The sequence below is a fragment of the Pseudoflavonifractor sp. genome (genome assembly GCF_050943825.1).
Classification (GTDB): domain Bacteria; phylum Bacillota; class Clostridia; order Oscillospirales; family Oscillospiraceae; genus Pseudoflavonifractor.
The window spans coordinates 1-46,348 of sequence record NZ_JBMNPX010000022.1; the positions used below are offsets into that span (position 1 = coordinate 1).

40 protein-coding genes and 1 tRNA gene are annotated in these 46,348 nt (G+C 61.9%); 10 read left to right on the forward strand and 31 right to left on the reverse strand.

Annotated features, from left to right (window positions below; all coding sequences use genetic code 11):
* The 18 genes from gltA to ACOX7T_RS13320 form a co-directional block, all read right to left on the reverse strand.
* Positions 1-1,268, reverse strand: a 1,268-nt coding sequence (gene gltA / locus ACOX7T_RS13235; protein ID WP_433443561.1) for an NADPH-dependent glutamate synthase, incomplete at its 3' end; no start/stop codon positions are given.
* Positions 1,269-1,281: 13 nt separating this feature from the next.
* Entirely contained in the window at positions 1,282-2,139 is an 858-nt protein-coding gene (locus tag ACOX7T_RS13240; RefSeq protein ID WP_433443563.1) for a sulfide/dihydroorotate dehydrogenase-like FAD/NAD-binding protein, read from the reverse strand.
* A gap of 112 nt (positions 2,140-2,251) precedes the next feature.
* On the reverse strand, positions 2,252-3,661 hold the full coding sequence (locus ACOX7T_RS13245) for a serine dehydratase (RefSeq protein ID WP_433443566.1): 1,410 nt from the start codon (positions 3,659-3,661) through the stop codon (positions 2,252-2,254).
* A gap of 149 nt (positions 3,662-3,810) precedes the next feature.
* The gene (locus ACOX7T_RS13250) at positions 3,811-4,689 is read right to left on the reverse strand and encodes an isocitrate lyase/PEP mutase family protein (RefSeq protein ID WP_433443569.1); all 879 of its coding nucleotides are present in this window, start codon (positions 4,687-4,689) and stop codon (positions 3,811-3,813) included.
* A 33-nt stretch (positions 4,690-4,722) separates the two neighbouring features.
* Positions 4,723-6,150, reverse strand: a complete 1,428-nt coding sequence (locus ACOX7T_RS13255; RefSeq protein ID WP_433443572.1) for a glutamate mutase L — start codon at positions 6,148-6,150, stop codon at positions 4,723-4,725.
* A gap of 60 nt (positions 6,151-6,210) precedes the next feature.
* A complete protein-coding gene (locus ACOX7T_RS13260; protein ID WP_433443575.1) occupies positions 6,211-7,356 on the reverse strand; it encodes a 2-methylaconitate cis-trans isomerase PrpF family protein in 1,146 nt (381 codons plus the stop codon).
* Positions 7,357-7,437: 81 nt separating this feature from the next.
* Complete coding sequence (locus tag ACOX7T_RS13265; RefSeq protein ID WP_433443577.1) at positions 7,438-9,297, reverse strand: cobalamin-dependent protein; 1,860 nt, start codon at positions 9,295-9,297, stop codon at positions 7,438-7,440.
* 91 nt (positions 9,298-9,388) lie between these two features.
* Positions 9,389-9,883 carry a 3-isopropylmalate dehydratase gene (locus tag ACOX7T_RS13270; protein ID WP_006572819.1) on the reverse strand — a complete coding sequence of 165 codons (495 nt, stop codon included), beginning with the start codon at positions 9,881-9,883 and terminating at the stop codon, positions 9,389-9,391.
* 1 nt (position 9,884) lies between these two features.
* Positions 9,885-11,075: a 3-isopropylmalate dehydratase large subunit gene (locus ACOX7T_RS13275; protein WP_006572818.1), complete on the reverse strand. Its 1,191-nt coding sequence runs from the start codon at positions 11,073-11,075 to the stop codon at positions 9,885-9,887.
* Between the two features lie 16 nt (positions 11,076-11,091).
* Positions 11,092-13,407: a xanthine dehydrogenase family protein molybdopterin-binding subunit gene (locus ACOX7T_RS13280; RefSeq protein WP_433443580.1), complete on the reverse strand. Its 2,316-nt coding sequence runs from the start codon at positions 13,405-13,407 to the stop codon at positions 11,092-11,094.
* On the reverse strand, positions 13,404-13,889 hold the full coding sequence (locus ACOX7T_RS13285) for a (2Fe-2S)-binding protein (RefSeq protein WP_433443641.1): 486 nt from the start codon (positions 13,887-13,889) through the stop codon (positions 13,404-13,406). The genes ACOX7T_RS13280 and ACOX7T_RS13285 overlap by 4 nt, the downstream gene beginning before the upstream one ends.
* 18 nt (positions 13,890-13,907) lie before the next feature.
* Positions 13,908-14,777, reverse strand: coding sequence for an FAD binding domain-containing protein (locus tag ACOX7T_RS13290; protein WP_433443582.1), 870 nt, complete (start codon positions 14,775-14,777; stop codon positions 13,908-13,910).
* A gap of 4 nt (positions 14,778-14,781) precedes the next feature.
* A complete protein-coding gene (locus tag ACOX7T_RS13295) occupies positions 14,782-15,702 on the reverse strand; it encodes an NAD(P)-dependent oxidoreductase (protein WP_433443584.1) in 921 nt (306 codons plus the stop codon).
* A gap of 257 nt (positions 15,703-15,959) precedes the next feature.
* Positions 15,960-16,577 (reverse strand): amino acid synthesis family protein, encoded by a 618-nt coding sequence (locus tag ACOX7T_RS13300; RefSeq protein WP_148316534.1) that lies wholly within the window; start codon positions 16,575-16,577, stop codon positions 15,960-15,962.
* Positions 16,578-16,601: 24 nt separating this feature from the next.
* On the reverse strand, positions 16,602-17,459 hold the full coding sequence (locus tag ACOX7T_RS13305) for a hypothetical protein (protein ID WP_433443587.1): 858 nt from the start codon (positions 17,457-17,459) through the stop codon (positions 16,602-16,604).
* Positions 17,460-17,482: 23 nt separating this feature from the next.
* Positions 17,483-18,994 carry a DUF362 domain-containing protein gene (locus tag ACOX7T_RS13310; protein ID WP_433443589.1) on the reverse strand — a complete coding sequence of 504 codons (1,512 nt, stop codon included), beginning with the start codon at positions 18,992-18,994 and terminating at the stop codon, positions 17,483-17,485.
* A gap of 83 nt (positions 18,995-19,077) precedes the next feature.
* Complete coding sequence (locus tag ACOX7T_RS13315) at positions 19,078-20,265, reverse strand: amidohydrolase family protein (protein ID WP_433443591.1); 1,188 nt, start codon at positions 20,263-20,265, stop codon at positions 19,078-19,080.
* Positions 20,266-20,495: 230 nt separating this feature from the next.
* Positions 20,496-21,605: a PTS transporter subunit IIC gene (locus ACOX7T_RS13320; protein ID WP_433443593.1), complete on the reverse strand. Its 1,110-nt coding sequence runs from the start codon at positions 21,603-21,605 to the stop codon at positions 20,496-20,498.
* Positions 21,606-22,067: 462 nt separating this feature from the next.
* Here ACOX7T_RS13320 and ACOX7T_RS13325 point away from each other — a divergent pair, with 462 nt between their 5' ends.
* On the forward strand, positions 22,068-22,952 hold the full coding sequence (locus tag ACOX7T_RS13325) for a LysR family transcriptional regulator (protein WP_433443595.1): 885 nt from the start codon (positions 22,068-22,070) through the stop codon (positions 22,950-22,952).
* Positions 22,953-23,237: 285 nt separating this feature from the next.
* Positions 23,238-24,575, forward strand: coding sequence for an NADP-specific glutamate dehydrogenase (gene gdhA, locus ACOX7T_RS13330; protein WP_433443597.1), 1,338 nt, complete (start codon positions 23,238-23,240; stop codon positions 24,573-24,575).
* Between the two features lie 133 nt (positions 24,576-24,708).
* Here the strand turns inward: gdhA and ACOX7T_RS13335 are convergent, their stop codons facing one another.
* The 3 genes from ACOX7T_RS13335 to ACOX7T_RS13345 form a co-directional block, all read right to left on the reverse strand.
* Positions 24,709-26,727, reverse strand: coding sequence for an Ig-like domain-containing protein (locus tag ACOX7T_RS13335; protein WP_433443600.1), 2,019 nt, complete (start codon positions 26,725-26,727; stop codon positions 24,709-24,711).
* An 80-nt stretch (positions 26,728-26,807) separates the two neighbouring features.
* The gene (locus ACOX7T_RS13340) at positions 26,808-28,097 is read right to left on the reverse strand and encodes an S-layer homology domain-containing protein (RefSeq protein WP_433443602.1); all 1,290 of its coding nucleotides are present in this window, start codon (positions 28,095-28,097) and stop codon (positions 26,808-26,810) included.
* 29 nt (positions 28,098-28,126) lie between these two features.
* Entirely contained in the window at positions 28,127-28,552 is a 426-nt protein-coding gene (locus ACOX7T_RS13345; protein WP_433443604.1) for a helix-turn-helix domain-containing protein, read from the reverse strand.
* Between the two features lie 106 nt (positions 28,553-28,658).
* Between ACOX7T_RS13345 and ACOX7T_RS13350 the strand changes: the two genes are divergently transcribed.
* Genes ACOX7T_RS13350 through ACOX7T_RS13370 form a run of 5 tightly spaced genes read left to right on the forward strand, consistent with a single transcriptional unit; the run spans position 28,659 to position 34,130 of the window.
* Positions 28,659-29,366, forward strand: coding sequence for a serine/threonine protein kinase (locus ACOX7T_RS13350; protein WP_294553448.1), 708 nt, complete (start codon positions 28,659-28,661; stop codon positions 29,364-29,366).
* A 1-nt stretch (position 29,367) separates the two neighbouring features.
* The gene (locus tag ACOX7T_RS13355) at positions 29,368-30,645 is read left to right on the forward strand and encodes a zinc-ribbon domain-containing protein (protein WP_433443606.1); all 1,278 of its coding nucleotides are present in this window, start codon (positions 29,368-29,370) and stop codon (positions 30,643-30,645) included.
* 33 nt (positions 30,646-30,678) lie between these two features.
* Complete coding sequence (locus ACOX7T_RS13360; protein WP_433443609.1) at positions 30,679-31,605, forward strand: zinc ribbon domain-containing protein; 927 nt, start codon at positions 30,679-30,681, stop codon at positions 31,603-31,605.
* Between the two features lie 3 nt (positions 31,606-31,608).
* Positions 31,609-32,868, forward strand: a complete 1,260-nt coding sequence (locus ACOX7T_RS13365) for a zinc-ribbon domain-containing protein (protein ID WP_433443612.1) — start codon at positions 31,609-31,611, stop codon at positions 32,866-32,868.
* A gap of 5 nt (positions 32,869-32,873) precedes the next feature.
* Positions 32,874-34,130, forward strand: coding sequence for a zinc-ribbon domain-containing protein (locus tag ACOX7T_RS13370; RefSeq protein ID WP_433443614.1), 1,257 nt, complete (start codon positions 32,874-32,876; stop codon positions 34,128-34,130).
* Positions 34,131-34,207: 77 nt separating this feature from the next.
* Here ACOX7T_RS13370 and ACOX7T_RS13375 read toward each other — a convergent pair whose 3' ends face one another.
* The 6 genes from ACOX7T_RS13375 to ACOX7T_RS13400 all read right to left on the reverse strand — a co-directional run bounded on the left by ACOX7T_RS13375 (position 34,208) and on the right by ACOX7T_RS13400 (position 38,091).
* Positions 34,208-34,642 (reverse strand): MarR family winged helix-turn-helix transcriptional regulator, encoded by a 435-nt coding sequence (locus ACOX7T_RS13375; RefSeq protein ID WP_433443616.1) that lies wholly within the window; start codon positions 34,640-34,642, stop codon positions 34,208-34,210.
* Between the two features lie 20 nt (positions 34,643-34,662).
* Entirely contained in the window at positions 34,663-36,117 is a 1,455-nt protein-coding gene (locus ACOX7T_RS13380) for a sodium:solute symporter family protein (RefSeq protein ID WP_433443618.1), read from the reverse strand.
* 119 nt (positions 36,118-36,236) lie between these two features.
* A tRNA-Thr gene (locus ACOX7T_RS13385) sits at positions 36,237-36,312 on the reverse strand.
* Positions 36,313-36,369: 57 nt separating this feature from the next.
* Positions 36,370-36,507: a hypothetical protein gene (locus ACOX7T_RS13390; RefSeq protein ID WP_433443621.1), complete on the reverse strand. Its 138-nt coding sequence runs from the start codon at positions 36,505-36,507 to the stop codon at positions 36,370-36,372.
* 311 nt (positions 36,508-36,818) lie between these two features.
* Positions 36,819-37,829, reverse strand: a complete 1,011-nt coding sequence (gene tsaD / locus ACOX7T_RS13395) for a tRNA (adenosine(37)-N6)-threonylcarbamoyltransferase complex transferase subunit TsaD (protein ID WP_433443623.1) — start codon at positions 37,827-37,829, stop codon at positions 36,819-36,821.
* A gap of 22 nt (positions 37,830-37,851) precedes the next feature.
* Positions 37,852-38,091 carry a helix-turn-helix domain-containing protein gene (locus ACOX7T_RS13400; protein ID WP_433443625.1) on the reverse strand — a complete coding sequence of 80 codons (240 nt, stop codon included), beginning with the start codon at positions 38,089-38,091 and terminating at the stop codon, positions 37,852-37,854.
* Positions 38,092-38,160: 69 nt separating this feature from the next.
* On the opposite strand from ACOX7T_RS13400, the gene ACOX7T_RS13405 reads away from it, so the two are divergent.
* On the forward strand, positions 38,161-38,463 hold the full coding sequence (locus ACOX7T_RS13405) for a hypothetical protein (RefSeq protein ID WP_433443627.1): 303 nt from the start codon (positions 38,161-38,163) through the stop codon (positions 38,461-38,463).
* Here the strand turns inward: ACOX7T_RS13405 and ACOX7T_RS13410 are convergent.
* From ACOX7T_RS13410 to ACOX7T_RS13425, 4 genes are all read right to left on the reverse strand, one after another.
* A complete protein-coding gene (locus tag ACOX7T_RS13410; RefSeq protein ID WP_433443629.1) occupies positions 38,376-38,975 on the reverse strand; it encodes a GNAT family N-acetyltransferase in 600 nt (199 codons plus the stop codon). The genes ACOX7T_RS13405 and ACOX7T_RS13410 overlap by 88 nt on opposite strands.
* Positions 38,972-39,427 (reverse strand): ribosomal protein S18-alanine N-acetyltransferase, encoded by a 456-nt coding sequence (gene rimI, locus ACOX7T_RS13415; protein WP_433443631.1) that lies wholly within the window; start codon positions 39,425-39,427, stop codon positions 38,972-38,974. The genes ACOX7T_RS13410 and rimI overlap by 4 nt, the downstream gene beginning before the upstream one ends.
* A 26-nt stretch (positions 39,428-39,453) precedes the next feature.
* The gene (polA, locus tag ACOX7T_RS13420) at positions 39,454-42,123 is read right to left on the reverse strand and encodes a DNA polymerase I (RefSeq protein WP_433443633.1); all 2,670 of its coding nucleotides are present in this window, start codon (positions 42,121-42,123) and stop codon (positions 39,454-39,456) included.
* A gap of 96 nt (positions 42,124-42,219) precedes the next feature.
* Positions 42,220-43,554 carry an MATE family efflux transporter gene (locus ACOX7T_RS13425; protein WP_433443644.1) on the reverse strand — a complete coding sequence of 445 codons (1,335 nt, stop codon included), beginning with the start codon at positions 43,552-43,554 and terminating at the stop codon, positions 42,220-42,222.
* A gap of 160 nt (positions 43,555-43,714) precedes the next feature.
* On the opposite strand from ACOX7T_RS13425, the gene ACOX7T_RS13430 reads away from it, so the two are divergent.
* Together ACOX7T_RS13430 and ACOX7T_RS13435 are read left to right on the forward strand one after the other, a co-directional pair.
* Positions 43,715-44,905: a M20 family metallopeptidase gene (locus tag ACOX7T_RS13430; protein ID WP_433443635.1), complete on the forward strand. Its 1,191-nt coding sequence runs from the start codon at positions 43,715-43,717 to the stop codon at positions 44,903-44,905.
* 185 nt (positions 44,906-45,090) lie between these two features.
* A complete protein-coding gene (locus tag ACOX7T_RS13435; protein WP_433443638.1) occupies positions 45,091-46,272 on the forward strand; it encodes an iron-containing alcohol dehydrogenase in 1,182 nt (393 codons plus the stop codon).
* Positions 46,273-46,348 lie beyond the last annotated feature (76 nt).

The window sequence follows — 46,348 nt, forward strand, 5'->3', positions numbered from 1 at the left end:
CGGGTGGTGGTCACGCCGTCGTCGGCCACGATGAGGCAGCCCTTCTTGTTGGTGTCCAGGCCGGGGGTAGTGGAACGGATGAGGGGGTTGGGGCTGGTGCCCAGGCTCATGATGACAGCGTCCACGTCCAGCACGAACTCGCTGCCCTCCACGGGCACGGGACGGCGGCGGCCGCTGGCGTCGGGCTCGCCCAGCTCCATCCGGATGCACTTCATGCCCACAACCTTGCCGCCCTCGCCCAGAATCTCCACAGGGTTGGTCAGCAGGTCGAACTGGATGCCCTCCTCCTTGGCGTGGTGGACCTCCTCCAGTCGGGCGGGCATCTCCGCCTCGCTCCGGCGGTACACCACGTGGACCTCGGCGCCCAGACGGCGGGCGCACCGGGCCGCGTCCATGGCCACGTTGCCGCCGCCCACAACAGCCACGCTCTTGCAGTGCTTGATGGGGGTGTCGTGGCCGCTCTCGTAGGCCTTCATCAGGTTGATGCGGGTCAGGTACTCGTTGGCGGAGTATACGCCCACCAGGCTCTCGCCGGGGATGCCCATGAACATGGGCAGGCCCGCGCCGGAGCCCACGAACACGGCCTCGTAGCCCTCCTCGAACAGCTCGTCGATGGAGGTGGTCTTGCCCACAACCGTGTTGGTCTCCACGTCCACGCCCAGGGCCTTCAGCTTCTCCACCTCATTGGCCACGATGGCCTTGGGCAGACGGAACTCGGGGATGCCGTACACCAGCACGCCGCCGGCCACGTGGAAGGCCTCGAACAGGCTCACCTCGTAGCCCATCTTGGCCAGGTCGCTGGCGCAGGTCAGGCCGGCAGGGCCGGAACCCACGACCGCCACCTTGTGGCCGTTGGTCTCGGGCTTCTTGGGCATGGCGTTGACGTGCTCACGGTACCAGTCGGCCACGAACCGCTCCAGACGGCCAATGGCCACAGGCTCGCCCTTGATGCCCCGGACGCACAGCGCCTCGCACTGGGTCTCCTGGGGGCACACACGTCCGGACACGGCGGGCAGGGCGTTGGTATCGGAGATAATCTCATAGGCGGCGGCGAAGTCGCCCTCAGCCACCTTGGCGATGAACTCGGGAATGTGGATGTTCACCGGGCAGCCGGACACGCACTTGGGGTTCTTGCACTGCAGGCAGCGGCCAGCTTCCTCAATGGCCATCTCGGCGGTGTAGCCCACGGCCACTTCCTTAAAGTTGCGGCTGCGCTCCACCGGGTCCTGCTCCGGCATGGGCAGCTTCTTCAGACTCATATTTGCCATTGTACTCTCCCCCTCACTGAATCAGCTGCCGGCCCAGACGCTCCATCCGGCACTCGTGCTGCTCCTTGGCCGCGGCCTCCTGCTCACGGTAGATGGTGTTCCGGTTCATCAGCTCGTCAAAGTCCACCTGATGGCCGTCAAAGTCAGGGCCGTCCACGCAGGCGAACTTCACCTTGCCGCCCACCGTCACACGGCAGCCGCCGCACATGCCGGTGCCGTCCACCATGATGGGGTTCAGGCTCACCAGGGTCTTCAGGCCGTAGGGCTCGGTGGTCTTGCACACAAACTTCATCATGGGAACGGGGCCGATGGCGATGACCAGGTCATACTTGTTGCCCGCCTCGATGAGGCTCTTCAGCTTGTCGGTGACAAAGCCCTTCTCGCCGTAGGTGCCGTCGTCGGTGGTCAGGTAGAAGTTGGTGCAGGCAGCCTTGAACTCCTCCTCCAGGATGACAATGTCCTTGGAGCGGAAGCCGGCGATGACGTCCACCTCATAGCCTGCCAGGTGGAGATACTTGGCCTGGGGATAGGCGATGGCGCAGCCCACGCCGCCGCCTACCACGCACACACGCTTGACGCCCTCGTCAATGTGGGTGGGCACGCCCAGAGGACCAACAAAGTCCTTGATGTCGTCGCCCACGTTCAGGTCGCCCAGCAGCATGGTGGTCAGACCCACCTTCTGGAAGATGATGGTGATGGTCCCCTTCTCACGGTCATAGTCCCCGATGGTCAGAGGGATCCGCTCGCCGTCGTCGTCGATCCGCAGAATGATGAACTGCCCCGGCAGGGCCTTGCGGGCAATCTTGGGCGCTTCCACTTCCAGCAGCGTGACGCTGGAGTTGAGAACTTCCTTGCGTACAATCTTTGCCAAAATAGTTCCCTCATTTCACTTTCTCAGATGATTGGCCGCGCACCGGGCGCGGGTATGGATAGCCCGTGAGAGAGGGCTTTCCGCCCTCTCTCACAGGGATAACCGCCTTATCTCAGGGCTGAACCAGCACGATGCCCAGCCGCTTGGCAGCCGCCTCGGCCTCGGCCAGGGAGGGGCTGGCGTCCCGCAGAACCAGACGTCCGCCGCCGCGGTTCAGGGTGTCCACCATGCAGGTCATCTCGTCGGTGGTGATGGTGATGCGCTGGATGGAGTGCTCGGTGCCCTCCACGATCTCCACCTCCACGCCGTCGTCCTTGGTCATCTGGACGGACTTGTTGTACATCTGGTAGTCGGCGGTGGAGGCGCCGTACACAGCGCCCATCAGCACGCCGGGGATGTTGATGGAACGGCGGGCGAACAGCTCGGGATAGAGCTCCACCCGGACCTTCTTGATCTTGCCCTTGGCCAGCTCGTGGCAGATGCGGGCGGCGTTGGTGGGGCTGCCCACGGCCTGGCTGCTGCCGCCGACCACGGCGTCGCCCAGGGTGTGGAGGATGTCGGCAGCGCCGGTGGCCAGGGCCTTGGCCTTCTTGGCGGCCTTGTCCATGGTCTCGGCCATCTTCTTGGCCTCGGCGTCCTTGACCTCCTGGCGGACCAGAGCCTCAACGGCGGGCTTGCGCTTGAAGAAGGGCTCCATGTACTCCACCACGGTGGGCACGATGTGGTGGCCGGACTCCACGTGGACCTCGGCGGCCATGGCCAGCATGACGTCGAAGGGCACGTTGACGGTCATATCCACCTTCATGCACAGCTTGCCGGCGTACATACCCATCAGGATGGCGCCGCCCACGTGGGTGGTGCACAGGGCGGGCACCAGCACGCGGGGGGTGCAGGGCACGGCGATGGTGGGAGACAGGGCCAGGACCATGGCCTTCTCCATCTGCTCGGGGGTACCGCCGCCCAGGGAGACGGTGGCGGCGGCGATGCAGGCGGAGCCGGCGCCGTAGCCCTCCATGTTGCAGCCGGTGGTGACCTTGCCCACACGGAAGAGGCTGCCGATCTTCAGAATGAGGGCGGCAGTCTCGGCGATGGTCTTCTCATCATAGCCGTGGACCATCATGGCCTTGATGAAGCCGGAGTAGGGGCAGGAATCGCCGGTGCCGGCGCAGGGACGCAGGCCGATGCAGTGGTTGCCCACCTGGGCGCCCAGGGTGTAGAGCAGGGCGTCGTCCAGGAAGGCGTCCTCAAAGCACTTGGGGCCGGGCTGGGCGGCCAGCTGAGAGGCCACGGTGCCCAGCAGGATGCTCTCGCCGTCCTTCACGCCGATCTCCACGGCCTTCAGATTGTGGGCGTACTCGTTCATGATCCCGGTGAGGATCTCCTCCCGGCTCAGGCCGGTGCGCAGCTCGGTCTCCAGCAGAACCACGTCCACCACGCGGGTGTCGTATTCCTTGGCGACGGCAATCATCTCGCTGACGGTCAGGGGCATTTTTTCCTGAATGGCAGCTCTAATATCAGACATAGGCGTAATTCTCCTTTTATCTCCCCGCAGGGCCGTTGCTGTTTGAATGAAAAAGATGCGGCGGCCCGGCGCGCCGGGCTGGGAAAACGATCCGCCGGGCGCACCGGAACCGCCGCATTCAGGGGGACTGCTTTGGGTTGCCGGTTAGATTATTTCACAACGCGGCCGGTGGCGTAGTTGGCCTCGATGGCGCGGATCTCGGGCAGGCCCACGATCTCGTTGAACTGAGCGAAGGGGATCATGGTGTCCATGAGCTTCTCGGTGGTGTCATCGCGGCGCATGCCCTCCCACAGGTCCACCATGGCCTTGGTGGTGACATAGACGGAAGCGGTGGGATAGATGATCAGGTTGTAGCCGAACTCGGACAGCTTGGCGTTGGTGAACATGGGAGTACGGCCGCCCTCCACCATGTTGGCCAGGGTGAGCACGCCGGGCAGGTCGGTGTTGATGCGGCGCATCTCCTCCTCGGACTCGGGGGACTCCACGAACAGGATGTCGGCGCCGGCCTCCTTGTAGGCGTGAGCGCGCTCCAGGGCCTCCTCGATGCCGAAGACGGTGCGGGCGTCGGTACGGGCCATGATCATCATGTCACCCTGACGGGCGTCCACAGCGGCCTTGATCTTGCCCACCATCTCGTCCTTGGAGATGACCTCACGGCCCACCATGTGGCCGCACTTCTTGGGCATAACCTGGTCCTCCAGCTGGATGACGGCCACGCCGGCCTTCTCGTACTCGCGGACGGTGCGCATCACGTTGACGGCGTTGCCGAAACCGGTGTCGGCGTCGGCGATGACGGGCACACCGGCGGCCTCCACCATGTTGCCGGCGCGCATGACCATCTCGCTCATGGTCATCAGGCCCACGTCGGGCTTACCCAGGTGGCTGGCGGACTGGCCGTAGCCGGTCATGTACACGGCGTCAAAGCCCAGCTTGCCGATGATCTTACCGGTCAGCATGTCGTGGGCGCCGGGGGCGACGATGGTCTTCTTGGTGGCAAACAGCTCGCGGATTTTAGTGGCTCCGTTCATGTTAATTCACTCCAAATTATAAGATTGGCTCATTCAAGCCTGATTGACATATTCCTTGAGGAAGTTCAGGGCGGCGTCAGGATAGTGCTTACCCAGCACGCCCATGGCATAGAGCAGGTAGCTTCGGTCCAGAATCACCTTGGGGGGATTGATGGGCAGCAGGGAGATGCCCGGCTCTTCGAAGCAGCGCTCCACCATGCCCAGGGCCTTCTCCTTGTCCGAGTGGACGAAGATGCCGCCCACGCAGAGCACCTTCTCCACGTTGCGCAGGTCGCGGCCCATGGCGGCGCCCGCCATAATGCCCATCACCGGGTCGGCGACCTCGGCGTAGTGGCCGGCGTGCCGCCGCAGGGCGGTGGAGATGGCGCAGGTGGCCATAGCGCGCTCCATGGACTGCTCCTTCTCACCCTGGGGGATGTACTCGGGGTGGGCCTCCAGCTTGGCGGCAAAGGCGGTCACCTCGTCGGGGGTGACGTCGCAGTCCAGGTCCATGGCCCGGATGATGGCTTTTGGGCCCACCGCCTCGGGGATGCCCGTGGCGCTGACACGCAGGCCCAGGTTGCCCTCCACGGTGCGGTAGGAGAACTGCTTCTCGTTGTTGATGACCAGACCCCGCTCCTCGATGGCCAGCTTCTCCAGCTCGGGGAGAGCGGAGTGGATGTCGGTGGTGGCGCCGCCCAGATCGATGAGGATCAGGGAGCCCACGCCGTCCTGGTCGTAGGTGCCCCGGGCCAGCAGCTCGCTGGCCAGCAGCACCGCGCCCGGGGTGGGTACCACGGTGGCGTCGGCCAGGCTGTCCCGGAACTCCAGCAGGCCCTTGGCACGGGTGATCTGCTTGATGAACTCCTCGTGAATGGCCTCACGGGCCGGCTTCACGTTGAGGTCGTGGATGGTGGGCATGATGTTGGGCACACGGACGTACCGGATTCCGTTCCGGTCGAACAGTTCCGCCACGGGCATCTGGGCGTACTTGTTGCACGCCACAATGACGGTTGCCTTGCTGTGGAGGGAGCAGATCATCTCCGCATTCTCCATGGCGCAGGTCTCGTCGCCGCCGTCGGTACCGCCGGAGAGAAGGATGATGTCCGGGTTGATCTCCATGAGGACTTCCTTCCGGTAGTCCAGAGGCTCCTCGGAGGAGACAACCTGCATCACACGGGCGCCGGCGGTCATGGCCACCTCCTTGGCGGCCTTGGCGGTGACACGGGGCATATAGCCCAAGGCTACCATCCGCAGTCCGCCGGCGGCGGAGCAGGAGCTGTACCGCTTGCACAGCTCGTCAAACTCCACGCCCTGGGCCCTGATGGCCTCCTGTGCCTTGCCCGCGCCCTCCATGATGTCGTGGAGGGTGGTGGGAGACTGCCCCCGGCCCAGGAAGGTGAACTTTCCGTGATCCAGCCGGAAGGCAGCCGCCTTGGTGTAGGTGCTGCCTACATCAAATACGATAATATTTGCAAGCATATTCTGGCATCCTTTTCACTCCCCGCCCGGCACCGGCGGCACCGGGCGGGAGCGGGAGAATCAGTCCTGATACTTGGCCTTTTCCAGCAGCGCGTAGCCCTCCATCAGGCGGCGGGCGGTGCGGACGATGGCGGCCTTCTTGACGTTGTTGTTCTCATCCACCTCGGAGTAGCAGGGGATCATACCGGCGGGGTGGCCGATACGCACCAGCTCGGGGGGATTGTCGTTGTGCAGGACCTGGTTGACCAGGGTGCCCTTGATCTTGGCGGCCACGCCGGTGCAGACGGTAGCGGTGCCGGCATAGGTCTTGTGCAGCACCTGCATGAACATCAGGCGGGAGACCAGATCCACGTCTTCCTTCTTGATGGTCCTGTTCTCGGGGGGATAGTAGTAATCCTGAGCCTCGGTGATGAAGGCGACCATGGGGAAGGCGGGGGAATTCTTGGTGGCGTCCTCCAGGTCCTTGGCCATGCCGCACTTGACGCAGGCGATGCCGCGGATCTCCTCCAGGTACTTCAGTAGCTCGGGGTTGCCGTCGATCTCCTGCTGATCCTCGGTGCCCTTCATGCCGACGCTCTCAGCGCGGACGAAGATCACGGGGTTGGCGCAGTCGACGATGGAGGCCTCGATGGGGCCGCGGCTGGTCCCGATGACGTCCACGGGGTTGCCGGTGGGCAGCAGCTTGCCGGTGGCGGCGCCGGCAGTGCCGGACATATCCATCTGAATGGGGGCGGCGGTGCCGGGCACGCCGGCAATCTCGGCGTCGCCGGTGACCTTGGCCTTGCCGTTCTCCACCATGACGTAGGACTTCATCAGCTTCTGGGTGTTGGTCTGCCAGATGGTGACCTCGTTGAGGCCCTCATGGCAGCGGACGATGGACTCGTCGATGGCGAAGGGAGCGACACCGGAGGAGATGTTGCCGCAGTTGCCGTTCCAGTCCACCTTGGCGTCGGTGATGGACACCTGGGCAAAGGTGTAGTCCACGTCGGCGCCGGGCACGGAGCCGGGGCCGATGACAGCCAGCTTGCTGGTCAGGGGATCGGCGCCGGCCAGGCCGTCGATCTGACGCTTGTCGGGAGAACCGAAGATGCCCAGGATGACCTTGTCACGCTCGGGACCGGGCGCGGGCAGATCGTTCTCCTTCAGGAAAATGCCCTTGCTGGTTCCGGCGCGCATGATGACGCAAGGGATTCTGAACTGATCCATGATGATTACCTCCTACATACGGCTTGTTCGCTGTACTGCCGCTCCCCCGGCGGGAACGCCCCGCCGGGGAGAACGGAAAATTTACTTATGCTTCTCCTCGATGAGCTTGGTGATGGTCTCCAGGCACTGCTCGGGAGTGGAGTCGGGGCCGAAGAAGGCGTCCACGCCCATGAAGCCCACGCCCTCCTTGGCGATCTTGTCCTCGTAGTACTTGTGCTCCTCTTCCTTCTCGGCGATACGGCCACCGGCCCAGACCACCATCTTGTCCCGGATGCCCAGCTCCTTCAGACGGGCCTCCACACGGGGGAACAGGGTGACGCCCAGACCCAGCAGGTTGCTCACGCCCACGGCGTCGGCGTTGGCCTCGGCGGCGACCTCGGCCACGGTCTCGGGCAGGTTCATGCCGCGCAGGTAGATGACCTCAAAGCCGGCGTCCTGGAAGGTCTCGCGGATGGTGTTGATGCCGTTGACGTGGGCGTCGGCGCCCACGGTAGCCAGCACGATCTTCTCCTTCCGCGTGGGGGGCTTCTCAATATGGACGGTGACATGCTCCTTGGTGATGGGGCAGCGGGTGGGATCCACGCCCAGGGGAGTGTAGCCCTCAACATAGCGGGTGATGCCGTCGGGGTCGCGGTTTGTCTTGACGAACCGCTTCAGGTCCCAGCCGCCGGCACGGGGGGTATCCATCATGCCGCTCTTGCCGCCCTCGACGATGAGGTCGATGAGCTGCTCGTCGGTCCACTGACGCCAGAAGTCCTCGGTCAGGCAGCCGGGCTTCAGGCTGCGGGAGGGCAGGTGGAGCACGGCCTCCAGCACAGCGAAGGCCTCGTCCATCATCATGGCCTCGTACTCGTCAATCTTGGGGGACTCAATGCCGGGGTTGTAGGTGCGGCGGAACACGTCCTCGCTGGCCCAGACAGCCTGGCCCATGGAGTCGCCGGTGGGGATGCCCACGCTCTCGGCGGCCTTGGGACGGTAGAAGTTGGCGCCGCCCAGCTTGGCGGAGATGGCCATACGGGCGAAGTGAGCCTGCTCGGCCACCAGGTTGCCCGGAGGGCTCTGGAAGGTCTCGGGCACCACGATCAGGCTCTTGGAGAGCATGTTGTGGCGGAAAGCACGCATGATGGCCAGGTCGCGGTACAGGTTGTTGCCGCCCACGTTCATCTGGATGCCGCTCAGCTCCCAGGGCAGGCCGCCGTGGACCGCCAGGCCCTCGCTCAGAAGGCACATGGCGATGGCCATACCGTCGGTGCCGCCAATGTTGTTGATGTGCTTGTGGGTGTCCAGCTGGGCGAAGATCTTGTTCTCGCCGCAGATCTGAATGGCCTTGTAGCCGTTGACCACCTTGGTGCGGAAGTCGTGGATGCCGCGGCCGCCGAAGTGGACGTGGATGACGGGGCCGATATCGGTGCCGTCAAAGCCGGCGATGAGGGCATTCAGGATGTTGATGTGAGCGGTATCGCCGGTGGCGTTGATACGCACGGGGTGCTTGGCGCCGCCGCCCATCTGGATGAACTCACGCTCACCCTTGGGGGTGATGCCGCCCTTGCCGCGGGACTGCTCGATGAGCTCGCGGCCCTTCAGGGGGTCGATGTGACGGGTGGCCTCGGAGTGGACGAACTGGAAGATGGTGTCGTTGTACATGTCGGCATACTTATAGATGTCGCAGGATTCCTTCCAGGTCTCCTCGGCGGTGTTGCGGCCCAGGATGGGGTTCAGGCAGGGCACGCCGGTCTCCAGGGCCTTCTGGCCCAGCTCATAGATACGGTAGCCGCTGCGGACAACGCCGGCCACCTCGCGGGGATAGGGGCCAGGCAGGCCCACGACCTCGCCGTTCTCGTCCAGGTCGGGCATCTCCACGCCGAAGCAGTCAGCATAGGCACGGATAGTCTCGATGTCTTCCTTAATGATCTTTTTTGTTCTCTCCTGCGGGTCTTTCATTATATCACCTTGTTTCCCGATTTTAACTTCTCTGTCAGTCCAACAGCACCGGCCCTGCCCCACCTGTGGGCAGGGCCGGTCGGGTATTTGATTAGCCCTCGATGCCCAGCTCGGCCCGGACACGGGGGATCAGGCCGCCGTACTCCAGGGTCTTGCGCACGTTCTCGGACAGGGGGTTAAACTGCTTGACCTCACCGTTGACGGTGACGGTGCCCTTCTCCAGGTCGGCCTCGATGACGTCGCCGGTCTTCAGCTCGTCGGCCACATCGGCCACCCACACGGGCATGCCGATGTTGATGGAGTTGCGGCGGAAGATGCGGGCGAAGCCCTTGGCGATGACCAGAGCCACACCCACCTGCTTGAGGGCGATGGGGGCCTGCTCACGGGAGGAGCCGCAGCCAAAGTTGCGTCCGGCCACGATAATGTCCCCAGGCTGGAACACGGACTTGAAGTCCAGGCCGGCCAGACCGGCCATAGCGAAGTTGCCCAGCTGATCCATGGGCTCGGCCATGGCGTATCCGGGGAGAATCTGATCGGTGTCCACATCGTCGCCCAGGACGATGACTCTGCCCTTAATGGTATTCATGTCAGTCCTCCACCTCCGGAACGGTGATTTTGCCCGCCAGGGCAGTGGCCGCGGCGGTGGCGGGAGAGGCCAGGTAGATGTTGGCCTTCATGCTGCCCATACGGCCGGGGAAGTTGCGGTTGGTGGTGGAGACCACCACGTCCCGCTCGCTGGTCAGGCCCTCATGGGCGCCGAAGCAGGGGCCGCAGCCGGGATTGAGCACGGTAGCGCCGGCGTCCCGGATGATCTTGCACCAGCCGCGCTTCTCCATCTCGTCCAACACGTCGCGGGAGGCGGGGACGATGAGGGTGTTCACGTCGGGGTGGACCTTCTTGCCCTTAAAGGCCTTGGCCACCTGCTCCATATCGTTGATGCGGCCGTTGGTGCAGGAGCCCACCACCACCTGGGTGACGGGAGTGCCGGCCACCTCGCGGACGGGGACCACGTTGGCGGGAGAGAAGGGCCGGGCGATCTGGGGCTCCAGCTCGCTCAGGTTCACCTCGCGCACCTCGGCGGTGTCCGGCTCCAGGGCGGTGGTGCCGAAGATGGTGATCATGCTGCCGATCTCAATGCCCATGTTGCACACGGTCATGCGCTCGGCAACGGAGAAGTCCTCGATGCCCTCGCCGGTGAAGAGGAGGGCCTTGTCCACCAGGTAGTCGGTGCCGAAGACGCTGCCCAGGTACAGGATCAGGTCCTTACCGAACACGTTGGCGGGCTTCTTGCCGGTCAGGTGGATCTGAACCACCTGGGGGACCTCCAGGTCCAGCTTGCCGGTGGCCATGGCGGCGGCCAGCTCGGTGGAGCCCACGCCCACGCCCATGACGCCGTAGCCGCCGCAGGTGCCGGTGTGGGAGTCAGCGATGGCGATGAGGTCGCCGGGGTTGGCCCGGTGCTTCTCGTACATCAGCTGGTGGATAACGCCCTCTCCCCGGTGATAGAGGTGGACGCCGAACTCCTTGGCGAAGTCGTCCATGGCCCACACGCTGTTGCGGGCCTTCTCGGTGGCGGCGGGGTAGATGTGGTCCACAATCAGGACCACCCGGTCGGGGTCAAAAACCTTTTTGACCCCGATTTCCCGGAACATCTTGATGGCGATGGGGGCGGTCACGTCGTGGGCCGCCACGTAGCTCACACGGCAGGACAGGTCGTCGCCCGCATGAGCCTCCTCCACCCCGGCAGCTCTGGCAAGGTATTTTTCAATGCAGTTCATGGAAAAACCTCCGTGCTTATTTCTTATAGAGCTCCCGCATGATGTCCAGGTGCTGGATGGGCAGCTTGCCGAAGCGGATATTCAGCGCGTTCTCCACGGCGTCCGCGGTGGCGGGGATGGTGGGGATCAGAGCGGGCTCGCCCACGCCCTTGGCGCCGAAGGGGCCGGTCTCGCCGGTGCCGCTCTCCACCACGATGGGGTAGATCTCGGGCACGTCCATGGCGGTGGCCAGCAGGTACTTGGAGAACACGGGGTTGGTGATCTTGCCGTTCTTGGTCTCGATCTTCTCCAGCAGGGCGAAGCCGATACCCATGGCCACGCCGCCCTCAATCTGGCCCTCAACGGCCTGCTTGTTGACGGCGGTACCCACGTCGTGAGCGGAGATGACGTTGAGCACGTCCACCAAGCCGGTCTCCACGTCCACCTCCAGGTCCACGATGGTGGCGGCGTAGGAGTAGACCTCGAAGGGGATACCGAACATGTTGTCGGGGTTCAGGCCGGTGGTTCTGGGGTTGTAAGCGCCGCAGCCCAGAGCCAGCTTGCCCAGGCGCTTCATCTCGTTCATCAGCTCGATGTAGGTCATCTTCACGCTGGCATCGTCAGCGGAGTAAACCTCACGATGCTTGAAGATGAGCTTCTCCTCGGGCACGTTGAGGAACTTGGAGGCAACCTCGGCCAGGGTCTTCTTAGCCATCCGGGCAGCCAGCATGGTGGCGGAGCCGGAGATGAAGGTCTGACGGCTGGCGGAGGTGGCGCCGCCCTCGGGGGTGACCTGGGTGTTGGCGGGCGTGACGCGGACGTCCTCGTACTCCAGGCCCAGCTCCTCGGCGGCAATCTGAGCCATGGCGGAGGTGGAGCCCTGGCCGATATCGGCGCAGCCCACCATCAGGTTGACGCTGGCGTCAGGCAGCACCTCGATGAAGGCGCCGGCGGGGTTGGGCAGGCCGGTGTTGCCGATGCCGTAGTACATGCAGCCGTAGCCGCGGCCACGGCGCTTGTTGGGCGCGGAGGGCTCGCAGGGAGGCAGGACCTCCTTGGCCTTGGCCTTGGCGGCCTCCAGGCACTGGATGAAGCCTACGTCCTCGCCCAGCACCTGGCCGGTGGGGGTGACGCTGCCGGGCCGGTGGGCGTTGAGGATACGGATGTCGATGGGGTCCATGTTCAGGGCCTTGGCCAGAGCGTTCATCTGACCCTCGTGGGCGGTGGCTACCTGGGGCACACCGAATCCGCGGAAGGCGCCGGCCATGGGATTATTGGTGTAGTAGAAGGTGGCGTCAATGCGCACGTTGGGCACCTCGTAGGGGCCGGCAGCGTGCACCACGGCGCGGGTGATAACAGCGGGGCCGTAGGAGGCGTAGGCGCCGGTGTCGCCCAGCAGGGTGGCCTCAACGGCCAGGATCTTACCGTCCTTGGTAGCGCCGGTCTTGTAGTGCATCTTCATGGGGTGGCGCTTGGAGGAGACCATGGTGGACTCCAGACGGGAGCGGACGATCTTCACGGGGCGGCCAGTGTAGTAGGACAGCAGAGCCGCATGGCACTGGACGGAGATGTCCAGCTTGCCGCCGAAGCCGCCGCCGGTGGTGACCTGAATGGTGGACACCCGGTTCTGGGGGAAGCCCAGCATGCCGGCGATCTCGCCGCGGTCATAGTGGGGGTTCTGGGTGGAGCAGTAAACGGTCATGATGCCGTTCTCATAAGTAGCGATACCCGCGTCAGGCTCAATGAACATGTGGGAGAGCATGGGGGTCTCGTAGTCGTTCTCGATGATGATGTCGCACTGCTTGAAGGCCTCGTCCACGTTGCCGTGCTCCAGGTGCTTCTTCTGGTGGACATTGGTGGTGCCGTGGACAATGGGGGCGTCAGCCTCGGCGGCCCGCTCCATGCTCAGCACCGGCTCATACTCCTCGTACTCCACCTTGATGGCGTCCAGAGCCTCCTGAACCAGCTCAGGGGTCTCGGCGGCCACCACGGCGATGGCATCGCCGTAGCGGCGGATCTTGTCATCCACCAGGATGGGCTCATCCTTGATGATGATGCCGATGCGGTTCTTGCCGGGGATGTCCTTGGAGGTGCGGACGGTCACAACACCGGGGATGGCCAGGGCGGCGGAAGCGTCGAAGCTCTTGATGACACCATGGCAGATGGTGCTGCGGAACACGCCGCCGTAGAGCATGTTGGGCATTTCCATGTCGGCAGCGAACTTGGCGGTACCGGTGATCTTCTCCATGGTATCCTTTTTGATCACGCTCTTGCCCAGGACGGAGTACTCGTTCTTGTTGGCGGTGGAGACGATCAGATTGCTCTTCTCCTTCACAGCGGTCTCAGGTTTCATGCCTCAGTGCCTCCCTTCGCGTCGCGGGCCATCTCCACGGCCTTCACAATCTTGGTGTAGCCAGTGCAGCGGCAGAGGTTGCCGGACATGGCGCGCTGAATCTCAGCCTTGGTGGCATGGGGGTTCTTGTCCAGCAGGGCCTTGGCGGACAGGACCATGCCGGGGGTGCAGTAGCCGCACTGGACAGCGCCGGCGTCCACGAAAGCCTGCTGGATCACGTCCAGGCTGCCGTCCTCCTTGGTCACGCCCTCCAGGGTGATGACGCTGCCGCCGTCCACCTGGCCGGCCAGCATCAGGCAAGAGGTGACGGCATTGCCGTTGTAGATGACGGTGCAGGCACCGCACTCGCCCTCGCCGCAGCCTTCCTTCACGCTGGTCAGGCCCATGTCCTCCCGCAGGAAGTCCACCAGGCGCTTATTGGGGTCAGCCATGACGGAGACGTCGTGGCCGTTCAGGTTAAAATTAATACGAATCTGTTCCATCATTCGGATACCTCCTGCTCAGGCCAGGCCCAGCTGGCTGAGAATCTGGTCATAGCACCGGCGGGCCGCGCCGCGGACGCCCTCACGCTTGTAGACAACGGAGGGACGGGTGGGAATGGCGGCCTGGACGGCATCGGTAAAGGCGGGCAGGGTATCATACAGCACGCCGGCCTCCAGAGACTTACCCTTGAGGAGCGCCTCCAGCTCGGGGGAGCGCATGGGGTGCTTGCTCACGGCGCCCAGGACCACGCGGCAGTCCTCCACCTTGTTGTCGGCGGTGCGCTTGACGTAGATGCTGACAGCCAGCACCACGATAGCCAGGGACTTACGCTTGCCGATCTTGAAGTAGCCAACGGCCTCATCGGGGCCGATGACGGGGAAACGGGCCTCGACCATCAGCTCGTCGGGCCGGATGGCGCAGTTGCCGGGGCCCTTGTTGAAGTCCTCGATGGTCATGATGCGCTCGCCCTTGGCGCTGCGCAGCACCACAGAGGCACCCAGGGTCACCAGGGTCGTGGGGGAGTCGCCGGCCACGGAGGCGTTGACCACGTTGCCGCCGATGGTGCCCAGATTCCGGATCTGGGGAGAACCCACGTGGATAGCGGTCTCGTACAGAGCGGGCAGCTTCTCCTTCACATAGGGGTTGTTCTCCAGGTCGGTGAAGGTGGTGAGGGCGCCGATCTTCACCATGCCGTCCTCTTCCTTCACATAGCGCAGCTCGTCCAGCTTGCTGATGCTGATGACGTGCTCGGGGGTCTTGTGGCGCTCGTTGAGCTCGATGACAACGTCAGTACCGCCGGCGACCACAGCGCAGCTGCTCTGGTACTTGTCCAGCATTTCCACAGCTTCAGCCACTGTGGTGGGGGCGTGATAAGTAAAGGGCTTCATCAGTTCAGGCTCCTTTCTCGGCCTCGCCGTGGATCTTTGCACCGGTCATATCTTCCCAGACCTTGACCACGGAGGACATATCCTCGCGGCCCTGGCCCTTGGCGCGGGCCATCTCATACACCTGGACGGCAGCGGCGGTCATGGGCAGGGGCACCTTCTCGTCGCGGGAGGCCTCCAGAGCCAGGCCCAGGTCCTTGTACTGCAGGTCAACCGCGAAGCCGCCGTTGAACTGGCCGGCCATGATGAACTTCTCCAGCTTGGCGTCCAGGGCGTAGCTGCGGCCGGAGGACACGGAGATGACCTCCTTCATGGTCTCCACGGACAGGCCGCACTTCACGCCCAGGGTCAGGGCCTCAGCCAGGGCAGCCATGTTGCAGCCCAGCAGCAGGTTGTTGACCATCTTGATGGCGTCGCCGCCGCCGACCTCGCCGACGTGGTAGATATTCTTGCCCAGCACGTCGAAGACGGGCTTGACCTTGTTGAAGGTCTCGTCGTCAGCGCCCACCATGATGGTCAGGGTGCCGGCAGCAGCGCCGGACACGCCGCCGCTGACGGGAGCGTCGATGTAATGCACGCCCTTGGCCTCAGCCTTCTTGGCCATGGCCCGGGTGCTGTTGGGAGCGACAGAGCTCATATCGATGATAACGGCGCCTTCCTTGCACTTATCCAGCACGCCGTTCTCGCCGCACATAACGCCTTCCACGATCTTGGCATTGGGCAGGGAGCAGATGATCACATCCACATGGCCGGCCATCTCACTGGCGGAGGAATGGCCGATGGCACCCTTGCCCTCCATCTCCTTCACGGCGGCTTCCACCACGTCAAAGGCGTGGACCTCATAGCCGGCGCTCAGCAGATTGCTGGCCATGGGCTTACCCATTGCGCCAAGACCGATGAAACCAATCTTCATTTTCATGCACTCCATTCTGTCTCGATTTATTGTTTCCTTTTCAGGTCAGCTGTTTTTAAGCTGTGTTCAGACCGTTGGGAACGATGGTTCCCCAGTTTGAAACCGGATTCTGCCGGGGGGACCGGCATTCTCAACGGTCTGAACGGATTTCTTCTCTCATGTTCAATATCGCCATTCCGTTTTGAATTTCGTCTTGGAAAAGGCCCCCGACCAGCGCCATTGGGTCGGTCGGGGGCCTTTTTTCAAGTCTCTGTCAGATTCGCTGCAGCAGCTTAGTGCATGCCGTCCTCGCACTTGGCCTCGGACTTCTGCAGGCCGCCGATACGGCCGACGCCGTTCACAGTGGCGTGGGGACGGCCACCGTCGGCCAGGACAACGGCCATGACGATCTCGTCAGCCTTGGGGGCATCGGGCACACGGACCTCGAAGGAGCCGTAGTGGGTACGCACGAAGGCGGCATCCTTGAAGTGCAGGGAGATGTCCAGGGAAGCGCCGACGCCGCCGACCTTCTCGTTGGAGGGGATGATGGACTTGCCGCCGCCGATGGCCGCACGGATGGGCTTGCCGGCCTTGGGGTGCAGCATAGCGGAGGAATGCTCCAGCTCGCCGTCGGTGCCCACGATGCAGCCCTTGCCGTAGGTCTCAACGTTCTCAGCGCCCAGCAGCTCGGCACCCTTGCGGGCCAGCAGGTCGCCCAGGTACTCGCCGTACTCGGTCAGCTCGCTCAGGTCCTCCTGCCACTTGCCGGCATAGGGGTTCTTGATAACGGCAGCCACGGAGACGGTCTTGATGGACTTCTTCTCGCCGTTCTCGACGGGCATATCAGCGCCGCCCTCATAGAAGACCTCTTCCAGGTTGGTTACGATCTTGCGGATTTTGGGCTCTTTCATGACAATACACTCCTTATATATTGGTTATTGAGGATTTTTCATGATATTCGGCCCCTTCAGGATACCTTTGGGGTCAAACAGGGTGGTCATGCCCTGCACAGTAGCCACGCAGGCCAGCAGGCCGCCCTTTTCGTATTGTTTTCTGGCTTCGGCCACCACCTGTCTCAGCGCCGTGAGCTTCTCCTCCTCGCTCAGAGGTCCCACACCGGTCACGACCCGCAGGTCTGCGATGTCGCTGTCCGGGTCCAGCTCACCTGCCAGGCAGGTATGGACGGCGGGCGAGTCGATATAGGAGCGGTCGGCCAGCAGGGTTGCCAGGGCATCAGCCATGGCGCAGCGGCTGGAAAAGACCGTGACGCCGCTGGCGATGCCGGTGGTCAGGCTGCGGCCGCCCAGGCCGCTGGTAGCAACACCGCCCACCCCGTGCTCGGGCTTGAGACGGAACACCTGGTCCACACCGCCCGGCTTGGACATGTCAAACAGCACGCCCAGCCCCAGTTTTTCTCCCGGAGCCAGCCGGATGGCCACGTCGCCGCCGTTGTTGGCTGCCACCTTGGTGGCGCCCTGCTCCCAGAGATAGTCGGCCACGGTGTCGGCCACAGTGCCGGCCACAGCCGCCATGGGGGTGAGCCAGGGATCGCCGGTGGCCAGCACCGCCTGAGCCATGGTCCGTCCCGCGCCCGACAGCGCCGCCAGCTCCACCTGGGGCGGGTAGCGCCGGAGCATCTCCAGGGACGGCCTGAGGTCCTTCAGGCAGTTGTCAATCACGGGGAAGGCGGAGCGGCACAGCTCCGTGTCCCCCTCCCCGCTCCGCTCGGCGGTGACCACCATGGACACGGGACCGTAGTCAAAGAAGACCCGGCCCGGTGCCAGCTCTCTCATCTGCTCGTCATCCATGGCTTAATTTACTCGCCGATCTCCTTGCGGAGCTCGTCAATGGGCTTGACGCAGTTCATATGACCGCCGATGGCGTCATAGTCGGCCTTGGTCATGGTGTACTCCACGGGAGCCACGGTGGCGGGGGTGGGAACCCAGGTCACGCCGTGGTTGACCATCTTGCCGGCGTCCACGATGAAGTCGATGCCGCCGCCGGGCAGGATGTAAGCGGGAGCGCCGCCGATGGTGAGGACAGCCTTGCCCTCATGGACGGCCTTGGTGATGGCCAGAGGCTTGGAGCAGACGCCGCCCCGGGCGCTGCCGCCGGTGCCGCCGGTGTACATGACGCTGGTCAGGGACTGCTCGCAGTTGTTCATGATATCGTCCGCCAGGGCGGTAGCCTTGTCGGTCATGGGGATTTCCTTCACGTCGCCGTCGGCCTGGACCTCAAAGAGGGCGCGGATCTCACCGGTGGTGTTGAGCACCAGGATCTGCATGCCGGCGTGGGCGCGGGTCATATCCACGCTCTTGATGGCGTCGCGGGGAGTCTCGATGGTGGTACCGCCGATGCCGGTGCCGTGCTCGCCGAAGTAACGGCCGCGGGAGGACTTGCGGGCGTTGGGGATCACGCCGGACCACTCCATGCCCACGTCGGCGCCGGCCAGGTGCTCGGTGAACAGGCCCACCACGTGGTGGTCGATGACGATGCACTCGTCAACGGCTTCCTTCATCTTCTTGGCAAACAGGCCCACGGTAGCGCTGCCGCAGCCGATGCGCATCTTGGACTCCTGCACGCCGTTGATGATGGGGGGCTTGCCCTGCTGCACGACAACCTTGATCTTCTTGTTGACAGACAGCTCCACCTGCTCGCCGTTGGCCAGCTCGGTGATGGTGCGGGCCACGATGAAGCCGTCGGGGCCGGTCAGCTTGTTGGCGCCGCCCACAGCGATCATCTTGGAGCCGTACTCCTCGGTGTTGACCATGCCCACCAGCTTGCCGTCACGGTAGACGGGGTCGCCTTCCTCGCCGATGTAGGTGTTGGTGTCCAGCTTGACCACAACGGCGGAGTAGCTCAGGGGAGCCTCAGTGACTACGGTCACCACTTCCACGCCGTCCCGGACCTCGGAGACGATGTGGGGCGCGGGACGGATGCAGGGATAGTTGGTTCCGGCGCCCACGGCGGTGGTGATGGGGCCTTCCAGGCGCTTGTCGGGATAGACCACATCGCTGCTGGGGGTGATCTCCAGCTTGCGGTTGCGCACCAGCTCACCGTTGACATTGGTGTAGCGCTTGCAGGCGCCGGTGTGGCCCAGAGGCACACGGCACTGCACAGAGCAGTGGGAGCAGATGGCGCAGTTCTCGCTCATCGCAGCGGGCTTGGAGATGGCGCCGAACTTACACACGCGGGTGCACACGCCGCACTCGCAGCACTTCTCGGCATCCACAACCGCCTTGCGCTCCACAACGTGGACAGCGTCCAGGGGGCAGTTTTTCTCGCAGATCATGCAGCCCTTACAGGCTTCCAGGTTCACAATGACCATGAATTGTTGAGCCTCCTCTGTATCATAGGCCTGCCGCCCGTATACCCTCTGCCGGGCGGCAGGCTTGTGTCAATTCGGTTCGATTACAGGACCTTGGCAGCGCGCTTGCAGGGAGGCGTGTTGCGGCTCTTGGCAGCCTTAACGACGCCGTCCACCATGATGATGCTCAGGCCGGGGATATCGCCGCACTCGAAAGCCTCGACGGCGGTGTTGGCCACGGAGCCCATGGGGGCGTCCAGGAAGATGAGGTCGGCCTCGCGGCCCACTTCGATCATACCGGTGTTCAGCTTGTCATACACACGGGCAGCGTTACCGGTGGCCATGCAGACAGCGATCTCGCCGGGGATGCCGGACACGGAAGCCACCTGGCAGATGTTGCGCAGGATGCCCAGGGGGATGATGCCGGTGCCGGAGGGGGCGTCGTTACCGAAGATGATGCGGCCCAGCTGGCCCTTCTCCTGGGCGCGGCGGGCGACGTAGTCAGTGACCTTGGGGTTGCCGCACTGGACGATCTCCATGGCGAAGTCGGTCTCGTCCATCAGCTTGTCCACCTCGTGCAGGGGGATGGCGGTGGGGCCGCCGTTGATGTGGGAGATGACGTCGGGCTTGGTGGCCATGACCTGCTCGGCGGTGACGGTGGAGGAGCCGGGGATGGAGGTGCCGCCGGTGTGCATCTGGACCTTCATGCCGTACTTGTGAGCCCACTCGACCATGGGAGCGGCATCCTCGGGCTGCTTCACGCTGCCCAGGCCGATCTCACCGACGGTCCAGACGCCTTCCTTGGCCATCTCGGCGAAGTCGGCCTCAACCAGGCCCTTCTCCAGGATGACGCTGCCGCCGTGGACCTTCACGCCGCCGGGCTTGAGGGCCGCGAAGGACTTGTGAGCCAGGATGGCCAGAGCCTTGGTGCCGGCGGGATCCTTGGGACGGCCGGGGGTGTGGCACTCGCCGGCGGAGATGATGGTGGTCACGCCGCCGTGGAGCTCGCCCTCGATGAAGTTGCTGGCAAACTGGCGGTGAGCATAATCGCCCAGGCTGGTATGGACGTGAGTGTCGAACAGGCCGGGGGCGACAGTGGCGCCGGCGGCGTCGATGACAGTGCCCTGCTCCACCTCGGCAGCGATCTCAGCAGTGGAGATAGCAGCCAGGGCGTCGCCGCCGATGGCCTTAATCTTGCCGTCAGCGATCAGGATGGTGTCACCCTCAAGAACAGGCTTGTTGATGTCACCGCTGAGAATGGTGCCGATGTTCTTAATGACTGTCATGCTCATTGTGAAAAACTCCTTTCATCTTTTAGCCGGTGCTAAATCGGCGTTTTACCTTTTTCATGACATGCGGGGTTTGTATTGCTCTACCGCTCCGGTCATCGGCTATGGCCTCCGCCAGGAGCGTGTATCGCCTAAAGAGCAGGGCATTGGCCCTGATATATCAGCCGGGGCGCCCGTTTTGCTGGGCGCCCCGGCTGCGGTTAGAATATGTAGCCGTCCGGGACACCCCTGAATCAGGCCAGCTTATAGTCGCCTTCCTTGATCCAGCCCTGCTTGCGCATAATCTCGGAGAAGAGCAGCGCCAGCGCGGCAGGAAGCACGAAGCAGATCAGAACCAGGCCAATCCAGTCCATCGCGCCAGGGGCAATGGCGGAAGCGCCGGCGTTCAGGGCCGCCTCAGAGGGAGTGAACCAGCCGGTAACAACGCCGATGGGACCCACCAGACCGCTGGTGCCCATACCAGAGGAGATGGGCGAGCCGTTCATCTGCAGGTTGAAGATGCAGGTGGCGATAGGACCGGTCACAGCGGCGGCCAGCGTGGGCGGCAGCCACAGGATTGGCTTGCTCATCAGGTTGGGAACCAGCAGCATGGAGGTGCCCAGGCCGATGGAGACCAGGCCGTTCATCTTGTTCTCACGATAAGTACACACGGCAAAGCCCACCATCTGAGCGCAGCAGCCAGCCACAGCGGCGCCGCCGGCCAGACCGGTCAGGCTCAGCGCCGCGCAGACAGCAGCGGAGCTGATGGGGAGAGTCAGGACGATACCAACAATCACAGACACCAGAATGCCCATGAAGAAGGGCTGCTGCTCGGTGGCCCACATGATGATGGTGCCCAGCCAGGAGGCGAACGCACCAATCGACGGGGCCAGGAACTGTGCTACCAGGACGCCGACAATGATGGTGACAGCCGGGGTAACAATCAGGTCGACAGGAGTACGCTTGGAGACCAGCTTGCCGAAGAAGATGGCAATCAGGGTGACGAAGTACACGGCCAGAGGACCGCCGGCGCCGCCCAGGGTGTTGGTGGCGTAGCCGACTGTGGCCAGGGAATAGAGGACGTAGGGATCGCACTTGACGGCATAGCCGATGGCCAGAGCCATGGCCGCACCTTGTACGGCGGAGGTCTGCCCGGAGATGCTCATCAGGAACTCGCCGACTACACCCGGGATAAAGGTACCAACGGTGTTGATGATGGTGCCGATGAGGAGCGAGGCAAACAAGCCGTGAGCCATGCCGCCCAGGGCCTGGATGCCAATCCGGTTCCAGGAGATTTCGATGTTCTGTTCCTTGAAGTACTTCCTAATGCCAGTCAGTTCTTGCGTATTTTTCTGCTCGGTCATACTTTTCCTCCCTCTCATATCATGTTCGGTAGGTGGGGATTTCTGAGAGTGGGGCGGCACGGTGCGCACCGTATCCGCCCCTGTCGCCGGCTGTTATTGAAAAACGTATCTGGGGAATACGTTTCGCAACCAAAAAGGGCGTCGCTTCATTGCCAGTACAAAATTTTCAACTTTTTTGCTTGAACGTCTTGCTTTTTACATTTTATATATTTATAATATAATATAATTTGACAAAATTCCTTTTTTCCGTTCTATATCTTTCATATTTCTTATCTGAAAAAAGAGGGCAGCAGAGACAGCAGGGCATTTTCAATGAAAACTCCGTCCCCCTCATTGCCTATATTATAACATTCTTCCTATGACATGACAAATACTTTTATACTTCTAAAACATTGATATTATATATTTTTTATATATGACTTTTGTTCGGTTAGGCTGATTATCAGGGAGCTGATTTGTGCAATGACGCTAAAACAATTGGAATATTTCCTGGAAATCGCCAAGATGGGCAGCGTAACCCGGGCTGCCCAAAGTTTAAATGTATCACAGCCGCCTGTCAGCCTTCAGCTCAAGCTGTTGGAGGATGAACTTGGCTCCCCCCTTTTCATCCGTGACAAGCGTCATCTGGAGATTACGCCGGCCGGAATTCTCCTGCGTGAGCGTGCCCAGGCTATCCTCGCCCTGCTGGAGGAGACTTCCAGGGATATTCAGCTTATTTCCCAGGAAAAACACATGCTTATCCGCATCGCCACCATCGGTTCCATTAACAGCCAGATTCTCCCGGAGAAGATTGCCCACTTCTGCAGCGACTATCCCTATGTGAACTTTCAGGTTGTGGAGGGCCCCACCGAGTCCGTGCTGGCCGCCCTGCGGGAAAATGAGGCGGACATCGGTTTTGTGCGTGAACCTTTTAATGTAACGTCCTTCCACGTGGTGCCAATCCGCAACACCGTGCTCCCTCCGGGAGAGGCCGACCACTTTGTCGCTCTGGCCAAGCCCTATTTCTTTGAGGGGAACACCGGAAATGCCATTCCGCTGGAGGAGCTGCAGGGCAAGCCGCTGGTCACGCACCGGCGTTATCGCGAGATGCTGGTCACCGCCTGCCGGAAGCACGGCTTCACTCCCCACATCATATGTGAAAACGACGGGATTCAGTCCTCCCTGAGCTGGACCCAGGCAGGCATCGGTATCGCCATCGCGCCATATACATCTGCCGTCATCAATACCGATTCGTCACTGGTCATCCGCCACCTGGAGGATCTGAATTTCAGCCCCCGCGTCTGTCTTATCTGGAACCAGAGCAAGAAGCTGTTTTCCGAGATCACCGCATTCATTAATTTATTCTGATTAGTGCAGTCCTGAAAGACAAATCTTGCCCCTTTTCTCTCTCACGGGCGGATTCTTACGGACGGAACGGTTTTTTTACGCAAGTTTTTTGAAAAATCCTGCAAAAAACTATTGACAGATACCGGGGGTAAGACAGTATACTTATGCCAATGTAGTGCGCAGGGCCGTGCCCTCCAGTCCCGTCCGGCGGAGGGTGTCCCCCCGAGCAACCGCAGATATATCTCATAGATGTGGCTTATATATATATTTAAGGAAGCCGCTCTACCAGATCAGGAGGTAAACATCATGGATTATGTGAATCAGGTACTGGCTGACGTCAAGGCGAAGAATCCCCACGAGCCGGAGTTCCTGCAGACCGCCACTGAGGTGCTCAACTCCCTGCGCCCCATCGTGGAGCGCCGCCCCGAGTATCAGAAGGCCAAGATCCTGGAGCGGATGGTCGAGCCCGAGCGGATCATCACCTTCCGTGTGCCCTGGATTGATGACAAGGGCGAGTATCAGGTCAACCGCGGCTTCCGCGTCCAGTTCAACAGCGCCATCGGCCCCTACAAGGGCGGCCTGCGCTTCCACCCCACTGTCAACCAGAGCGTCATGAAGTTCCTGGGCTTCGAGCAGATCTTCAAGAACTCCCTCACCGGCCTGCCCATCGGCGGCGGCAAGGGCGGCAGCGACTTCGACCCCAAGGGCAAGAGCGACGACGAGGTCATGCGCTTCTGCCAGAGCTTCATGACTGAGCTCTACCGCCACATCGGCCCCGACTGCGACGTGCCCGCCGGCGACATCGGCGTGGGCGGCCGCGAGATCGGCTACCTGTACGGCCAGTACAAGCGCCTCACCGGCCAGTACTGCGGCGTGCTCACCGGCAAGGGTCTGAGCTACGGCGGCTCCCTGGCCCGCACCCAGGCCACTGGCTACGGCGTGGTGTACCTGGCCAACGAGGTCCTGACCCACAAGGGCAAGAGCTTCCAGGGCCAGAAGGTCATCGTGTCCGGTTCCGGCAACGTGGCCATCTACGCCGCTGAGAAGGCCACCGAGCTGGGCGCCGTGGTTATCGCCATGTGCGACTCCAACGGCTACATCGTGGACAAGAACGGTGTGGACGTGGCCACCATCAAGGAGATCAAGGAGGTCCGCCGCGGCCGTATCCGCGAGTACGTGGAGGCCCATCCCCAGGCCGAGTACCACGAGGGCTGGCAGGGCATCTGGACCGTTCCCTGCGACATCGCCCTGCCCTGCGCCACCCAGAACGAGATCGACCTGGAGGCTGCCAAGAGCCTGCTGAAGAATGGCTGCTGGATGGTCACCGAGGGCTCCAACATGCCTTCCACCCTGGAGGCCATGGATGCCTTCGCCGAGGCCGGCATCCTGTTCGTGCCCAGCAAGGCCGCCAACGCCGGCGGCGTGGCCGTCTCCGCCCTGGAGATGAGCCAGAACAGCCTGCGTCTGTCCTGGACCTTCGAGGAGGTGGACAGCCGCCTGAAGGATATCATGTCCAACATCTACAAGAACATGTCCGCCGCCGCCGAGGAGTACGGCAAGACCCCCGAGGACTATGTCCTGGGCGCCAACGTGGCCGCCTTCATCAAGGTCGCCGACGCCATGATGGCTCAGGGTTGGGTGTAATTTTCTCCCCAATTAAAACCGGCAGTATAAGCGCCGCCTGTCCCCCTGCGGGACGGGCGGCGCTTTTTGCATATAAAAGGAACGGGCCCCTGCCTTTTGGTAGGGGCCCGCTGTTGCCTGACGTACGTTAATATTAGTAATAGTTGGTGGGCTGGACCATGGAGAAGGAGATCATTACCACCTTGCCGCCGCCCATGGTCGGGATATTGTCCATGTAGCTGAACCGGATCTCCCGGTAATCACTCTGGCCCTGGGTGCCCCGCGTGTAAATCCTCGAAACCAGCGTGGAGCCGCCGGTAGGAATCTGGGAACCCTCGGTATAGCCGCATTCATTTACCAGCGCGGTGAGGTAGGCATTTATCTCGGACTCCTGCACTCCGTAGTAGCTGAAACCGCCTATCTTGCCGGTGACATATTTCTCCTCATGGCGGGTCGAGCTGGGGCTGAAGCTGTCAAAGGACGGGATACCGTCAAAGCCGTAGTAATCGGCGTAGCTGTAGCTGGGCTGCTCAGTGGTAGAACCTCCCTGGTTTCCGCTGCTGGTGGAACCGCCCTCATTGCCGCCGGTGGAGCCGCCCTGGTTGCCGCCGGAGCTGGAGCCGCCGGAGTTGGCGGGATCGCCGTCATGAGAATAGAACTCCATCCGGGCCGCATTGTCCAGAAGGTCGCACTCAATATACGTGTCTACAATAATATTGAAATCCCGGTTGGCGCTCACACTCTCAATGATGGTCTTTTCACCGAGCAGGCGGCCGCTGGCATCATAGAAGTAGAGGTCAAACCAGCAGCTGTCGTAGGTGCTCCGGCCCTGGATGTTGATAGACAGCTCATAGTTATCGCTGCCCCGGCGAGCCTCAATACTGTTGACAACAAAGGATGTAATGTTCCAGGTATCGTTCACTCTGCCGTCTCTGTAATAGGTAGTCAAGTTGAAGGGGCCGTACTCCCGGCCCACCACGGGCACTTTGACATCCACCTTTCTGGTCACATATACCCAGCAGTAATCGTCCTGGCCGTTGGGCGCCGTGGCGGTGATAATGGCGCTGCCCTCGCCCACGGCGGTGACGGTGCCATCCTCAGAGACGGTGGCTACGCTGGGGGTGTCGGAGGTCCAGTCAAGGGAGAGGGGGCTGGCGTTAGAGGGGGTGAGGGATACGTTCAGCTTCCTGCTCTCGCCCTCGGTCATCTCCACTCTGGAATCGCTGAAGCGGACCCGGGTGATCTCCACCTCGGTGACCGTCACGGAGCACTGGGCTTTGACGCTGCCCGCCGTAGCGGTTACCAGGCAGGCGCCGCCCCGATTGGCCGTGATCTTACCGTCGTCTGTGACGGACACCACATTGTTGCTGACACTCCACTCCACCTTGGTGCTGGCGTTGACAGGCGTCAGGGTAGCGGTAAGCTGGTAGGTCTCACCGGCCTTCAGGGTCAGAGTGTTGCGGTTGAGGGTAATGCCGGTGGCGGCCACGTCCGACTTCTTCAGGGTGATGGACTGGCGCTGGTCGGGCATGGCCATGCGGGAGAGGATGGCGGACACAGAGGCCCGGTCGATGGTGGTCTCAGGCAGGAAGGTGCCCACCTTGTCGCTGCCGGTGAGGATGCCCGCCCGGTAGAGGGTGTAGATGTCGTTATAGTTGGCACTGCCGGAGGCCACGTCGGGGATGCCGCCGTCCTCCACGGTGTTGATTGCCTTCAGGGCGCTCGCGGGCAGGGACTTGGCCATGATGGCGGCAAACTGCCGGCGGGTGGCGTTGGCGTTGTAGTCGCTGTACTGGCCGGAGGTAATGATGCCCTTGTCAATGGCATAGTCCACATAGGGCTGATACCAGGGGCTGCCGCCGGTGAAGTCGGCGTTGTCGCCGTAATAGGTGCTGTACAGGCGGCAGGCCAGGGTCAGAGTGGAGCTGATGGTGATGGGGTCGTTGGGAGAGAAGGTGGTCTTGCTGGTGCCCTCCACCAGGCCCAGCTTATAGGCGTTCTCCACGCTTCCGGCGTACCAGCTGTTGGCCTGCACGTCGGTAAACTGGCCTACCGGATACTCCCGCTCGGCCTTGAAATTGTCCATACTCTCAGCAGCCAGCGCCGCACCGGGCAGCAGCGAGACGCAGAGCGCACCCGCCGCTATCCACGATAAAATCCGTTTCTTTCTCATGCTACCTACTCCTTTTCTGCGTTTATTGTTTCCTTCTATTTGCAAAAGCTGACGCTTTGGCAAAAGGCTTTCACAGTCCATCACGCCGGCACGATGGCGATCATGATGCCCGGAATTCCGCTTGCAATCACCACGCCGAACATGACACTGTATACTCCGTTGTCAAATATCAGTGTGGTTCCGCCGTCGCTGTTCTCAAAATCACCCAGCATATAGAAGCCGCTGCTCACCAGTGCCTGCACATAGAGGTCGGCAAAGTCATTCATGTGGCCCGCCTGATCGAGCGCAGTGCTGGAATAGAAATAGCTTCCGCTGCCTTCCGTGGGGTCGGTAACGTCAACCAGCGCATCAATGCCCATCAGCGCACCGAAATCCGGCACACCGGGGAATGCGGCGTAGCTGCCCGTCGTGGGCTGGGGCTCAGGCTGGACAGGCTTTGTCACCGTTACCGTGCACTGGGCGGACACACCGTTGGCCGTCTGGGCGGTAATCACCGTGCTGCCCGCTGCCACAGCGGTAACTGTGCCGCCGCTCACCGTTGCAACCCCGGTGTTGGAGGAGCTCCAGGTGAGCGCACTGTTAGTTGCGTCGGCAGGGGTCACAGACGCGGTGAGCGCTGCGCTCCCGCCAACCTCCAGGCTCAGGGAACTCTTGCTCAGCGTCACAGCCGTCACCGGGTTTTCCTTGACCGGCGGAGTCAGCGTAATGCTCTGGCGCTGTCCGGGCAGAGCCATGCGGGACACGATGGTAGCCACCGAAGCCCGGTCAATGGTAGTCTCAGGCAGGAAGCTGCCCTGCTTGTCACTGCCGGTAAGTACGCCTGCCCGGTAGAGGGTATAGACCTCCTCATAGTCCGAGCTGCCAGTGGCCACATCAGGGATGGCGCCGTAATCAATCTCGTTGATGGCGGTCAGCGCGCTCTCAGGCAGGGCCTGGGCGAGAATGGCCGCAAACTGCCGGCGGGTGGCGGCAGCGTTGTAATCGCTGTACCTTCCCTCGGCAATGATGCCGTTTTCCACCGCATAATCCACGTAGACCTGATACCAGGGGCTGCCCTGGACAAAATCTGCCGTGCCGGTGTGGTAAATGCTGTGGAGCCGGCAGGACAGTGCCAGCGCCGAGCCGATGGTGATGCTCCCGTTGGGATCAAAGGTGGTCTCGCTGGTGCCCGAAACCAGCCCCAGCTCATAGGCGGACTCCACGCTTCCGGCATACCAGCTGCTCGGCGACACGTCAGTGAACTGTCCGTCAGCATAGGTTCGTCCAGCCTTGAAGTTATCCATACTCTCAGCGGCGAGCGCTGCTGACGGCAGCAGTGACAGGCAGAGCACGCCTGCTGTCAGCACGGAAAGAAGCCGTTTACTTCTCATTTCAACCTTCCTCCTGCCATTTCAGTGATTTAAAACAAGGTCTTCTCATTTTCAAGGAAGAGCTTGTCGTTGATTTCGCTCAGCTCCATCTGGTGGGTGATGCCGAACCCGATGATAGCGTCCCGCTTGTTCTTGGGGTAGATCTCTGCCAGCGCGGCCTGCCGGAGCAGACGCTGCGTCTCACCCAATGTGGCGCCAAGTCCCACACACAGACAGAGCAGCTTGTCACGGGAGGGCTTCCGCCGCCCGGAGAACACCTGGTGCAGATATACCTCACTCATCCCCGCCTTGCGGGCCAGTGCCGCCTTGGAGATGTCTTTCTTGTCATAGAGTGCATTAAGCAGCTCAGAAATGCTCCGATCCGAAAAATAGAAGCGATTTTCCTTAATATAGGAGTCAATATCGTCCTTGCTCATGAGCTCCTGATTCAGATCGTCCGTGCTCTTCTCTTCCACACTTTTCACTCCTCTTTGACTTCTGTTTGGAAATCGTATATACTAAATCTACAACATTTGGTATGAGGATACAATATGCCCACTGCATAGTGTTTCAGATTTTGGGGTGATTTCCATTTATACTTGGCTGTCTGATAGGCTGCGGGAGGAGTACCAGCTGGTCCGGATTCTGAAGGAGAGCCCCCGGGGCAGTGTACACCTAATCCGTCACAAAACCACCGCTCAAAAGTTTATTCTGCGGCATTTTTACGGCAATTCCGAGGTATACCGCGCCCTGCTGGACTATACCTGCCCCAACCTCCCCACCGTCTATGAGGTGGCGGAACGGGATGGGGAAAACCTGGTGTTAGAGGAATTTATTGAGGGCGACACCCTGGGTTTTCTCCTCAAGGGCGCCCTCTTCTCTCCGGAGGAGACCAAAAAAATCGTCAGTCAGGTGTGCCGGGCCCTGTGGGTGCTCCACTCCATCGGCGCCGTCCACCGGGACGTAAAGCCGGAGAACATCATTCTCCGTGGCTCGGAGGCCCTGCTCATCGACTTCGACGCCGCCCGTTTACATAAGCCGGAGCACGACAACGACACCCAGATCCTGGGCACCACCGGCTACGCCGCCCCGGAGCAGTACGGTCTGTCCCAGTCGGACATCCGCACCGATATCTACTCCCTGGGCATCCTCATCAACGTGATGCTCACCGGCGAGCACCCCTCCAAGCATCTGGCCAGCGGCAAAATGGGCCGTATCGTGGACCGCTGCACCCACGTCAACCCCCAGCGGCGGTACAAGAACGTGCTGCGGCTGATGGAGGCCCTGTAACATGAGCGGCAGGACCAGGCCGTGCCCCCACTGCGGCACGGCGCTGCCCGAGGACGCCTCCTTCTGTCCCCACTGCGCCCAGCCTGTCCGTCCCCGGAGGGAAGTTGTGGTGCCGGTCCGCATGTGGTGGAAGAAGGTCCGGCTGGCCCTCCAGCTGTCAGGACTGGTGCTGCTGGCGGCAGGCGGGCTTCTGCTGGGAACGGCGCTGTACCAGGCCGTCACCCCCGACGTCTACGACGCCTACGGCGAGGTGGTCTATTCCACCGGCAGCAATTCCTACCATCTCTACCTTACCTTCCAGGACAACGCCTCCGGTCCCCAGCCGGAATACACAGTACAGGCAGAGAAGTATGTGGCCTATGATCGGGCCTCCAACCTGTTCATCACCCACGTGGAGAGCGGACACAACGCCAGCCCCATGTTCCTCCAACTGGTGGACACCTTCTATGCCCAGCTCATCCAGCCGGAGGACAGCCCCTCCCCCATGACCTGCTCCCAGCCCATGTACCAGTCCTACGACGACGACGTGGCCCTGGTGACTATCGTGAATCTCTCCGGCCAGAGCAGTCCGGCGGAGCTGGTTTGGACCTTCAACATGAAAAACGGGGACACCATCCGCCTGCGGCAGAAGCTCTATCTGGAGCAGGTGGAGACCCTGGACTACTACCCGGAGGACTACCCCATGGACACCATTGAGGAGCTTCAGGCCCTGGTGGACCAAATTGCCGAAGAGGCCTCCCCGTCCGCCATGGTGTACGTCCACCTGCCCCCGGTCCACTACCAGGGCGGCCTTACCATTCGCCGCCGGGGCGTCAGCCTTTACGGCAGCGTGGATGAGAAAAACATGCGCACCTCCTTTACCGGACCGGTGGTGATCGCCCCGGAGAAAAAGCCGGTATCCTTTATCCAGAATATCGACTTCCGGGGGAGCGGCTCCGGCGTGGGGCTCACCCTCTCCGCCGAGAGCCGGGTAGAGAATTGTTTCTTCTCCGGCTGGGACACCGGCCTGCTGGTCACCGGCGATGACTGGTGCGACCCGGTGGGCTGCTGGTTTGAGGACAACAGCACAGGCTTCTGCTTTGACAGTGCTGGAGACTATGCCAATTATACCCGTTTTGAATGCAACACCTTCCGCAGCAATGGCACCGCCGTTCTGCTCCAGCAGGTGCCCACCAACAGGACCATCGATTTCATCGGCTCCCGCTTCACCGGCAACAACGTGAACATCGACAACCCCTGCGGCCAGCCGGTGGACATCTCCTACGCCATCTTTGAATAACTCACCGAACCACGGAACAGAGCGGGATTTATCATGGAACACCTTTGCCCACACTGCGGCGCCCCCCTGCCGGAGGACGCCTCCTTCTGCCCCCACTGCGCCCAGAGCATCCGGACCCGGAAGCCGGCCCAGGTTCCCGCCCATCTGTGGCGGAAGGGGCTGAAAATCGCGGCCCTTGTGATTGTGCTTCTGGCAGCCGCCGCCGGGCTGCTGGCCCTTTTCATCCACAACAACGCTCCCTCCGGCATGCCCGAGGGGGAGGTCCATCAGGTGGTGCTCACCGAGGATGAGGAGGGCATGGTCAAGGTCACAGCCGATCTGATGCGGGAGTACTTCCCCAGGGTGACCTATATCAACTTCGGCACCACCTCCCTGACCAGCGACAACATCGACGACTACCTGATCAACTCTTTCCAGATGGCCGCGCTGGTGTCCTCCCAGGGCACCAGCGGATCCGACGGGGAGTGGGGCCAGTTCAACGCCCGCAAAGCGGGGGGTGACAGCCTGTATCTGCTGCTCTTTGACACCAACACCCACCTGATGGGCTACTCCATCGGACCGGCCACCAACCTGGGAGATGGCCAGTGGCAGCTGGACGTGACGCTGTGCGACTACGACTTTACCGACCTCTACCTGGAGCAGAGCGCCGCCTTTGACGACCAGTGGCAGGACCTCTTCTCCACCTGCATCCCCCCGGAGGAGCTGGAGTCCTCAGGTGTGGTGTGGTTCCTGAAGGGCTACAACACAGGGCGGGGCCCGGTACTGCGGAAGGATGACTCCCAGATTTTCCGTCTGTGGCTCCAGTACCACGATCCGGATATGGAGCGGCAGTGCCGTGAGATTGAGCGGCTGGAGGAATTCCTGCCCGACGAGGGCCGCTGGATGTGCTACCTGCTGCTGGACGCGGACTACAACCTGCTGGGCTACACCATGCTGGACTATCAGGGAAACGGAGGATAAGCCATGGAACACAAATGTCCCCACTGCGGTGCGGACCTGCCGGAGGAGGCCTCTTTCTGTCCCCATTGCGCCAGGACTGTATCCCCCCGCAAGACAGCCAAGGTGCCGGTGCCCATGCTGAAGCGGGTGCTGCTGGGCCTGCTGGTACTGGTCATCGTCTCCGCCGTAGCCGTGGGGCTGTGGCTGAACTTGAAACCCAGCACCTACGACGAGTACGGCCAGGTGACCTACACCGCCGAGGACGGCACCGTCTATCAGGTGCTGCTGGCCTCCGGCGCCGACCGCTTCACCCCTCAGCCCGAGCTGACCATCCCCTGCGAGGCGGACGGCCAGTACCGGATGCCCTCCCGGCTGTATATCCACAACAGCGGCTCCGGCGAGGACGCCAACCAGGCCTTTCTGGAGCTGGTGGAGTCGGCCTCCGCTGAATTTATTGGTCAGGAGGACAGCCCCTCCCCCATGGTCTGCTCCCAGCCCGCCTACAACGAGGCCCTTCCAGACGCCGCCCTCATCTCCCTGCTGGACTTCACCGGAGAGAGCACCCCGGCGGAGCTGGTGTGGACCCTTCACATGAAGAACGGGGACACCATCCGCCTGCGGCAGACCTATGAGCCGGAGCTCATTGAGACCCTGGACTACTATCCGGAGGACTACCCCATGGACACCATTGAGGACCTCCAGGCCCTGGTGGACCAGATTGAGCAGGATGTCCCCCTGCCCACCGTGGTGAACCTCCACCTGCCCGCCGTGACCTATGTGGGAGAGCTCACCATCCAGGACCGCCCCTTCAACGTGTACGGCTCCACGGACGCCGACGGCAACCGCACCACCTTCACCAGCACCGTCTTTATCACCTCTCCCAACAGTGATATCATGTATTTTCAGGACCTGGACTTTGCTGGCAGCGGAACGGGCCCCGGCGTGTCCGTCTCAGCCTTCTTCCGGGCCACCAACTGCTCCTTTACCAACTGGGAGACCGGCGTGCTGGCCTACGGCACCTGCTGGGTCAATGTCATCGGCTGCCGCTTTGACGGCAACCAGGTGGGCTTTGACTTCAACAGCACCGGGGAGTATGTCAACCACTCCATGTTCAACGACAACTACTTTTCCAACAACGGCACCGCCGTGCTGCTGGAGGCCGTGCCCACCGACGTGACCATGAACTTCCAGGGCTCGGTATTCTCCAACAACCAGACCGACATTGACAACCGCTGCGACCAGCCCCTGGACCTGTCCCAGGTCACCTTTGATACCAAGGAGTGAACACCATGGAACGCAAATGCCCCCACTGCGGAGCGGATCTGCCTGAGAACGCAGCCTTTTGCCCCCACTGTGCCCGGGATGTCCACTCCCGGAAGAAGGCCGGAAAACCAATGCCCCTTCGGAAAGCGCTGATTGTGGGTCTGGCGGTGCTGATTGTCATTGCGGCCGCCGCCTGGGCGCTGTGGAACCGCTTCGGCGCCCATACCCCCCAGGAGTACGACGGCGTGGGTGAGGTGTACTACACCACCGGCGACAAGACCTATCAGCTCCTGGTGGCCTGGCCCAACGACCGCTGCCAGAGTGCCCCCGACATCTATCAGCAGGGCGGACCGGATGACGAATACCGCTGGCCCTCCCGCTGGTACGTCAACGATGCCGCCACCGGCGCGGACGCCTGGACGGAGTTCGAGCCTCTGGTGGAGCAGGTCACCGTGGAGGTGGTGCCGGACGAGAATGCCTCCTCCCCCCTCACGGCCACGGCTCCCAGCCACGACGACTACTCCCCCGACGCCGCTATGGTGTCCTACCTGGACTTTACCGGCAGCTCCGGTGAGCCCCAGGTGGTGTGGACCGCCCAGATGAAGAACGGCGACGTGATCCGGGTGCGGCAGAATATCCACATCACCGCCATCATCACCCATGTGTACAACTGGCACGACTATCCTATGGGCACCATCGAGGAGCTCCAGCCCCTGCTGGACCAGATCGCCAGCGAGACCGCTGCCAACGACCAGGTGGAGGTCTACCTGCCCGCCGTGACCTATGAGGGCGATCTGGAGCTGCCCGGCCGCTCCATTGACTTCTACGGCTCCACCGACAGCGCGGCGCGCACCGTCCTACACGGCAGCGTCACCCTCAGGAGCGGGAGCTATTACTGGATCAACTACTTCTACGACATGGACTTTGTGGGGGATTGCACGGACATCGGCATCTCCGCCCCCGCCAAGTGCTGGCCTGTAGACTGCTCCTTCACCGGCTATAAGACCGCCGTGCTGGCCTACGGCGAGGCCTGGGTCAACGTGACCGGGTGCACCTTCATCGACAACCAGGTGGGCTTCCACTTCAACTCCACCGGACAGTCCGCCTCCCACGACCTGTACGAGGACAACAGGTTCCTGGATAACGGCACCGCCGTGCTGCTGGAGAACGTGCCCACCGAGATGACCATCTACTTTGACGGCTCGGTATTCTCCGGCAACGGCACCGACATCGACAACCGCTGCAATCACTCAGTGGACACCTCGGGCGCCCTGTTCGAGTAATGCTTCGACTGAAAAAACACCCTCAGACATGCGCAGTTGGCGCATGTCTGAGGGTGTTTTGTAATATTTTAATCTAATTATACGTTTTGTATGTCTTCTTCTCTGCTGTATGCGGAAAAATTCTCCGCCACAACAGCCAGCATCCTGCGCAGCTGCACAATCTCTTCCTGGCTCAGTCCCCTGTATTGGGTCTCCTGCAGCTGCCTGCACACCGACTGGAACACCGGCTTGAGCCGCTCTCCCTGCTCCGTCAGAGACACCACGCTGCTCCGCCTGTCGGCAGGAACCCGCTCACTCTTCAGATAGCCCATCTCCGCCAGCTTCTTCACCAGCACGGTCACGGTCTGGGGCGTCTTGCCGATCTGCTCTGCCAGCTCGTTCATGGGCAGGCGCTGTCCGTCAAACAGGGCAAGCAGAATCTGCCCGTGGGAGGGCGCAATCCCCGAAACTCCCGCCTGCTTCAGGGCCTCCAGCAGCATGACCTCCATTCCCCGCCGAATCTTTGAGATCACAGCAAACGAATCGTCATCCCTCACGTTTCTGTCCCTCCCCGTTTTCCAAACAGATTGGCCGCGGCGATAAACCGGTCGGCCTTGTCGTACTCAGGTTCGGTACACAGGCTGACACCCACATAGACCGCCAGCGAGAGCGCCACACCCAGAATCACCTGGGGTGCGGACTGGGGCGCCCAGAAGGCAGGCAGCGGCAGGCCGAAGCCAATGAGCAGGTTGTACACACAGTAGACCAGTCCCGTCACCATGGCGGCCATGGCACCCTTGGAATTGCCCCGGCGCCAGAGGAAGCCCGCCACCAGCGGCACAAACACACCGGTGGTGATCACATCGGAGGCCATCCAGGAGATCTCCAGAATGGAGCGAATACCAAGCGAAATAACGAGGGCAACGGCGGTGACCAGCAGGGTGGCCGTACGGGAGAATTTCAACTTCTCCTCCTCGCTCTTCTCCCCGCTTCTCAGATCAATGGCCAGTGTCATGGCGCCCGTATTGATGAGGGAGTCCATGGTGGACATGATGGCCGCCGCAATTCCCACAAAGACCAGCGCGCCCAGTGCCGGCGGCATATACTCCACCACCACCGCCGTTACCACACCGCCCTCGGGCATCTGCTCAAAGAGCACCAGGCCGGCCATGCCGGTCAAAACCACAATCAGGTACAGCGGAATGTAGGCAAAAAAGCTCATCACCGTCATTTTTCTGGCGTCTCTGTCGGTCTTTGCGGCGGATATCCGCTGCCAGACATTGGCCTGAATCATCCAGGCGCAGCCGAAGGTAATCACATAGGTCATATACTTGGAGGCCCCTGCGGTAACGCTCATATACTCCGTCTTTCCCGCTGCCTCCGCCGCGGCCTGGATGGCGCCCAGGCCGCCCGAGGTGTGCATTGCCACGACAAACACCGCCACCGCCGAAATCAGCAGCAGCACAAATTGGATGATATCGGTCAGCACCACCCCGCGGAAGCCGCCGAACATGGAGTAGATCAGCACAATTCCCGTCCCCACCACCACGGCAAGCTCATAGTTAAGCCCCAGGTAGGTGCCAAAGAATGTGCCGATACCCACCATCTGGGAGGCGGCCGTAAGGGTCATGAAAATCAGTATCATGACCGAGAGTATCTTGGAAACCGTTTTGGAATAGCGGGCCTCCATCATCTTACCCTGGGTCAGATAGCCCACCCGACGGATTCCCTTTGCACCCAGAATCATCAGCAGCGTGGAGATCAGCACCGGGACGCCGTAATACCAGAAGGCTCCAAGGCCGTCCGTGTAGGCCAGATCTGCTGTGGATATAGCGGAGCCTGCCCCCCACCATGAGGCAATGAAGGTGATGGACAGAGCCCAGAAGGGCAGCGTCCGCCCGGCGAAAAAGTAATCCAGTACGCTGTGATTTTTCTTTTCCCGGGTCACCGCCACCAGCAGCACCGCAAAGTAGACAAGCAGACCAACCAGTGAGATGATCCGCAGCATACAGATCCCCCCTTATACTTCGATATAGAATTATATTACAGCGATATCGAAGTAATGTCAATCATCTTCGATATGTCGTAAGTACAAAAAAAGAGACACGATTTCCATCGTGCCTCTCTTGGAGCTGGTAATGTGACTCGAACACACGACCTGCTGATTACGAATCAGCTGCTCTACCGACTGAGCTATACCAGCATATTCACTTTTCAATCCGCTGACGACAAGTAATCATACCATATTTTTGTGTCCCCGTCAATCTCCGGTTTTCTTTTCTGCCGCTAATATACTAACGGTATATTTTACTTTCATTCTGCCAGTCAGGCTGCATTTTTTCATCCTGTAATTCTTCTCTTTTCCAGCTATTCCGCTAACACTCCCCTCCACCTCCATTTTTCCGCACACTCATCTCGCCTTTTTGACCGCTTCCCTCCCATTTTTCTCACAGCGTTTTGTCGATTCTGTGCTCTTCTTCTGTTAACGTAATATCGTTCAATAACGTCATTTACTAGATGTTATCCACATTTTCCACATGGTTTTCCACACAGTCTTTTCCTCTATTTTTCACTCTTTTTCCACTTCTCCACTCAGTTTTGCACATCAGTTTTCCACCACTCCGGCCCTTTATTAGTTTACATAATTTAATTATTTTGGATTTCTGCATGCCTTACAGCCGTCTAATGCAAAAAGAAAGGGCTGATTCCTCAGCCCTTTCCAATATCCCGGGTGGCGCAGGCATTCAGGTCCATGCCCGCCCGTTTCCCGGCACAGTATTCATAATATCCCTGGCAGCCAATCATGGCGCCGTTGTCTCCGCACAGGCTCAGCTGAGGCAGGTAGAGCTTGTCGCCGCTCTCCCGGCAGGAGCGCTCCAAGTCGGCCCGGATGCGGCTGTTGGCCGCCACGCCGCCCGCCACGGCCACCTTGCCGTAGCCCTTCATCCGTGCGGCCTCCATGACCCTGGGCACCAGCATATGGCTCACCGCAGCGCCGAAGGAGGCGGCCAGAGCGGGTAAGTCCAGCTTCTCGCCCTTCTGCTGTGCGTTGTGGATCAGGTTGATGGCAGCGGTCTTGAGCCCTGAGAAGGACATGTCCAGGGGCGCGCCATCCACATGGACGGAGGGGAAGGGGTATTTGCTGTCGTCTCCGCCCTGGGAGAGCCGGTCCATGGGAGCGCCGCCGGGGTAGCCGATGCCCAGCACTCGGGCCACCTTGTCAAAGCACTCCCCTGCCGCGTCGTCCCGGGTGGAGCCCATGACCTCCATGTCGGTGTAGCTGCGCACGTCCACAATGGCGGTGGTGCCGCCAGAGACGCACAGACACACAAAAGGGGGCTCCAGGTCGGGGTGGGTGATGTAGTTGGCGGCGATGTGGCCACGGACGTGGTGGACAGGCACCAGGGGCACATCCAGGGCAAAGGCCACGGACTTGGCGAAGTTGACCCCCACCAGCACCGCGCCGATGAGACCGGGGGCGTAGGTGACGGCCACGGCGTCGATGTCGGCCTTGGTCACCCCCGCCTGGGCCAGAGCCTGGTCGGTCAGCCCGGCGATGGCCTCAATGTGCTTACGGGAGGCAATCTCGGGCACCACGCCGCCATAAATGGCGTGCATATCCGCCTGGGAGGCGATGGCATCGGCCAGGACGGTACGGCCGTCCCGCACCACCGACACGGCGGTCTCATCGCAGGAGGATTCAATGGCTAATATATTCATGGAAATTCCTTCTTTCGTTCCATCAATGGCGGGTTGGGTCCTCCGACCGTCCCACCAGATAGTCCAGCGAGACCTGGAAATAGTCCGCTAGCCAGATCCATCCGGCCAGCTTGGGCTCCTGCTCGCCGCTCTCATAGCGCTGATACTGGCGGAGGACAACCCCCATCTTTTCGGCCATCTCAGCCTGACGGAGGCCTTTTTTCATTCGAAGTTCCTTCAATCGGATAGGTTGTCTATCCATTTTCGTCCTCCCTCTTGACATGACTATTATAGTCATATATACTTCATTATGCAAGAATGACTAATTTAGTCGTAAATTGAGGTGTTAAGAATGGAACCCTTCTCCCATCAGCTCTACCTGCAATTCATTGCCCAGCGGCGGGAGCTTCTCTGCCAGTCTCCCGCCTACGAAGAGGCACTGGCAGGGTGGGACGTGGCCCTGAAATCCGGCGACGCGCTGGAGCTGGTGGACAGCCGCAACCTTCTGATGGAGACCTGGGGGATACTCTGCTTCTCCGCCGGGCTGCGGCTGGGCCTGTCCCTGGGTCACGAGCTGGAGGATGCGCTGCCCGACGAGCAGGGAATCTCCGCCATGGCCCGGAGCGGGTTGAACCCAGGCTCGTCCAGACGGTAGTGCCGCCGGTGGGCGGCCAGGGCGTCGGCAGCGGTGAGGGTGCCGGAGGCCAGCATGGAGTAGGTCACGCCGAACAGGCGGGCCCGGTAGTCCAGCATACGGAACCCGCAGCGTCGGTAGAAGTCAATCCGCCGGCGTCGGAGGGCATTGTCCTCCGCTCCCGCCTGTGGGTCCTCCGCCTCGGCCTCCACCAGCAGGCCGTCAAAGCCGCCGTAGTGGGCCTTGAGCTGCTCCAGAAAGGCGCTCCCCGTGCCCTGTCCCCGGCCCCCCTGACACACCGCCAGGTAGTCCAGCAGGGCACAGCGTCCCTCCTTGTCCCGCCACAAAAAGGCGTAGGCCAGCAGCTTCTCCCCCTGAAACAGGCCCAGGGTGTCGTACTGCCCGGTGCGGACCTGCCGCTCAATCATGGCCAGGGGCTTGCGCTCGGCGGGCGGGAAGTCCGCCTTCACATGTTCCCGGTACACCCGCCGGAGGGCGGCGGCATCCAGAAGGCGGATCTCTCCGCCGGTCATGCCTCTCCCCCGCTGAAGCGCCGGGTCATAATGATGGCGTCCTCCTTGGGGTCCTTATAGTAGTCCTTCCGCCGTCCCTCCTGGACAAAGCCGTTTTTCGTATAAAGGGAGATAGCCTTGTCGTTGGATGCCCGCACCTCCAGGGTGAGGAAGGCCAGATGTTCCTCCGCAAAGCGGATGAAGGTCCCCAGCAGGGCGTCGGCCACGCCCATACGGCGGTACTGGCTCTTGACGGCCACATTGTTGATATATCCCTCGTCCAGCACCACAGTGAGGCCGGCGTAGCCCAGGACGGTGCCGTCGTCGGCCACGGCCACGATGAAGGACGCGTTGTCGTTGTACAGCTCCTCGGCCAGCATCTCCTCTGACCAGGGCTGGGAGAAACACTCCCGCTCAATGGCCGCCACGTCGGGCACCGTGGAGCGGTCCATGGGATGCAGTCTGAAATCCATGTTCTGATACTCCTGTTGTCTGTTGATTAGCCCTTGGCCTCTGCCCAGCTCCGGCCGGCGGCGGCGTCGGCGATGAGGGGCACGGCCAGCCGGGCCACCGACTCCATCTCTCGGGAGAGCAGGGCCTTGACGGTCTCTGCCTCCTCCTCGGGGCACTCCACAATCAGCTCGTCGTGGACCTGGAGGATGAGCCTGGCCTGAAGTCCCTCCTCCCGCAGGCGGCTGTGGACGTGGATCATGGCCAGCTTCATGATATCGGCGGCCGTGCCCTGGATGGGCATGTTGAGGGCCACCCGCTCGCCGAAGGAGCGGGTATTGAAGTTGGAGGATTTGAGCTCAGGCAGCCAGCGGCGGCGGCCGAAGAGGGTGGACACATAGCCGTCGGCCTTGGCCCGGTTGACCACATCGGTCATATAGGCGTGGACGCCGGAGAAGCGGGCGAAGTACTTTTCGATATACTCCTTGGCCTCGTAGGTGGGCACGCCGATGTCCTGAGACAGGGAGAAGGCGGAGATGCCGTAGACAATACCGAAGTTGACCGCCTTGGCGGAGGAGCGCATGTGCTTGGTGACCTGGTCCACCGGCACACCAAAGACCTGGGCGGCGGTGACGGTGTGAATGTCCTCACCGGTGCGGAAGGCCTCAATCATGTGCTCGTCTCCGGCGATATGGGCCAGCAGCCGCAGCTCAATCTGGGAGTAGTCCGCGTCCACCAGCACCTTTCCGGCGGGAGCCACGAACATCTTCCGCAGCTCGGCCCCCAACTCGGTACGCACCGGGATGTTCTGCAGGTTGGGCTCGGTGGAGGAGAGCCGCCCGGTGGCGGTGACCGTGTTCTGGAAGGAGGTGTGGATGCGCCCGTCGGGGGCAATCACCTTGCCCAGCCCGTCCACATAGGTGGACTTCAGCTTGGTGTACTGCCGGTACTCCAGAATCTTGTCGATGATGGGGTGCTGTCCCCGCAGCTTATCCAGCACCTCGGCGTTGGTGGAGTAGCCGGTCTTGGTCTTTTTCACCGGCGGCAGACCCAGCTTGTCAAAGAGAATCTTACCCAGCTGCTGAGTGGAGTTGATGTTGAAGGTCTCCCCCGCCAGGTCGTAAATCTCTGTCTGGTCGGCGGCGATGCGCTCGTCCAGCATGTCGCCGAACTCGGAGAGGGCCTTCCGGTCCACCAGCATGCCGGCGTGCTCCATGGCCGCCAGCACCAGGCACAGGGGCAGCTCAATGTCATAGTAGAGCTGGTGCATGCCCAGCTCCTCCAGCCGGGGCGCCAGGACCTTTTTCAGGGCCCCGATGAGAGCGCAGTGGCTCAGCATGCCCCCCAGCACCGCCGTCTGGTCGGCCAGGGGGGAGAAGGCATCGGGAGCCAGATAGGTGTCCTTGGCTTTGGCAAATTCCTGGTTGAAGTAGGTGATGCCCAGCTTCTCCAGCTCGTAGCTGCCGTCGGTGGGGGCCAGGAGATAGGCGGCAATGGCGGTGTCAAAGACAAAGCCGTCCCCCGCCACGCCCTCCTCCAGCAGCCGGGAGAGCAGGGTTTTCACATCGTGGGTATTTTTCTTGATATCAGCGGCAAAGAGGGCCTTCAGCACGCCGTTGTACCCCTCCAGCCTGTCGGCCCGGAGAACGGCGGCCCGGGAGTGGGACTCGCTCTCCCACCACTCCACCGCCACGGCGTTCAGGTCGGGCAGGGCCAGCACGTCCACGCTCTCCTGCTCCCGCCAGATGGCCAGCAGCTCCTCCGCACGGGTCAGGTCGGTGACCTCCTCGCTCTCGCAGGTGCCGGTGACCGCCTGCTCCTCTGTGGCCACCGCCGTCTCCCCCTGGGGGGCCTTCAGGCCCATCTTGTCGATGAGCTTGGAGAACTCCAGCTTGAGGAACAGTTGGTACAGTTCGGTCTGGTTCACCTCCCGCCGGGCGGCGTCCTCGGGCTTGAAGTCCAGGGGCGCGTCGGTGCGGATGGTGGCCAGGTCATAGGACATCATGGCCTGCTCTCTTCCCTCGGTCAGCTTCTTGAGCACGGCGGGCTTGGCCTCCACCTTGTCCAGGTCGGCGTAGATGGCCTCCACGCTCTGGTAGCGCTGGATGAGGTCCATGGCGGTCTTCTCGCCCACACCCTTGACGCCGGGGATGTTGTCGCTGGCGTCCCCCATGAGGGCCTTCAGGTCGATGATGTGGATGGGGTCAAAGCCGTAGGCCTCCCGGAAGGTGTCGGGAGTCATCTCCTTGGTGGTGGTCTGGCCCATGCGGGTGGACACCAGCTTCACCCGGGTGCGGTCGGTGACCAGCTGGAGGGAGTCCTTGTCGCCGGTGACCACCACCGTGTCCCACCCGGCGGCGGCGTCCTTCACCGAGATGGTGCCGATGAGGTCGTCCGCCTCCCAGCCGTCCATCTCGTACCGGGGGATGTTCATGGCGTCCAGCACTTCCTTGAGGATGGGCATCTGGGAGGCCAGCTCGTCGGGCATGCCCTTCCGCTGGGCCTTGTAGCCCTCATAGGCCAGATGGCGGAAGGTGGGCGCCTTCCGGTCAAAGGTGCAGCACAGAGCGTCCGGCTTCTCCTCATCCACCAGCTTCTGAAGAATGGTGAGGAAGCCGTACACCGCGTTGGTGGGCTGGCCGTCCCGGGTGGTGAGCATGTGGACGCCGTAAAACGCCCGGTTGACGATGGAATTTCCGTCGATGACCATGAGCTTCATGGGGTTGCCTCCTGCCTCCGGGTTCCCCCGGACATAACATTTCAGTATACAGTATACCAGTTTTCCCCCATCGGGGCAAGAAAAACCGGGCTGTCCTCAGCGGGACGCCCGGTTCGTCTGTTCCGCCGCCAGAGGGCGGTACACGGTGAAGTACATGGTGAGAATGCAGGCCAGACCGCCGATGACGTTGGAGATGGGTTCGGCCAGGAACACGCCGTTATACCCAAAGCCCAGAGAGGGCAGCAGCAATGTCAGCGGCGCCACGATAAATGCCTTGCGCAGCAAGGAGAAGAAGATGGCGTTCTTGCTGCGGCCCAGGCCCACAAAGATGGCCTGGCCGATAAACTGGAGGGACATACAGAAAAAGATGGAGAAGTAGGTGCGGAAGGCGGGCACACCGGTGGCAATCAGCTCCGCGTCGCTGTTGAACAGGTGGATGAAGGCGGCGGGAAACAGCATGACCACCGCCCAGACAATCACCGAATACCCCATGGTCACCGCGGTGGTGAACCGGATGCCCTGCCGGACCCGGTCATTGGCCTTTGCGCCGTAGTTGTACCCCAGCACCGGCTGGCAGCCCTGGGTGATGCCGCTGACCGGCATGGTGATAACCTCCCGCACCGAGTTGATGACGGTCATCACGCCCACGTACAGGTCGCCGTACTGCACGCCGCCCCAGTGCTGGAGGGTGGCGTTGCAGAGAATCTGCACCAGGGAATTGGTGAGGGCCATGACAAAGCCGGAGGTGCCCAGGCCCACAATCCGGGCCACCCGGGCCGCCCGGAGCTTCATCCTGCTCAGCCGCAGCCGCACGATGGCCTTTCCTCCGGTGAGGAACCACAGCACCCAGGCCGCCGAGCAGGCCTGGGAGATGACCGTGGCGATGGCGGCACCCCGCACCCCCAGGCCGAAGCCGAAGTCAAAGATGAAGATGGGGTCCAGCACGATGTTCACCGCCGCGCCGATGGACACGGTGAGCATCCCCATCCGTCCAAAGCCCTGGGCGTTGATGAAGGGGTTCATACCCAGGCTGACCATGACAAAGACGGTGCCCAGGGCGTAGGTGGACAGATAGCTGTCCGCATAGGGGAAGGTGGCGCCGCTGGCGCCGAAGAGGTAGAGGATGGGCTGGCGGAACAGGAGGATGAGGGCGGTGAGGGCCACGCCCAGCCCCAGCAGCAGGGCAAAGGAATTGCCCTGGACCCACTCGGCCTCCTCGTTGTCCCCCTTACCCCGACAGATGGAACATAGCGGCGCACCGCCGGTGCCGCACAGGTTGGCAAAGCCGATGATAATGGAGATGACCGGCAGCACCAGTCCCACACCGGTGAGGGCCAGCCGCCCCACACCGGGCAGACGGCCGATATACATCCGGTCTACAATATTATAAAGGATGTTCACCAGCTGGGCCGCCGTCATGGGCAGGGCCATCCTGGTGATGGCCCCGGATACACTCCCCTTTGTAAAATCATTCTTCCCGCCTTCCACAGGCCCGCTTCCTTTCCGGTTTGACTTTTTATTTTCTCATTGTATACTATTTTTGAATACAGGGCAAGGAAGACACCCTGCCCGGGAAAGGACGGCGTATGCTATGACGCTGCTGGAAGAGGCGCGGGCACTGGCGCCCGCGCTGGAGGAATTGAAGGCCCAGCTCCACCGCAGGCCGGAGCTGAGCTTCCACGAGGTCAATACTACAGCCAGAATCCGTGCTCTGCTGGTGCCCCTGGGGATGGAATTTCTGGACCTGGGCATGGAGACCGGCGTGGCCGCCCTGCTGCGGGGCGGGCGCCCCGGGCCCACCGTAGCCCTGCGGGCAGATATCGACGCCATCACTCTTCAGGAGCCAGAGGGTCCCGGTTCCTCGGAGGTGGAGGGCGTCATGCACGCCTGCGGCCACGACTTCCACACCGCCTGTCTCTACGGCGCAGCCAAGCTCCTCGCAGCCCGGCGGGAACAGCTCGCCGGCGCTGTGCTGCTCATCTTCCAGCCCGCCGAGGAGGTCACCCAGGGGGCGGCGGCCATGCTGCGCCACGGCCTGTGGGAGAAGGCAGGCGGCAAGCCTGCCGCCATTTTCGGCCTCCACAACCGGCCCGAGGTCCCCTGCGGCCAGGTTGCCGTACTCCCCGGCCCCATCATGGCGGGCAAGAACAACTTCACCCTCACCCTCTACGGCAAGAGCGGCCACGGCGGCTCACCCCACAAGTGCGTGGATGTGATTGTCCCCGGCGCGGCCATTGTGAACGCCGCCCAGACCGTGGTGAGCCGCTGCACCGACCCGCTGGACAGCCTGGTGTGCTCGGTGTGCTCCATCCATGCGGGCACGCCGGACAACTTCGCCCCCGACCTGCTCACTATGACGGGCAGTCTGCGAGCCCACTCGGACGCGGTTCTGGCCGACGCCTCCGCCAAGCTGGAGGCCCTGGCCAGGGATATCGCCGCCGCCTACGGCTGCACGGCAGACTTTGTACTGGAGCCCCAGGTACCCGTGACCTGGAACGGCCCGGAGACCACCGCTCTGGCCCGGCAGGCCGCGGAGGAATTGGTGGGCGCAGAGAACGTGGTCCAGCCCCGGCCCGACATGGGCAGCGAGGACTTCGCTGTCCTCTCCCAGGGCATCCCCAGCTTCTTCTACTGGCTGGGCTCCGGCTTCCCCGGCCGCGAAAATCCCTGCTGGCACAACGTCCATTTCCGCACTGACGACCAGGCGCTCCCCCTGGGCGCCGCCCTGCTGGCCCGGTCGGCGGAACTGGCGCTGGAGGCCTTTTCTTCCGCAAAACCGTGACAATTTCCCTTCTTCACATTTTGTGTATCCACGTCCCGGAAACACTTGTCCGGGACGTGGATTTTTTACGAAAAAATCCCAAAATAGATATTGACATTTGTTTGTCAAAGTGTAATAATAGTCCCCGGTAAGAATCGTTATTTTTTTGTCAATACTTTCTGACATTTTATTTGGAGGTTTTTGTTATGTCCAGATTTACTCTGCCCCGCGACATCTATTACGGTGCCAACGCTCTGGAAGCCCTCAAGACCCTGAAGGGCAAGAAGGCCGTCATGGTTCTGGGCGGCGGCTCCATGAAGCGCTTCGGCTTCGTTGACAAGGCCATTGGCTACCTGAAGGAAGCCGGCATCGAGACCAAGCTCTTTGAGAACGTCGAGCCCGATCCCTCTGTTGAGACCGTCATGAAGGGCGCCGCCATGATGCGCGAGTTCGAGCCCGACTGGATCATCTCCATGGGCGGCGGCTCCCCCATCGACGCTGCCAAGGCTATGTGGGCCTTCTATGAGTACCCCGAGACCACCTTCGAGGACCTGATCACCCCCTTCAACTTCCCCGAGCTGCGTCAGAAGGCCAAGTTCTGCGCCATCCCCTCCACCTCCGGCACCGCCACTGAGGTCACCGCCTTCTCCGTCATCACCGACTATGCCAAGGGCATCAAGTACCCCCTGGCTGACTTCAACATCACTCCCGACGTGGCCATCGTTGACCCCGCTCTGGCTGAGACCATGCCTCCCCACCTGGTGGCTTACACCGGTATGGACGCTCTGACCCACGCCATCGAGGCCTATGTGTCCACCCTGCACACCGTGTTCACCGATCCTCTGGCTATCGAGGCCATCCACATTGTGGAGAAGGACCTCATCAAGTCCTTCAAGGGCGACATGACCTGCCGCGAGGAGATGCACTATGGTCAGTGCCTGGCCGGCATGGCCTTCTCCAACGCCCTGCTGGGTATCGTCCACTCCATGGCCCACAAGACCGGCGCCGCCTTCTCCACCGGCCACATCACCCACGGCCTGGCCAACGCCATGTACCTGCCCTACGTCATCGCCTACAATGCCAAGGCTGACGGCGTTGCCGAGCGCTATGCCGACATCGCCCGCACCATGGGCGTGGTGGGTGACACCACTGCTGAGTTGGTCGAGGGCCTGCGCGCCAAGATCCGCTCCATGAACGACGCCATGGGTATTCCCAACACCCTGAAGGACTTCGGCATCATCGAGGACGAGTTCAAGGAGAAGCTGGAAGCCATCGCCACCAACGCTGTGGGCGACGCCTGCACCGGCTCCAACCCCCGTCCCATCGACCCCGCCACCATGGCCAAGCTGTTCACCTGCATCTACTACGGCACTGAGGTGGACTTCTAATCTCACCACTCCTTTTCCCTCCTACATACAGAGCGGCGCTGCCCGAAAGGGCCGCGCCGCTCTGGCGGCTGCGCAA

Bases quoted from the DNA above. Each gene is read 5' to 3' on its own strand.
- ACOX7T_RS13245 (WP_433443566.1), bottom strand. From the start codon at position 3,661: ATGTCTGATATTAGAGCTGCCATTCAGGAAAAAATGCCCCTGACCGTC.
- ACOX7T_RS13250 (WP_433443569.1), bottom strand. From the start codon at position 4,689: ATGAACGGAGCCACTAAAATCCGCGAGCTGTTTGCCACCAAGAAGACC.
- ACOX7T_RS13255 (WP_433443572.1), bottom strand. From the start codon at position 6,150: ATGCTTGCAAATATTATCGTATTTGATGTAGGCAGCACCTACACCAAG.
- ACOX7T_RS13260 (WP_433443575.1), bottom strand. From the start codon at position 7,356: ATGGATCAGTTCAGAATCCCTTGCGTCATCATGCGCGCCGGAACCAGC.
- ACOX7T_RS13265 (WP_433443577.1), bottom strand. From the start codon at position 9,297: ATGAAAGACCCGCAGGAGAGAACAAAAAAGATCATTAAGGAAGACATC.
- ACOX7T_RS13270 (WP_006572819.1), bottom strand. From the start codon at position 9,883: ATGAATACCATTAAGGGCAGAGTCATCGTCCTGGGCGACGATGTGGAC.
- ACOX7T_RS13275 (WP_006572818.1), bottom strand. From the start codon at position 11,075: ATGAACTGCATTGAAAAATACCTTGCCAGAGCTGCCGGGGTGGAGGAG.
- ACOX7T_RS13280 (WP_433443580.1), bottom strand. From the start codon at position 13,407: ATGAAACCTGAGACCGCTGTGAAGGAGAAGAGCAATCTGATCGTCTCC.
- ACOX7T_RS13285 (WP_433443641.1), bottom strand. From the start codon at position 13,889: ATGGAACAGATTCGTATTAATTTTAACCTGAACGGCCACGACGTCTCC.
- ACOX7T_RS13290 (WP_433443582.1), bottom strand. From the start codon at position 14,777: ATGAAGCCCTTTACTTATCACGCCCCCACCACAGTGGCTGAAGCTGTG.
- ACOX7T_RS13295 (WP_433443584.1), bottom strand. From the start codon at position 15,702: ATGGAGTGCATGAAAATGAAGATTGGTTTCATCGGTCTTGGCGCAATG.
- ACOX7T_RS13300 (WP_148316534.1), bottom strand. From the start codon at position 16,577: ATGAAAGAGCCCAAAATCCGCAAGATCGTAACCAACCTGGAAGAGGTC.
- ACOX7T_RS13305 (WP_433443587.1), bottom strand. From the start codon at position 17,459: ATGAGAGAGCTGGCACCGGGCCGGGTCTTCTTTGACTACGGTCCCGTG.
- ACOX7T_RS13310 (WP_433443589.1), bottom strand. From the start codon at position 18,994: ATGGTCATTGTGAACCTGGAAGCCTGTAAGGGCTGCATGATCTGCGAG.
- ACOX7T_RS13315 (WP_433443591.1), bottom strand. From the start codon at position 20,265: ATGAGCATGACAGTCATTAAGAACATCGGCACCATTCTCAGCGGTGAC.
- ACOX7T_RS13320 (WP_433443593.1), bottom strand. From the start codon at position 21,605: ATGACCGAGCAGAAAAATACGCAAGAACTGACTGGCATTAGGAAGTAC.
- ACOX7T_RS13325 (WP_433443595.1), top strand. From the start codon at position 22,068: ATGACGCTAAAACAATTGGAATATTTCCTGGAAATCGCCAAGATGGGC.
- gdhA (WP_433443597.1), top strand. From the start codon at position 23,238: ATGGATTATGTGAATCAGGTACTGGCTGACGTCAAGGCGAAGAATCCC.
- ACOX7T_RS13335 (WP_433443600.1), bottom strand. From the start codon at position 26,727: ATGAGAAAGAAACGGATTTTATCGTGGATAGCGGCGGGTGCGCTCTGC.
- ACOX7T_RS13340 (WP_433443602.1), bottom strand. From the start codon at position 28,097: ATGAGAAGTAAACGGCTTCTTTCCGTGCTGACAGCAGGCGTGCTCTGC.
- ACOX7T_RS13355 (WP_433443606.1), top strand. From the start codon at position 29,368: ATGAGCGGCAGGACCAGGCCGTGCCCCCACTGCGGCACGGCGCTGCCC.
- ACOX7T_RS13360 (WP_433443609.1), top strand. From the start codon at position 30,679: ATGGAACACCTTTGCCCACACTGCGGCGCCCCCCTGCCGGAGGACGCC.
- ACOX7T_RS13365 (WP_433443612.1), top strand. From the start codon at position 31,609: ATGGAACACAAATGTCCCCACTGCGGTGCGGACCTGCCGGAGGAGGCC.
- ACOX7T_RS13370 (WP_433443614.1), top strand. From the start codon at position 32,874: ATGGAACGCAAATGCCCCCACTGCGGAGCGGATCTGCCTGAGAACGCA.
- ACOX7T_RS13380 (WP_433443618.1), bottom strand. From the start codon at position 36,117: ATGCTGCGGATCATCTCACTGGTTGGTCTGCTTGTCTACTTTGCGGTG.
- ACOX7T_RS13390 (WP_433443621.1), bottom strand. From the start codon at position 36,507: ATGGAGGTGGAGGGGAGTGTTAGCGGAATAGCTGGAAAAGAGAAGAAT.
- tsaD (WP_433443623.1), bottom strand. From the start codon at position 37,829: ATGAATATATTAGCCATTGAATCCTCCTGCGATGAGACCGCCGTGTCG.
- ACOX7T_RS13400 (WP_433443625.1), bottom strand. From the start codon at position 38,091: ATGTCAAGAGGGAGGACGAAAATGGATAGACAACCTATCCGATTGAAG.
- ACOX7T_RS13405 (WP_433443627.1), top strand. From the start codon at position 38,161: ATGGAACCCTTCTCCCATCAGCTCTACCTGCAATTCATTGCCCAGCGG.
- ACOX7T_RS13410 (WP_433443629.1), bottom strand. From the start codon at position 38,975: ATGACCGGCGGAGAGATCCGCCTTCTGGATGCCGCCGCCCTCCGGCGG.
- rimI (WP_433443631.1), bottom strand. From the start codon at position 39,427: ATGGATTTCAGACTGCATCCCATGGACCGCTCCACGGTGCCCGACGTG.
- polA (WP_433443633.1), bottom strand. From the start codon at position 42,123: ATGAAGCTCATGGTCATCGACGGAAATTCCATCGTCAACCGGGCGTTT.
- ACOX7T_RS13425 (WP_433443644.1), bottom strand. From the start codon at position 43,554: ATGGCCCTGCCCATGACGGCGGCCCAGCTGGTGAACATCCTTTATAAT.
- ACOX7T_RS13430 (WP_433443635.1), top strand. From the start codon at position 43,715: ATGACGCTGCTGGAAGAGGCGCGGGCACTGGCGCCCGCGCTGGAGGAA.
- ACOX7T_RS13435 (WP_433443638.1), top strand. From the start codon at position 45,091: ATGTCCAGATTTACTCTGCCCCGCGACATCTATTACGGTGCCAACGCT.